This is a genomic window from Burkholderia sp. D-99 (genome assembly GCF_011605345.1).
Taxonomy (GTDB): Bacteria; Pseudomonadota; Gammaproteobacteria; order Burkholderiales; family Burkholderiaceae; genus Burkholderia.
In genome coordinates this window covers 112,569-169,871 of sequence record NZ_JAAOXM010000006.1, presented here as the reverse complement: position 1 = coordinate 169,871, position 57,303 = coordinate 112,569, and the positions used below count along the sequence as shown (strand labels likewise).

General features: G+C 66.7%; 48 protein-coding genes and 5 tRNA genes (2 of these 53 running past the window's edge). 34 read left to right on the top strand and 19 right to left on the bottom strand.

Annotated features, from left to right (window positions below; translation table 11 throughout):
• The 11 genes from HAV18_RS22755 to HAV18_RS22705 all read left to right on the top strand — a co-directional run.
• A protein-coding gene (locus HAV18_RS22755; RefSeq protein ID WP_166960137.1) for a NuoM family protein crosses the window boundary here: on the top strand, positions 1-32 show its end. 1,498 nt of this gene lie to the left of the window's left edge; only the last 32 of its 1,530 coding nucleotides appear in the window; the start codon falls outside the window, past its left edge; its stop codon occupies positions 30-32.
• Positions 33-302: 270 nt separating this feature from the next.
• A complete protein-coding gene (cyoA, locus tag HAV18_RS22750; protein ID WP_166960134.1) occupies positions 303-1,190 on the top strand; it encodes a ubiquinol oxidase subunit II in 888 nt (295 codons plus the stop codon).
• Positions 1,191-1,193: 3 nt separating this feature from the next.
• The gene (cyoB, locus tag HAV18_RS22745) at positions 1,194-3,200 is read left to right on the top strand and encodes a cytochrome o ubiquinol oxidase subunit I (protein ID WP_166960131.1); all 2,007 of its coding nucleotides are present in this window, start codon (positions 1,194-1,196) and stop codon (positions 3,198-3,200) included.
• Positions 3,200-3,808, top strand: coding sequence for a cytochrome o ubiquinol oxidase subunit III (gene cyoC / locus HAV18_RS22740; RefSeq protein ID WP_011352505.1), 609 nt, complete (start codon positions 3,200-3,202; stop codon positions 3,806-3,808). The genes cyoB and cyoC overlap by 1 nt, the downstream gene beginning before the upstream one ends.
• Entirely contained in the window at positions 3,809-4,141 is a 333-nt protein-coding gene (cyoD, locus tag HAV18_RS22735) for a cytochrome o ubiquinol oxidase subunit IV (RefSeq protein ID WP_011352504.1), read from the top strand.
• Positions 4,142-4,503: 362 nt separating this feature from the next.
• On the top strand, positions 4,504-4,866 hold the full coding sequence (locus tag HAV18_RS22730) for a hypothetical protein (RefSeq protein WP_166960128.1): 363 nt from the start codon (positions 4,504-4,506) through the stop codon (positions 4,864-4,866).
• A 141-nt stretch (positions 4,867-5,007) separates the two neighbouring features.
• Positions 5,008-6,879, top strand: coding sequence for an extracellular solute-binding protein (locus HAV18_RS22725; protein ID WP_166960125.1), 1,872 nt, complete (start codon positions 5,008-5,010; stop codon positions 6,877-6,879).
• 50 nt (positions 6,880-6,929) lie between these two features.
• Positions 6,930-7,973, top strand: a complete 1,044-nt coding sequence (locus HAV18_RS22720; RefSeq protein ID WP_042977074.1) for a microcin C ABC transporter permease YejB — start codon at positions 6,930-6,932, stop codon at positions 7,971-7,973.
• A gap of 48 nt (positions 7,974-8,021) precedes the next feature.
• The gene (locus HAV18_RS22715) at positions 8,022-9,119 is read left to right on the top strand and encodes an ABC transporter permease (protein ID WP_166960122.1); all 1,098 of its coding nucleotides are present in this window, start codon (positions 8,022-8,024) and stop codon (positions 9,117-9,119) included.
• Positions 9,116-10,738 (top strand): ABC transporter ATP-binding protein, encoded by a 1,623-nt coding sequence (locus tag HAV18_RS22710; protein ID WP_166960119.1) that lies wholly within the window; start codon positions 9,116-9,118, stop codon positions 10,736-10,738. The genes HAV18_RS22715 and HAV18_RS22710 overlap by 4 nt, the downstream gene beginning before the upstream one ends.
• 128 nt (positions 10,739-10,866) lie before the next feature.
• Complete coding sequence (locus HAV18_RS22705; RefSeq protein WP_011352498.1) at positions 10,867-11,541, top strand: C40 family peptidase; 675 nt, start codon at positions 10,867-10,869, stop codon at positions 11,539-11,541.
• A 148-nt stretch (positions 11,542-11,689) separates the two neighbouring features.
• Here the strand turns inward: HAV18_RS22705 and HAV18_RS22700 are convergent, their stop codons facing one another.
• Complete coding sequence (locus HAV18_RS22700) at positions 11,690-12,616, bottom strand: patatin-like phospholipase family protein (protein ID WP_166960116.1); 927 nt, start codon at positions 12,614-12,616, stop codon at positions 11,690-11,692.
• A gap of 280 nt (positions 12,617-12,896) precedes the next feature.
• Here HAV18_RS22700 and gltX point away from each other — a divergent pair, with 280 nt between their 5' ends.
• From gltX to HAV18_RS22665, 7 genes are all read left to right on the top strand, one after another.
• Positions 12,897-14,306, top strand: a complete 1,410-nt coding sequence (gltX, locus tag HAV18_RS22695) for a glutamate--tRNA ligase (RefSeq protein WP_166960113.1) — start codon at positions 12,897-12,899, stop codon at positions 14,304-14,306.
• 128 nt (positions 14,307-14,434) lie between these two features.
• Positions 14,435-14,510, top strand: a tRNA-Ala gene (locus HAV18_RS22690).
• A gap of 141 nt (positions 14,511-14,651) precedes the next feature.
• Positions 14,652-14,727 (top strand) — tRNA-Glu (locus HAV18_RS22685).
• 80 nt (positions 14,728-14,807) lie between these two features.
• A tRNA-Asp gene (locus HAV18_RS22680) sits at positions 14,808-14,884 on the top strand.
• A gap of 63 nt (positions 14,885-14,947) precedes the next feature.
• Positions 14,948-15,023 (top strand) — tRNA-Glu (locus HAV18_RS22675).
• Positions 15,024-15,101: 78 nt separating this feature from the next.
• Positions 15,102-15,178 (top strand) — tRNA-Asp (locus HAV18_RS22670).
• A gap of 359 nt (positions 15,179-15,537) precedes the next feature.
• A complete protein-coding gene (locus HAV18_RS22665) occupies positions 15,538-16,002 on the top strand; it encodes a GNAT family N-acetyltransferase (protein WP_027787064.1) in 465 nt (154 codons plus the stop codon).
• 26 nt (positions 16,003-16,028) lie between these two features.
• Here the strand turns inward: HAV18_RS22665 and HAV18_RS22660 are convergent, their stop codons facing one another.
• Positions 16,029-16,904: a helix-turn-helix domain-containing protein gene (locus HAV18_RS22660; RefSeq protein WP_166960109.1), complete on the bottom strand. Its 876-nt coding sequence runs from the start codon at positions 16,902-16,904 to the stop codon at positions 16,029-16,031.
• Between the two features lie 266 nt (positions 16,905-17,170).
• Here HAV18_RS22660 and HAV18_RS22655 point away from each other — a divergent pair, with 266 nt between their 5' ends.
• Positions 17,171-17,584, top strand: a complete 414-nt coding sequence (locus HAV18_RS22655; protein WP_166960106.1) for a gamma-glutamylcyclotransferase — start codon at positions 17,171-17,173, stop codon at positions 17,582-17,584.
• A 126-nt stretch (positions 17,585-17,710) separates the two neighbouring features.
• On the opposite strand, the gene aceB is transcribed toward HAV18_RS22655, so the two are convergent.
• Positions 17,711-19,303: a malate synthase A gene (gene aceB / locus HAV18_RS22650; protein ID WP_166960103.1), complete on the bottom strand. Its 1,593-nt coding sequence runs from the start codon at positions 19,301-19,303 to the stop codon at positions 17,711-17,713.
• Positions 19,304-19,368: 65 nt separating this feature from the next.
• Positions 19,369-20,130, bottom strand: a complete 762-nt coding sequence (locus HAV18_RS22645; RefSeq protein ID WP_166960100.1) for a haloacid dehalogenase type II — start codon at positions 20,128-20,130, stop codon at positions 19,369-19,371.
• A gap of 154 nt (positions 20,131-20,284) precedes the next feature.
• On the opposite strand from HAV18_RS22645, the gene HAV18_RS22640 reads away from it, so the two are divergent.
• Both HAV18_RS22640 and HAV18_RS22635 read left to right on the top strand, forming a co-directional pair.
• The gene (locus HAV18_RS22640) at positions 20,285-21,190 is read left to right on the top strand and encodes a LysR family transcriptional regulator (protein ID WP_166960097.1); all 906 of its coding nucleotides are present in this window, start codon (positions 20,285-20,287) and stop codon (positions 21,188-21,190) included.
• 168 nt (positions 21,191-21,358) lie between these two features.
• Positions 21,359-21,793 carry a universal stress protein gene (locus tag HAV18_RS22635; RefSeq protein ID WP_031399397.1) on the top strand — a complete coding sequence of 145 codons (435 nt, stop codon included), beginning with the start codon at positions 21,359-21,361 and terminating at the stop codon, positions 21,791-21,793.
• A gap of 187 nt (positions 21,794-21,980) precedes the next feature.
• Here HAV18_RS22635 and aceA read toward each other — a convergent pair whose 3' ends face one another.
• The 3 genes from aceA to HAV18_RS22620 form a co-directional block, all read right to left on the bottom strand.
• Entirely contained in the window at positions 21,981-23,288 is a 1,308-nt protein-coding gene (aceA, locus tag HAV18_RS22630) for an isocitrate lyase (RefSeq protein WP_166960094.1), read from the bottom strand.
• A gap of 394 nt (positions 23,289-23,682) precedes the next feature.
• Complete coding sequence (locus tag HAV18_RS22625) at positions 23,683-25,236, bottom strand: DEAD/DEAH box helicase (protein ID WP_166960091.1); 1,554 nt, start codon at positions 25,234-25,236, stop codon at positions 23,683-23,685.
• A 370-nt stretch (positions 25,237-25,606) separates the two neighbouring features.
• Positions 25,607-25,876, bottom strand: coding sequence for an acyl-CoA-binding protein (locus HAV18_RS22620; RefSeq protein ID WP_166960088.1), 270 nt, complete (start codon positions 25,874-25,876; stop codon positions 25,607-25,609).
• 147 nt (positions 25,877-26,023) lie between these two features.
• Between HAV18_RS22620 and tsaB the strand changes: the two genes are divergently transcribed.
• The 4 genes from tsaB to HAV18_RS22600 are packed head-to-tail and all read left to right on the top strand — an operon-like array spanning position 26,024 to position 29,256.
• On the top strand, positions 26,024-26,791 hold the full coding sequence (tsaB, locus tag HAV18_RS22615) for a tRNA (adenosine(37)-N6)-threonylcarbamoyltransferase complex dimerization subunit type 1 TsaB (RefSeq protein WP_166960084.1): 768 nt from the start codon (positions 26,024-26,026) through the stop codon (positions 26,789-26,791).
• Positions 26,788-27,288, top strand: a complete 501-nt coding sequence (rimI, locus tag HAV18_RS22610) for a ribosomal protein S18-alanine N-acetyltransferase (protein WP_166960081.1) — start codon at positions 26,788-26,790, stop codon at positions 27,286-27,288. The genes tsaB and rimI overlap by 4 nt, the downstream gene beginning before the upstream one ends.
• Complete coding sequence (locus tag HAV18_RS22605; protein WP_166960078.1) at positions 27,275-28,294, top strand: uracil-DNA glycosylase; 1,020 nt, start codon at positions 27,275-27,277, stop codon at positions 28,292-28,294. Before rimI ends, HAV18_RS22605 begins: the two co-directional genes overlap by 14 nt.
• A complete protein-coding gene (locus tag HAV18_RS22600; RefSeq protein ID WP_166960562.1) occupies positions 28,291-29,256 on the top strand; it encodes a DUF1853 family protein in 966 nt (321 codons plus the stop codon). The genes HAV18_RS22605 and HAV18_RS22600 overlap by 4 nt, the downstream gene beginning before the upstream one ends.
• 18 nt (positions 29,257-29,274) lie before the next feature.
• Here HAV18_RS22600 and thiD read toward each other — a convergent pair whose 3' ends face one another.
• Both thiD and lplT read right to left on the bottom strand, forming a co-directional pair.
• Positions 29,275-30,084: a bifunctional hydroxymethylpyrimidine kinase/phosphomethylpyrimidine kinase gene (gene thiD / locus HAV18_RS22595; protein ID WP_166960075.1), complete on the bottom strand. Its 810-nt coding sequence runs from the start codon at positions 30,082-30,084 to the stop codon at positions 29,275-29,277.
• 58 nt (positions 30,085-30,142) lie between these two features.
• Positions 30,143-31,450: a lysophospholipid transporter LplT gene (gene lplT / locus HAV18_RS22590; RefSeq protein ID WP_166960072.1), complete on the bottom strand. Its 1,308-nt coding sequence runs from the start codon at positions 31,448-31,450 to the stop codon at positions 30,143-30,145.
• Positions 31,451-31,668: 218 nt separating this feature from the next.
• On the opposite strand from lplT, the gene alr reads away from it, so the two are divergent.
• From alr to HAV18_RS22575, 3 genes are all read left to right on the top strand, one after another.
• Positions 31,669-32,739 carry an alanine racemase gene (gene alr / locus HAV18_RS22585; protein WP_166960069.1) on the top strand — a complete coding sequence of 357 codons (1,071 nt, stop codon included), beginning with the start codon at positions 31,669-31,671 and terminating at the stop codon, positions 32,737-32,739.
• 11 nt (positions 32,740-32,750) lie between these two features.
• On the top strand, positions 32,751-34,127 hold the full coding sequence (gene radA / locus HAV18_RS22580; RefSeq protein ID WP_166960066.1) for a DNA repair protein RadA: 1,377 nt from the start codon (positions 32,751-32,753) through the stop codon (positions 34,125-34,127).
• 146 nt (positions 34,128-34,273) lie between these two features.
• Complete coding sequence (locus HAV18_RS22575; RefSeq protein WP_011352477.1) at positions 34,274-34,540, top strand: DUF2866 domain-containing protein; 267 nt, start codon at positions 34,274-34,276, stop codon at positions 34,538-34,540.
• Between the two features lie 198 nt (positions 34,541-34,738).
• On the opposite strand, the gene HAV18_RS22570 is transcribed toward HAV18_RS22575, so the two are convergent.
• Positions 34,739-36,670 carry an ATP-binding cassette domain-containing protein gene (locus tag HAV18_RS22570; RefSeq protein ID WP_166960063.1) on the bottom strand — a complete coding sequence of 644 codons (1,932 nt, stop codon included), beginning with the start codon at positions 36,668-36,670 and terminating at the stop codon, positions 34,739-34,741.
• A 137-nt stretch (positions 36,671-36,807) separates the two neighbouring features.
• Between HAV18_RS22570 and HAV18_RS22565 the strand changes: the two genes are divergently transcribed.
• The gene (locus HAV18_RS22565; protein ID WP_166960060.1) at positions 36,808-37,287 is read left to right on the top strand and encodes a glutathione peroxidase; all 480 of its coding nucleotides are present in this window, start codon (positions 36,808-36,810) and stop codon (positions 37,285-37,287) included.
• A 63-nt stretch (positions 37,288-37,350) separates the two neighbouring features.
• On the opposite strand, the gene cls is transcribed toward HAV18_RS22565, so the two are convergent.
• The 6 genes from cls to dapC all read right to left on the bottom strand — a co-directional run bounded on the left by cls (position 37,351) and on the right by dapC (position 43,525).
• The gene (gene cls, locus HAV18_RS22560; RefSeq protein ID WP_166960057.1) at positions 37,351-38,790 is read right to left on the bottom strand and encodes a cardiolipin synthase; all 1,440 of its coding nucleotides are present in this window, start codon (positions 38,788-38,790) and stop codon (positions 37,351-37,353) included.
• 108 nt (positions 38,791-38,898) lie between these two features.
• Entirely contained in the window at positions 38,899-39,807 is a 909-nt protein-coding gene (prmB, locus tag HAV18_RS22555) for a 50S ribosomal protein L3 N(5)-glutamine methyltransferase (RefSeq protein WP_166960054.1), read from the bottom strand.
• Between the two features lie 11 nt (positions 39,808-39,818).
• A complete protein-coding gene (dapE, locus tag HAV18_RS22550) occupies positions 39,819-40,958 on the bottom strand; it encodes a succinyl-diaminopimelate desuccinylase (protein ID WP_166960051.1) in 1,140 nt (379 codons plus the stop codon).
• Between the two features lie 90 nt (positions 40,959-41,048).
• On the bottom strand, positions 41,049-41,417 hold the full coding sequence (locus HAV18_RS22545) for an ArsC family reductase (RefSeq protein ID WP_166960048.1): 369 nt from the start codon (positions 41,415-41,417) through the stop codon (positions 41,049-41,051).
• Complete coding sequence (gene dapD / locus HAV18_RS22540) at positions 41,417-42,244, bottom strand: 2,3,4,5-tetrahydropyridine-2,6-dicarboxylate N-succinyltransferase (RefSeq protein WP_014896723.1); 828 nt, start codon at positions 42,242-42,244, stop codon at positions 41,417-41,419. Before dapD ends, HAV18_RS22545 begins: the two co-directional genes overlap by 1 nt.
• A gap of 48 nt (positions 42,245-42,292) precedes the next feature.
• Positions 42,293-43,525: a succinyldiaminopimelate transaminase gene (gene dapC, locus HAV18_RS22535; protein ID WP_166960045.1), complete on the bottom strand. Its 1,233-nt coding sequence runs from the start codon at positions 43,523-43,525 to the stop codon at positions 42,293-42,295.
• A gap of 159 nt (positions 43,526-43,684) precedes the next feature.
• Between dapC and HAV18_RS22530 the strand changes: the two genes are divergently transcribed.
• The 5 genes from HAV18_RS22530 to def all read left to right on the top strand — a co-directional run bounded on the left by HAV18_RS22530 (position 43,685) and on the right by def (position 52,416).
• On the top strand, positions 43,685-44,626 hold the full coding sequence (locus HAV18_RS22530; RefSeq protein ID WP_166960042.1) for a DMT family transporter: 942 nt from the start codon (positions 43,685-43,687) through the stop codon (positions 44,624-44,626).
• Between the two features lie 139 nt (positions 44,627-44,765).
• Positions 44,766-48,278, top strand: coding sequence for a chromosome segregation protein SMC (gene smc / locus HAV18_RS22525; protein WP_166960039.1), 3,513 nt, complete (start codon positions 44,766-44,768; stop codon positions 48,276-48,278).
• Positions 48,279-48,363: 85 nt separating this feature from the next.
• A complete protein-coding gene (locus HAV18_RS22520; protein WP_166960036.1) occupies positions 48,364-49,644 on the top strand; it encodes a cell division protein ZipA C-terminal FtsZ-binding domain-containing protein in 1,281 nt (426 codons plus the stop codon).
• Between the two features lie 166 nt (positions 49,645-49,810).
• Positions 49,811-51,886 carry an NAD-dependent DNA ligase LigA gene (gene ligA / locus HAV18_RS22515; protein WP_166960033.1) on the top strand — a complete coding sequence of 692 codons (2,076 nt, stop codon included), beginning with the start codon at positions 49,811-49,813 and terminating at the stop codon, positions 51,884-51,886.
• Positions 51,883-52,416: a peptide deformylase gene (gene def, locus HAV18_RS22510; RefSeq protein WP_122945705.1), complete on the top strand. Its 534-nt coding sequence runs from the start codon at positions 51,883-51,885 to the stop codon at positions 52,414-52,416. Before ligA ends, def begins: the two co-directional genes overlap by 4 nt.
• Positions 52,417-52,503: 87 nt before the next feature.
• On the opposite strand, the gene HAV18_RS22505 is transcribed toward def, so the two are convergent.
• The 3 genes in view from HAV18_RS22505 to map are tightly spaced (at most 45 nt apart) and all read right to left on the bottom strand, a layout consistent with a single transcriptional unit that may run on beyond the window.
• The gene (locus HAV18_RS22505; protein WP_166960030.1) at positions 52,504-54,639 is read right to left on the bottom strand and encodes a pseudouridine synthase; all 2,136 of its coding nucleotides are present in this window, start codon (positions 54,637-54,639) and stop codon (positions 52,504-52,506) included.
• 16 nt (positions 54,640-54,655) lie between these two features.
• Positions 54,656-57,232, bottom strand: coding sequence for a [protein-PII] uridylyltransferase (locus HAV18_RS22500; RefSeq protein ID WP_166960027.1), 2,577 nt, complete (start codon positions 57,230-57,232; stop codon positions 54,656-54,658).
• Between the two features lie 45 nt (positions 57,233-57,277).
• Positions 57,278-57,303 carry the final stretch of a type I methionyl aminopeptidase gene (gene map / locus HAV18_RS22495; protein ID WP_166960024.1) on the bottom strand. 790 nt of this gene lie beyond the right edge of the window, so the window shows 26 of its 816 coding nt (coding positions 791-816); its start codon lies off the right edge, out of view; it ends in the stop codon at positions 57,278-57,280.

Genomic DNA, 57,303 nt, shown 5'->3' with positions numbered 1-57,303 from the left:
AGCCGTCGTACATGGCATCGACGCGCGGCTGATCGCGGCACGTCGCGCGAGCGGGGCATATCGCACGGCGGAGAAGCCGTTGCATACACATCGATCTCGGTCCGGCGCCGGCAGCGTCGGGCCCGCTTTCGGCTGCGTGAAATTGCCCCGCGACAATGTGTCTCACAGCAGATTCTGCAATGATGATTTTCCGCATTAGCTGGTTTTTCATCGCACTCGCGCGACGTATGATTCGGCCACTTTCGTGGATCGAATGCGCATCGGGCATACGCAAACGGATTCAATGACCCTCGGGCGGTGTGATGAAAAGAAAAGCTTCAAAAGGCGGGGCGGCGCTGATGTCGATCGGCGCGGCCTTGAGCCTGTCAGGCTGTAATTTAGATGTACTAAATCCGAAAGGAAGCGTGGGCGCCGCCGAAAAGGCGCTGATCGCGACGTCCACCTGGGCGATGCTGATCGTCGTCGTGCCGGTGATCCTGCTCACGCTGTGGTTCGCGTGGCGTTACCGCGCATCGAACCGCAACGCCACCTACGCGCCGAACTGGTCGCACTCGACCGCGATCGAGGTCGTGATCTGGACGGTGCCGACGCTGATCATCCTGTTCCTCGGCGTGCTCACGTGGAAGACCACGCACGAGCTCGACCCGTACAAGCCGCTCGAGTCGTCGGTGAAACCGATCGATGTCGAGGTCGTCGCGCTCGACTGGAAGTGGCTGTTCATCTATCCGGAACTCGGCATCGCGTCGGTGAACCAGCTCGCGATTCCGGTCGGCACGCCGGTGAACTTCCGCATCACGTCCGATTCGGTGATGAACTCGTTCTTCATCCCGCAGCTCGGCGGCCAGGTCTACGCAATGGCCGGCATGCAGACGCGCCTGCACCTGATCGCCGACGAGGCCGGCAACTACGCGGGTACGTCCGCCAACTTCAGCGGCCGCGGTTTCTCCGACATGAAGTTCCGCACGCTCGCCGAGCCGCGCGAACAGTTCGATGCATGGGTGCAGAAGGTGAAGGCGTCGCCGGACCGGCTCGACGCGACCGTGTACGGCACCGTCGCGCAGCCGAGCGAGAAGGCGCCCGTACGCTACTTCTCGTCGGTCGATCCGCGGCTCTTCCACAACATCATCGCGAAATACAACGATGGCCACGTCCTTGACCTGAAGGACGCCGCCTGCGGCACGAAGGGGTAACGCATGTTCGGCAAACTCACACTATCGGCGATCCCGTTCGATCAGCCCATCATCATGGTGGCCGGCGCCTTCATGGGGCTGGCCGTGCTGGGCATTCTCGCCGCGCTGACGATCACCGGCCGCTGGAAATGGCTGTGGACGGAATGGCTGACGACGGTCGACCACAAGAGACTCGGCGTGATGTACATCATCGTCGCGCTGATCATGCTGCTGCGCGGCTTCGCCGACGCGATCATGATGCGCATGCAGCTCGCGCTCTCGTACAACGCGCCCGGCTACCTGCCGCCGCATCACTATGACCAGATCTTCACGGCACACGGCGTGATCATGATCTTCTTCATGGCGATGGTATTCATGGTCGGCCTGATGAACCTGGTCGTGCCGCTGCAGATCGGCGCGCGCGACGTCGCATTCCCGTTCATCAACTCGCTCTCCTTCTGGATGACGGCGGTGAGCGCGATCCTGATCAACGTGTCGCTCGTGATCGGCGAATTCGCGCAGACGGGCTGGCTCGCGTATCCGCCGCTGTCGGAGCTGCAGTTCAGTCCGGGGGTAGGGGTCGACTACTACCTGTGGGCGCTGCAGATATCGGGCGTCGGCACGCTGCTGACCGGCGTGAACTTCTTCGTGACGATCATCAAGATGCGCGCGCCGGGCATGACGCTGATGAAGATGCCGGTGTTCACGTGGACCGCGCTCTGCACGAACGTGCTGATCATGGCGTCGTTCCCGATCCTGACCGCGACGCTCGCGCTGCTCGGCCTCGACCGTTACCTCGGCATGCACTTCTTCACGAACGAAGCCGGCGGCAACGCGATGCTGTACCTGAACCTGATCTGGGCATGGGGTCACCCGGAGGTGTACATCCTGATCCTGCCGGCGTTCGGGATCTTCTCGGAAGTCATCGCGACGTTCGCGAAGAAGCCGCTGTTCGGCTACAAGACGATGGTGTACGCGACCTGCGCGATCATGGTGCTGTCGTTCCTCGTGTGGCTGCACCACTTCTTCACGATGGGCTCGGGTGCGAACGTGAACGCGTTCTTCGGCATCATGACGATGATCATCGCGATCCCGACCGGCGTGAAGGTGTTCAACTGGCTGTTCACGATGTATCGCGGCCGGATCGAATTCACGACGCCCGTGCTGTGGACGATCGGCTTCATGGTCACGTTCACGATCGGCGGGATGACCGGCGTGATGATGGCGATTCCCGGCGCGGACTTCGTGCTGCACAACAGCCTGTTCCTGATCGCGCACTTCCACAACGTGATCATCGGCGGCGTGCTGTTCGGTTATCTCGCGGGCTTCAACTACTGGTTCCCGAAGGCGTTCGGCTTCAAGCTGAACGAGAAGCTCGGCAAGGCCGCGTTCTGGTTCTGGCAGGTCGGCTTCTATGTCGCATTCGTGCCGCTCTACGTGCTCGGCTTCATGGGCATGACGCGCCGCCTGAACCACTACGACAACCCGGCATGGCATCCGTGGCTGCTGGTCGCCGCGTTCGGCGCCGTGCTGATCGCGATCGGCATTGCGTGCCAGTTGCTGCAACTGGTGGTCAGCATCCGCAACCGCAACCTGCCGGCGTATCGCGACACGACGGGCGATCCGTGGGGCGGCCGCACGCTGGAGTGGGCGACCTCGTCGCCGCCGGCCGACTACAACTTCGCGGTGATCCCGCAGGTGCGCACGCTCGACGCGTACGCGGACATGAAGGCACGCGGCGAAGGCCGGCCGAACCCGGCGTCGTTCCGCGACATCCACATGCCGTCGAATACCTGCGCGGGCCTCGTGGTGGCGATCTTCAGCCTGGTGCTCGGCTTCGCGCTGGTGTGGCACATCTGGTGGATGGCGATCGGCGGGCTCGTCGGGATCGTCGCGACGCTCGTGATCTACAGCTCGCGCGATAACGACGGTTATTACATTCCTGCGTCTACGGTGCGCAAGACCGAAGACAAGCAGCCGACGAAGCGCGTGGCCGCGCACGTCGATGACGTGGAACTGGAGGCCAACTGATGTTGCAGAAAACCTTGAGTGCAACCCTGCTCGAGCACGACGACCATCCGCCGTCGCATTCGGTGTTCGGGTTCTGGCTGTACCTGATGACCGACTGCGTGATCTTTGCGGCGCTGTTCGCGACGTTCGCGGTGCTCGGCCAGCAGCATGCGGGCGGGCCGACCGCGAAAGACTTGTTCGACATTCCGGGCGTCGCGGTGGAAACCGCCGCGCTGCTGCTGTCGAGCATCACGTACGGGTTCGCGATGCTCGCTGCGTACAAGCAGCGGCGTGGCGCGCTGCTGGCGTGGCTCGCGGTGACGTTCGTGCTCGGCGCGGCGTTTCTCGTGATGGAACTGCGCGAGTTCTCGCATCTGATCGCGGAAGGCGCGGGCCCGCAGCGCAGCGCGTTCCTGTCGGCGTTCTTCACGCTGGTCGGCACGCACGGGCTGCACGTGACGGCCGGGCTGCTGTGGATGATCGTGCTCGCCGGGCAGATCGTGTTCCGTGGCGGCGACCTGACCGATCGCGACCTGCGACGCCTGACGTGCCTGAGCCTCTTCTGGCACTTCCTCGACATCGTGTGGATCTGCGTGTTTTCCTTTGTCTATCTCGCGAGCGTGATCTAAATGGCCCATTCGCATTCGTCTCAACTCGAAGAAGGGCACGGCAGTGTCGGCGGCTACGTCGCCGGTTTCATCCTGTCGGTGCTGCTCACCGCCGCGTCGTTCGGCCTCGTGATGGGCGGCGTGCTGTCGCCGCACGCGTCGCTGATCGCGCTGGCCGTGCTCGCGTTCGTGCAGATCGTCGTGCACCTCGTGTACTTCCTGCACATGAACGGCTCGTCGGGCCAGCGCTGGAACGTGATGGCGTTCAGCTACACGGTGCTGACCGCGGCGATCCTGATCGTCGGCACGCTGTGGGTGATGCACAACGTCAGCATGAACATGATGTCGCGCTGAGCGGCATCGCGGCGCGGTGCGTCGATCGGAAAAGCGGCACGAAGGTGCCGTTTTTTTTTCGTCCGCGAGAAGAGGCGCATCGCCGTCGCGGACGCGCACAGGCGGGTGCTTCGGCCCGCGAGGGCGGCATCGGGGGACACAGGCTGTATGATTCGGCGCGCGCACATCGCCGGCGCGAACATCGACCGGCAAAGGCGGAAGGGGGCCCGGACGCCTTCGTCGGGCCGTCGATTGTTACAAGACGTTAGCGCAAGCTTGTCGTTGCGATGCCGCGCATCAGTTCTTACAAACTTGAAATATGCGGTGGCGACGCTTGCCGTTATAGTCGAATCACACATCAAACAACCCCCAAAGAGGAATCCATGAAGACCTTGCGTATTGCCTCGCTCTTGACCGGTATGACGGCCTTGCTCGTGTCGGGCGCAGCAATGGCGGGAGTCAATGTCGGGATCAATCTCGGCGTTCCGGCACCGGTCTACGTCGCGCCCGCACCCGTGTATGCGCCGCCTCCGCCGCCGGTCATCTATCAGCCTGCGCCGGTCTACGCGCCGGCACCTGTCTACGCGCCGGCGCCGGCCATCATCATCGGCTGGCACGGCGACCGCTACTGGGACGGCCGTCGCTACTGGGGCCGTGACGAGTGGTACCGCCGCCATGGTCGCGGCTGGGGCGGCGATCGCGATCGCGGCCACTGGGATAACGGCCGCCACAACGGCTGGCACTGATCGGCGCGGCGCGCTCGCTGGATGCGCGCCCGCGATCCGCTCGTGAAGAAACCGCCCGCGTGGCGGTTTTCTTTTGGCTCACAGGCTTGAATGGGTAGAATCGTCTCTCGTTACTACCCTCATTCGACCGACAGGGCCTCTATGACGAAGGGTTCGCCCCGGGCCGCCGCCGCGTGTGTCTGCCGTGCCGTGCGGGCTGCCGGCCGCACGGCCGCGGTGTTCGCGCTGCAGGCGGCGCTGGCCGCGAGCGCGGCGCACGCGGCGTATGCCATTGCGCAGTACGGCGAGCCGAAGTATCCGCCGGGCTTCAAGCATTTCGACTACGTCAACCCCGACGCGCCGAAGGGCGGCACGCTCGTGCTCGCGAACCCGAACCGGCTGACATCGTTCGACAAGTTCAACCCGTTCACGATGCGCGGCAATCCCGCGCCGGGCATCGACATGCTGTTCGAGAGCCTCGCGACCGGCAGCTCGGACGAGCCGGCATCCGCTTACGGGCTGCTGGCCGACGACATCGACGTCGCGCCGGATCGCCGTTCGGTCACGTTCCACCTGAATCCGCGCGCGCGCTTTTCCAATGGCGACCCGGTCACGGCGGACGACGTCAAGTTTTCGTTCGACACGCTGAAGAGCAAGCAGGCCGCGCCGCAGTTCGGCGCGTATTTCGCGGAAATCACGAAGGCCGTGGTCGTCGATCCTGCCACCGTGCGTTTCGAGTTCCGCAGCGCGAATCGCGAACTGCCGCTGATCGCCGGCGGCGTGCCGGTGTTTTCGCGCAAGTGGGGATTGCGCGCGGACGGCTCGCGCATCCCGTTCGACCAGCTCGCGTTCGAGCAGCCGATCGGCAGCGGCCCGTACCTGATCGAGCGCTACGACAACGGCCGCAACATTACATACCGGCGTAACCCGGCATACTGGGGTGCCGACCTGCCGGTGCGGGTCGGTACCAACAACTTTGGGCGGATCGTCTACAAGTTGTACGGCGAGGGTGTTGCTCGCCTTGAGGGGTTCAAGGCCGGTGAATATGACGTACTTGTCGAGAACATCGCGCGCAATTGGATACGGCAGGATGTCGGCAAGCGCTTCGACAGCGGCGAGTTGATCAAGCGCGAATTCCGGCAACACAACGGCGCGGGCATGCAGGGTTTCTTCATGAACCTGCGCAGGCCGCTGTTTCGCGATGTGCGTGTGCGCCAGGCGCTTGACCTTGCGCTCGACTTCGAATGGCTGAATCGCCAACTGTTCTATGGCGGTTATACGCGCCTCGACAGCTATTTCGCTGACACCGACCTGCAGGCCACCGGTCTGCCAGGGCCGGGTGAACTGAAGCTGCTCGAACCGCTGCGCGCGCAGCTTGACCCGGTCGTATTCGGCCCGATGGTCGTGCAACCGAACACGAACCCGCCGAATTCGCTGCGCGCGAACCTGCTGAAGGCGCGGGCGCTGCTTGCGCAGGCAGGCTGGACTTATCGCGATGGCGCTTTGCGCAATGCGCAAGGAGAGTCTTTCACGTTCGAGATCCTGGACGATGCAGGGTCCCCATTCAAGGGGATCGTGGCAGCCTACCAGCGTAATCTTGCGAAGCTCGGCATCGAGGTACGCTTTCGGACGGCTGATTTCGCGCTGCTGCAAAAGCGCCTTGACGCGTTCGACTACGACATGACGCCTATCCGCTACATCGGCGTACAGGTGCCGGGCGCCGAACAGCTTGCACGTTACGGCAGCAAGTTCGCGGACGAGCCGGGGTCGGACAACGTCATCGGACTGAAGTCGCCGGCCGTCGACGCGCTGCTGCACGCACTCGGCACCGCGCAGTCGCGCGACGAGCTGCTCGACGCGACGCACGCGCTCGACCGCGTGCTGATGCACGGCTACTACGCGGTTCCGCAGTGGTACAGCACGACGCACCGGGTCGCGTACAAGCGCACGCTTGCCTATCCGCAGACATTGCCGCTGTACTATTCGGCCGAGGGCTGGGTCGTGTCGACCTGGTGGGCGAAGCCCGATCACTGAGCCCGCCGCCTCTACGTCCAACCCCGCCTACCGATCGCGAGTCGACGCCCATGTGGAGCTACATCCTCAAACGCCTGCTGCTGATGATCCCGACGCTCATCGGCGTGCTGACCCTCACGTTCGCGGTGATCCAGTTCGTGCCGGGCGGCCCCGTCGAACAGGCCGTGCAGGAATTGCGCAAGGGCGCGACTGAGCAGGGCGCGGTGCCGTTCGGGATGCGCGCGCACACCGGCGTCGACGCGCAGCAGCTCGCGCAACTGAAGGCGCTGTACGGTTTCGACAAACCGCCGCTCGAACGCTACTGGCTGATGCTGAAGCGCTTCGCGCGCTTCGATCTCGGCGACAGCTACTTCCGCCACCAGAGCGTGTGGTCGCTGGTCGTGCAGAAGCTGCCCGTGTCGATCAGCATCGGGCTGTGGACGTTCTTCCTCACGTACCTGATATCGGTGCCGCTCGGCATCGCGAAGGCGGTGCGCAACGGCTCGCCGTTCGACGTTGCGACGAGTCTCGTCGTGCTGGTCGGCTATGCGATTCCGGGCTTCGTGCTCGGCGTGCTGCTGCTCGTGCTGTTCGGCGGCGGCTCGTTCTGGCAGCTTTTCCCGCTGCGCGGGCTCACGTCGGACAACTTCGCCCAGCTGTCGCTCGTCGGCAAGGTGCTCGATTACCTGTGGCATATCGCGCTGCCGATCACGGCCTCGGTCGTCGGCAGCTTCGCGGTCGTCACGATGCTCACGAAGAATGCGTTCCTCGACCAGATCCGCCGGCAATACGTGCTGACCGCGCGCGCGAAGGGGCTGTCCGAGCGCAGCGTGCTGTGGAAGCACGTGTTCCGCAACGCGATGCTGCCGTTGATCGTCGGCTTCCCGGCCGCATTCATCGGCGCGTTCTTCACGGGCAGCCTGCTGATCGAGACGCTGTTCTCGCTCGACGGCCTCGGGCTGCTGTCGTACGAATCGGTCGTGCGGCGCGACTATCCGGTCGTGCTCGGCACGCTGTACCTGTTCACGCTGATCGGGCTCGCGACCAAGCTGATCTCCGATCTCTGCTATGTGTGGGTCGATCCGCGCATTCAATTCGACACCCTGGAGCGCTGACATGAAACCGTCCGTCTGCATGCCCGGCGTCACCGGGCGAGGTGCGCGATGAACCGGGCCGTCGTGTCGTCCCGCATCGACGCGGCGCGCGCCCGCGTGTCGCCGTCGCCCGCGCGCCGCGTATGGCAGCGCTTCAGGCAGCAGCGCCTCGGCTACTGGAGCTTCGTGATCTTCGTCGTCGCGTTCGCCGCGAGCGTTGCGGCGCCGCTGTGGTCGAACGACAAGCCGCTCGTCGTGCGTTACGACGGCCAGTACTATTTCCCGCTGTTCCATGCGTATCCGGAGACGACCTTCGGCGGCGATTTCCCGACGCCGGCCGACTATCTCGATCCGTACGTGCGCAAGCGGCTCGAGGCGCCCGGCAACTTCGTCGTCTACCCGCCGAACCGTTACTACTACGACACGCTGAACTACTTCTCGAACGTGCCGAACCCCGCGCCGCCGTCGCGCGCGAACTGGCTCGGCACCGACGCGCAGGGGCGCGACCTGCTCGCGCGGCTCGTGTACGGGTTCCGCGTATCGGTCGAGTTCGGGCTGATCCTGACCGTGATCGGCACGCTGCTCGGGATCGCCGCAGGCGCCGTGCAGGGCTTCTTCGGCGGGCGCATCGACATCATCGGGCAGCGTCTGATCGAGATCTGGAGTTCGCTGCCCGAGCTGTACCTGCTGATCATCTTCGCGTCGATCTTCGAGCCGAGTTTCCTGCTGCTGATCGTGCTGCTGTCGCTGTTCGGCTGGATCGGGCTCGCCGACTACGTCCGCGCGGAATTCCTGCGCAACCGCACGCAGGACTACGTGCGCGCGGCGCGCGCGATGGGGCTCACGAACGGGCAGATCATCTGGCGCCATGTGCTGCCGAACAGTCTCACGCCGGTGATCACGTTCCTGCCGTTCCGGATGAGCGGCTCGATCCTCGCGCTCACGAGCCTCGATTTCCTCGGGCTCGGCGTGCCGCCGCCGACCCCGAGCCTCGGTGAGCTGCTCGCACAGGGCAAGGGCAATCTCGACGCATGGTGGATCTCGTTGTCGACCTTCGGCGTGCTGGTCGCGACGCTGCTGCTGCTGACCTTCATGGGCGACGCGCTGCGCAACGCGCTCGATACGCGGATCGCCGATTCGGTGCGCGCGGCGGGAGGCCAGCGATGAGCGAGCCGGTCGTATCGACGCAGCATGAGCCGCTGCTGGCGCTCGAGCATCTGCACGTGCGCTTCGGCGACACGGTTGCGGTGGACGACGTGACGCTCGAGATCGGCCGCGGCGAGCGCGTCGCGCTGGTCGGCGAGTCGGGTTCCGGCAAGAGCGTGACCGCGTTGTCGATCCTGCGGCTGCTGCGCGACGCCGACGTGAGCGGCGCGATCCGCCTCGCGGGGCAGGACCTGGCTGGCAAGAGCGAGCGCGAGATGCGCGGGCTGCGCGGCTCGGACATCGCGATGATCTTCCAGGAGCCGATGACGGCGCTCAACCCGCTGTATACGATCGGCGTGCAGATCGGCGAGACGATCGTGCTGCACGACGGTGTATCGGCGGTCGAGGCGCGCAAGCGCGCGATCGCTCTGCTTGCGCGCACGGGCATCGCGGAGCCGGAGAGGCGTGTCGACAGCTATCCGCACCAGTTGTCGGGCGGCCAGCGGCAGCGCGCGATGATCGCGATGGCGCTGGCGTGCCGGCCGCGGCTGCTGCTGGCCGACGAGCCGACCACCGCGCTCGACGTGACGATCCGCGCGCAGATCGTCGATCTGCTGCTGGAACTGCAGCGCGAGGAAGCGGAAAAGCGCGGGATGGCGATCCTGCTGATCACGCACGACCTGAATCTCGTGCGGCACTTTGCGGATCGCGTCGCGGTGATGGAGCACGGCCGGCTCGTCGAGAGCGGGCCCGTCGAGCGGATCTTCGCGGAACCCGAGCACCCGTATACGCAGCGGCTGCTGAACAGCCGGCCGCAGCGCGCGGTCGAGCCGGTGATGCCGATCGCGCCCGTCGTGCTCGATGCACGCCACGTGAGCGTGCAGTTCGCCCGCAAGCGGCCGGGTATCGCGGGCTGGTTCGGCTCGGTGCCCGTGACGGCCGTCGCGGACGTGTCGGTGTCGGTGCGGCAGGGCGAGACGCTCGGCATCGTCGGTGAATCGGGATCCGGGAAGTCGACGCTCGCGATGGCGCTGCTCGGCCTGCAAAAGACGGTCGGCGGCACGATCGAATTCCAGGGGCGCGCGCTGTCGACCTATCGCGGCCGCGAACAGACCGCGCTGCGCTCGAACATGCAAGTGGTCTTTCAGGATCCGTTCAGTTCGCTTTCACCGCGTCACACGATCGAGCGGATCGTCGGCGAGGGGCTCGAACTGCACCGCCCGGACATGTCGCCCGATGCGCGTCGCGCGAAGTCGCTCTCGGTGCTGCGCGAAGTCGGCCTCGACCGCACGGTGTTGCACCGTTATCCGCACGAATTCTCGGGCGGGCAGCGCCAGCGGATCGCGATCGCGCGCGCGCTGGTGCTGGAGCCGCGCATCCTGATCCTCGACGAGCCGACGTCCGCGCTCGACGTGTCGATCCAGCAGCAGGTGCTGAAGCTGCTCGCGAATTTGCAACAGAAATACAACCTCGGCTATGTATTCATCAGCCATGACCTGGAGGTGATCGGGGCGATGGCGCACCGCGTCGCGGTGATGCAGGACGGGGCCGTCGTCGAGTCGGGAGAGGTGGCCGACATCTTCACCAAACCGTCACATCCTTACACACAAAAGCTGTTGAAAGCGGTCTGGAAAGCGTGATAGGCCGCCAATGGTCTGACCATCTCGATTGTATTTATTAATTTGTTTTGACAAACGATTACGCGCTGGCTAGTATCGACCGAAATTTTCCGCCAATCAGCTGATTTTTAAGCAAATTCCATCGACCAATGCAGCATCGATCCCTGACCCAGGCATGCGCGCGCACCATCGCCGGGCTGTTCATCGGCGCCCTGTTTGCAGCAGCTCCCGGCGCGTTCGCCGACGAAGTCAGCAGTTTTAACCAGAATGTCACGAATTCGACGCAGAACGCGTCGAATTCCTCCCTCCAGCAGACCAGCGCGCAGCCGTCGAGCGGCGGCGCGAAGTCGTTCCTCGCCGGCATGGCCGGCAAGGCGGGCGACGTGGTCGTCGGCGCGCTGAACATGATCGGCGTGCGCTATCGCTGGGGCGGCAACTCGCCGGATTCGGGCCTCGACTGCAGCGGTTTCGTCCGCTACGTGTTCCAGGACACCCTCGGTATGTCGCTGCCGCGCCGTGCGGAAGAGATGAGCCGCGTCGGCGAGAAGGTGAGCATGAGCAACCTCAAGCCGGGCGATCTCGTGTTCTTCAACACGATGCGCCGCACGTTCTCGCACGTCGGCATCTATATCGGCGACAACAAGTTCGTGCACTCGCCGTCGACGGGCAGCACCATCCGCGTCGACGATCTCGATAGCGGCTACTGGGAAAAGCGTTTCACCGGCGCGCGCCGGCTTGAATCGGAGTTCCCGATGAAGCCGGAAGATCTGCGCCAGCGCGTGCGCGCAACGATTGGCGACGATTCGGCGAACGGCAACAACTGACGTTCGGCGGCCAGTCCGGCCGGATCGAAAAAAACCCTGTCACCGAAAGGCGGCAGGGTTTTTTGTTTTGGGGCGGCGCAAACGGTGAGCCGGCAGGCGCCCCGTCGCTTGCGGGCCGGCGGCGTGGGCCCGCAAGCGCATCGCGTGCTTACGCGGCAGCCACGCCGCGCGCTGCCGCGAGCTTGCGCTGCAGTTCCGGCATGATGCGCGCGACGGCTTCTTCGCCCGCAAGGATGGCCGCGTTGCGCTGGTTGAAGTCGCTGCCGCCCATGGCCGCGAGGTTCGGGCGGATCACGACGTCCGCGTACTTGTCGAGCTCGTAGGTCTTGATCGTCTGGCCCATGATCGTGAAGGTCTGCAGCAGCATCTCGATCGGGTTGTTGGTTGCCGCGCCGTCCGGCCGGGCCGAGATGTCGACCGCGATCACGAAGCTCGCGCCCATCTTGCGTGCGTACGATGCGGGCACGGGGCTCACGAGGCCGCCGTCGACATATTCGCGGCTGCCGATCTTCACCGGTTCGAACACCGACGGCACGCTGCACGACGCACGCACCGCGAGCCCCGTGTTGCCCTGCTGGAACAGGATCGGCTGACCGCTCTGCAGATCGGTCGCGACGATGCCGAGCGGCTTCGCCATCTTCTCGATCGGCCGGTTGTTGAGCGTCTTGTTCAGGAAATTCTGCAGCGCCACGCCTTGCAGCAGCCCGCGCGAGCGGAATGGCAGCGCCCAGTCGCTGATCGCCGCCTGGTCCATGTCGAGTGCGATCTTGTTGATCTGCAGTGCGCTCATGCCCGATGCATAGAGTGCGCCGACCACCGAGCCCGCGCTCGTGCCCGCGACGATTTCGACCGGGATGCCGCGCGCCTCGAGCGCCTTCAGCACGCCGATGTGCGAGAAGCCGCGCGCGGCGCCGCCGCCGAGCGCGATGCCGATCTTCACGGGCTTCTCGTGCGACTGTGTGGAGCCGGACGCATTGTCCGGGCGGGATTTGTCGCCGAACGACGTGCAGGCAGCGAGGCTGGCGGACGCGGCGGCGATCGTGAAGTGGCGGCGCGACAGGCGAGAGGACGACATCGAATGGTTCTCCGGCGGCTTGGCGGCGGGTTACACGGCCCGCGGCGGCGATAGGTTCCGAGCGGCCGCGCGGCGGGTTCCGTGCGGCCGGTGCCGCGCCGGCTGGCGGCCGCGGCGCGCACATCATAAAGCAAGCGGCGCCCTTGGCGCGATGTGCGGCGCGAGTATAATTCCGGCTTCTTTCCCGTTCCGGGCGCGGCCGGCCCCGTTGCTGTCCGGGCTGCCGCCGTCGATCCCGCGTCGAATCATTCATGCGCCCCAGGCGTTCGAGTTACCGTTTATGACCCGTCCTGTCCGTACCCGCTTCGCGCCGAGTCCCACCGGCTTCATTCACCTCGGCAACATCCGCTCCGCGCTCTATCCGTGGGCGTTCGCCCGAAAGATGGAAGGCACGTTCGTGCTGCGCATCGAGGATACCGACGTCGAGCGCTCGTCGCAGGAAGCGGTCGACGCGATCCTCGAAGGGATGCAATGGCTCGGCCTGGATTTCGACGAAGGCCCGATCTACCAGATGCAGCGGATGGACCGCTATCGCGAGGTGCTCGCGCAGATGCTCGAGAAGGGCCTCGCGTACCCGTGCTACATGTCGGCCGAGGAGCTCGACGCGCTGCGCGAACGCCAGCGCGAGGCCGGCCTGAAGCCGCGCTACGACGGTACGTGGCGTCCGGAGCCCGGCAAGGTGCTGCCGGAGCCGCCGGCTGGCGTGAAGCCGGTGCTGCGCTTCCGCAATCCGCTGACGGGTACGGTCGTGTGGGAGGACGCCGTGAAGGGGCGTGTCGAGATTTCGAACGAGGAGCTCGACGACCTCGTGATCGCGCGCCCGGACGGCACGCCGATCTACAACTTCTGCGTGGTGGTGGACGACATGGACATGGGCATCACGCACGTGATCCGTGGCGACGACCACGTGAACAACACGCCGCGCCAGATCAACATCCTGAATGCGCTCGGCGGCGAAGCGCCCGTCTACGCACACCTGCCGACCGTGCTGAACGAGCAGGGCGAGAAGATGAGCAAGCGGCATGGCGCGATGAGCGTGATGGCGTATCGCGACGCGGGCTTCCTGCCTGAGGCCGTCGTCAACTATCTCGCGCGCCTCGGCTGGTCGCACGGCGACGCCGAGATCTTCTCGCGCGAGCAGTTCGTCGAATGGTTCGATCTCGAGCATCTCGGCAAGTCGCCCGCGCAGTACGACCACAGCAAGCTGAGCTGGCTGAACGCGCATTACATCAAGGAAGCGGACAACGCGCGCCTCGCCGAACTCGCGAAGCCGTTCCTCGACGCGCTCGGCATCGACGACGCGGCGCTCGCGACGGGCCCGGCGCTCGATGCGGTGGTCGGCTTGATGAAGGATCGCGCGACGACGGTGAAGGAGATCGCGGAAGGCGCGACGATGTTCTACCGTGTGCCGGCACCGGAAGCCGATGCGATCGCGCAGCACGTGACCGATGCGGTGCGGCCGGCGCTGGCCGATCTCGCCGCCGCGCTGAAGGCGGCCGACTGGACGAAGGAAGCGGTGTCCGCTGCGCTGAAGGCGACGCTCGCCACGCACAAGCTGAAGATGCCGCAGCTCGCGATGCCGGTGCGCCTGCTGGTGGCGGGCACCACGCATACGCCGTCGATCGACGCGGTGCTCGTGCTGTTCGGTCGTGACGTCGTGGTGTCGCGCATCGAGGGCGCGCTCGCCTGAGGTTCGTGCGTCGCTGAAGCTGTCTGCGCGTGAGTGCGCGGCAGCTTCGCAAAATATTTCGCGCGAATCGCAAAAAGGGTATTTACAAGATCAAAGTAGGTCCATATAATCTCATTTCTGTTCTGCAAGGGGGTATAGCTCAGCTGGGAGAGCGCTTGCATGGCATGCAAGAGGTCAGCGGTTCGATCCCGCTTACCTCCACCATCAGAACAAACTGGATTGATTTGCGAAGCAGCAGTGGTAGTAATAAATGCTTCACAAAATGATTCAAAGCAGTTAGAATTCCGGCCTTCGCTGTTGATTGAAAAGTGAATAGCGAAAGTCAGACAGATCTGAAAAGATTTTGTCCCCTTCGTCTAGAGGCCTAGGACATCACCCTTTCACGGTGAGTACAGGGGTTCGAATCCCCTAGGGGACGCCAGATTCAGCGGCGTTTCGTAGAAATGTCGCAACGCTTGCAGGAACGTAACCGACGTCCTGCAGGTGAGGGTAAAGAAAGCTGGAGCGGTAGTTCAGTCGGTTAGAATACCGGCCTGTCACGCCGGGGGTCGCGGGTTCGAGTCCCGTCCGCTCCGCCAGAACGAAGCCCGTTCAAGACGTTTTTGAGCGGGCTTTTGTATTAAAGATGTAAGCAGTACGTTGTCCCCTTCGTCTAGAGGCCTAGGACATCACCCTTTCACGGTGAGTACAGGGGTTCGAATCCCCTAGGGGACGCCAGATTCAGCGGCGTTTCATGGAAGTGCCGCAACGCATGCAGGAGCGTGACAAGGTCCTGCAGGCGAGGTAAAGAAAGCTGGAGCGGTAGTTCAGTTGGTTAGAATACCGGCCTGTCACGCCGGGGGTCGCGGGTTCGAGTCCCGTCCGCTCCGCCAGAAAATGAAGAAGCCCGCCTAGTGCGGGCTTTTTCATTTGCATTTCCGGTTGCGCCCGCTGGCGGGCGCGTGACTGCGGATCGGAGGAAGCCGCCTGCGCGGCTTCCGGCGGGACTCGAAGGGATGCGCGTGCGCGTGCACGCGCATCCGCGCCCTGCAGGATGTAGGCGAGTCCCGTCCACTCCACCAGAAAATGAAGAAGCCGGCCTGGTGCGGGCTTTTTCATTTGTGTTCCCGGTCGTGCCCGCTGGCGGCACGTAACCTCCGGTCATCCGGCGTCGAACCGCTACGAGAAATCCGCGATTGCATCCGCACGCGACTGCGCTATCGTGGCGGGATGCGTTCTTGACCCCTGCGCGATGCTCGATCCGACCGACCTGCGACTCCTGTATCAACTCCGGCCCGCGGAGGCTGGCGATTTTCCGTTTGCCGAAGCGCTGACGCACGGCAACATGGGCGGCTACTACAAGCGCCATGGGCTTGTGTGGCGCAGCGACCTGTTCTACGCGAGCTGGCGCGAATCCGAGAACTTCATCCTCGAGGCCGACGGCGAGCGCATCGGCGTGCTGCGCGTGACCGAGGAGGGCGACTCGCTGCACATCCGCGACGTACAGATCGCGGCCGGTCATCGCGGGCAGGGCGCCGGCACCTACATGCTCGACATGTCGCACCGCTGGGCGCGTGCGCGCGGGCTGCACGAACTGCAACTGCGCGTGTTCGTCGACAATCCTGCCGCGCGTCTCTATTTGCGCATGGGTTATCAGGTTGCCGGGTCGCGGCTCGCGCAACTTGGCTCGATTCGCCACATGGTGCGGCCAGTCTGAAGGCCCGATGACCCGGAACGAGACGTTCAGCGGACAGCGCCGATTGCGTCGTCGTCCGGGGTTTCGTCGTCTGCGAGGCTGCCTTCCGGGCCGCGGTGCTCGTAGCCGCGCAGCATGAACGCGCGCGGGCTTTGACCGAATGCCCGTCGGAACATCGCCGAAAAGGCGCTCTGGCTCTGGTAGCCGAGTTCGCGCGCGATATGCGACAGCGGGCGCCCCTGGTTCAGCAACGGAATGGCTCGTGCCAGCAGTGCCTGCTGACGCCACTGCGAGAAGCTCACGCCCAGTTCCTGCTTGAAGAGCCGCGAAATCGTGCGCGTACTCGCACCGACCTCGCTTGCCCAATGTTCGAGAGACTCCGCGTGCGCCGGATGCGCGAGTACCGATTCGCACAGCATGCGCAGCCGTTTTTCGTCGGGCATCGGCACCGCGAGCGGCAGCGGTTCGGCATGACTCAGCTCGTCGAGCACCAGCCCGCACAGCAGGCGCTCGCGCGCGGTGCTCAAGTCGCGCGCGTCGAGTGCGACGATCAGTTCGCGCAGGAGCCCCGTCACTTCGACAACGCGGCACGCGTCAAGCCCTTCCGGCACGATCGACTCGTCGATATACAGCGTGCGCAAGAACGCCTCTTCGACGATCACGACCTCGTGCGTCACGTGCGGCGGTACCCAGATCGCGCGGGACGGCGGCACCATCCATGTCGTGCCGGTCGTCGCGACGCGCAGCACGCCGCGTGATGCGTACGCAAGCTGTGCCCACGCATGCGTGTGCAGCGGGATGCGGCGTCCGGCGTCGAGCAGCCGTGCGCGCACGCGCATCGGATGGACGGCGGTCGGTGCGAATTCGGGCGGGATGTCGATGACGTACGGGTTCGGTACGTCGGCTTGGACGGGCGGATTCATGGACGATTCGGGCAGCGCGGCGGCGATGCCGTTATTGTAGAAGGCGCCGCGAAAGCGCATGCGGCGGTTTGTCGGCCGATCATGCCGCGATCAAATGAACTTTGTGTGGGGCCGGGCGATTTCTGGACTGCCCGGGGCGGGGCGCGCTTGCGGGTTCGAACCATCGGGCCGGTATCGTGGTCTATCGATGCGCGGGCGATTTCGCACGAATCGCGCACGAATCGCGCGCGAACACAGCAACATACGAATCAAAGAGGAGAACCACGATGCGTTACGTATTCGTCTACGGCACCCTGAGAAACGGGGAGGCCAACGACATCGGCCACGCGGCCGCCAGGCACGGGATCGCCGCGCCGACGCTGCTCGGCGCCGCCGCGCTGCCGGGCGAACTGTACGATTTCGGTACGTATCCGGGGATGATTGCCGGGTCGGCCGGCAAGTCGCTGGTCTGGGGCGACGTCTACGAGGTCGACGACCTGCTCGTTCCGGTGCTCGACGAGATCGAGCGCGTCTATCCGGGCGTCGACTCGCTGTTCAAGCCGGAAGACGTGACCGTCGAGCTCGGCGGCCGGCAGTACGCCTGCCTTTACTATCCGGTCGCCGCGCACGCGACAGCCGGGCGCCCGCGCATTGCATCGGGCGACTGGGTTCAGCACCGGCGCGAGCGGGAAGCCGTCTGACCGGTTGCGCGGCAGCCGCTCCCGCCGCAAAGGAAAAAGCGCCCCGAGGGGCGCTTTTGTTTATGCCGTCATCGCATGCGACCGGCACCGACGAAGGGTCGGCCCCGATCGAGACGGGCGGCTTCGTCAGATTTCCTCGTACAGCGGCAGCGTCAGGAATTCGGTGAAGCCTTCCGACGTCGACATCTGCTCGAAGATCGCCGCGGCGCGCTCGTACGGCTGCGTGTTGCCGCCGACCGAACGCTTCACGTTGTCGAGCTCGACCTTCGAGAGTTCGCGCACGAGTTCGGCCGTGACCTTGCGGCCGTCGTCGAGCACGCCCTTCGGCGAGCGGATCCATTGCCACACCTGCGAACGGGAAATCTCGGCCGTGGCCGCATCTTCCATCAGGTTGTGGATCGGTACGCAGCCGTTGCCGTCGAGCCATGCGCCGAGGTAGTGGATGCCGACGTTGATGTTGTTGCGCAGGCCGGCTTCGGTGATCGGCGCTTCAGGCTGGAAGTCGAGCAGGTTCTTGCCTTCGACCTGCACGTCGTCGCGCTGCTTCGCGATCTGGTTCGGCTTGTCGCCGAGCACCTTGACGAACTCTTCCATCGCGATCGGCACGAGGCCCGGGTGTGCCACCCAGCCGCCGTCGTAGCCGTCGGTCGCGTCACGGGCCTTGTCCGAGCGCACGCCGCCCATCGCCTTGTCGTTCGCTTCCGGATCGTTCTTGATCGGAATCAGCGCTGCCATCCCGCCGATCGCCGGCGCGTTGCGCTTGTGGCAGGTCTTCAGCAGCAGCAGCGCGTACGCGCGCATGAACGGCACCGTCATCGTGATCTTCGAACGCTCGGCCAGGCAGAAGTCGCGGTCGTTCTTGAACTTCTTGATGGCCGAGAAGATGTAGTCCCAGCGGCCGGCGTTCAGGCCGGAGCTGTGTTCGCGCAGTTCGTAGAGGATTTCGTCCATCTCGAACGCGGCGAGGATCGTCTCGATCAGCACTGTCGCGCGGATCGTGCCGCGCGGCACGCCGACGGCTTCCTGCGCGGCGACGAAGATGTCGTTCCACAGCCGTGCCTCGAGATGGCTTTCCATCTTCGGCAGGTAGAAGTACGGGCCCGAGCCGCGCGCGAGCAGTTCCTTCGCGTTGTGGAACAGGAACAGCGCGAAATCGAAGATGCCGCCGGACACGCGCTGGCCGTCGACCGTCACGTGCTTCTCGTCGAGGTGCCAGCCGCGCGGACGCACGATCAGCGTCGCGACCTTGTCGTTCAGCTGGTAGGACTTGCCGTTCTGCTCGAGCGAGATCGTGCGGCGCACCGCGTCTTTCAGGTTGATCTGGCCGTCGATCTGGTTCGTCCAGCTCGGCGCGTTCGAATCCTCGAAGTCCGTCATGTACGAATCGGCGCCCGAGTTCAGCGCGTTGATGATCATCTTGCGCTCGACGGGGCCCGTGATCTCGACGCGGCGGCATTGCAGGTCGGCCGGCAGCGGCGCGACCTTCCAGTCGCCTTCGCGGATCGCCTTCGTCTCGGCCAGGAAGTCGGGGCGCTCGCCCGCGTCGAGGCGTTTCGTGCGCTCGACGCGCGCCTGCAGCAGCGTCTGGCGGCGCGGTTCGAACGTGCGGTGCAGCGCCGCGACGAGTGCGAGCGCTTCGGGCGTCAGGATTGCTTCGTAACCCGGCTTGATTTCGCCGGTGATCGTCATGCCTTGCGGCAGCGTGATCGGGGTGCTCATGAGTCTCATCTCCTTGGTCGGTCAGTTGCGGTTTCGGTGAAGGGGGAAGGCGGCAGCTGCAAGCGTCATGCACCCGGGCCGGGGCGCGTGCGGTTTGCGGGTCTGCCGGACGGAGCCGGGGTGGCGAGGAATGCGAGCAGGTCGGCCATGCTGGTGCCGGTGCCGTCGGGCGGCGCGCCGAGTTCCTCGGCGGGCGCGCCCGTGCGGTTGAGCCAGAACGTCGTGTAGCCGAACCAGACGGCGCCGGCGACATCCCACGCGTTCGACGACACGAACACGATGCCGCGCCGGTTCGGTCCGAACGCGGCGGTGCCGAGCGCGTAGGCGGCTGGACTCGGCTTGTACGCGCGCACGGTGTCGGCCGACAGCACGCGATCGAACAGCCCGGACATGCCGGCGCTCTTGATCGCGATGTCGAGCATCTGCGGCGTGCCGTTCGACAGGATCGCGAGCGGCGGGCGCGGGTCGAGCGCGCGCAGCTTGCGCAGCGCGGGCACCGTATCGGGATAGGTGGACAGGCAAGCGTATTCGTCCATCAGCCGCTTCTCGGCCGCGCTGTTCAGCGCGAGCCCGAGCCGGCGCGCCGCGAACCGCAGCGCATCGAGCGTGATGTCGCGGAACGGGCGATAGCGGGCCCCGGCCGGATCGGCGAGCGTGCGTAGCTGCGAGTATTCGATTTGCTTGCGTCGCCACAACTGCGACAACCGTTCCCCGTGACCGGGAAACATTTGTTCCGCCGCGGCCAGGACCGCACGCACGTCGAACAACGTGCCGAATGCGTCGAAGAGGATTGCGTCGGGAGTGGAGAGTGTCGTTGTGGCCGACATAGCCTTGCGCTCCAGTTTCAGAGGTCAGGTGAATTCTATTCGTGATCGTATTCGCCAAAAAAGACGCTAAACATCACTTGATCTTTTACTTTCATATACCTAATCTTGAGCGGTTTAAGCTATTTGAAGGGCGGCAGCGCCGCCCCTGCGAGTCATGGACCGGTTCAAGCAGATCGAAACATTCGCTGCGGTCGCGGCGAAGGGCAGCCTGTCGGCGGCCGCGCATGCGGAAGGCGTCGCACCGGCGATCATCGGCCGCCGCCTCGACGCGCTCGAGGAGCGGCTCGGCGTCAAGCTGCTGGTGCGCACGACGCGCAAGCTCACGCTGACGTTCGAAGGCTCGGCGTTCCTCGAGGATTGCCAGCGGATCATCAACGACATGCAGAACGCGGAGGCGAGCGTGTCCGCCGGCGGTGTCAAGGCGAGCGGCCACTTGCGCATTTCCGCGCCGGCCGGCTTCGGCCGACGGCACGTCGCGCCGCTCGTGCCCGAATTCAGCGTCGGGCATCCGGATGTATCGGTCACGCTCGACCTGTCCGACCGCATGGTCGACCTCGTCAACGAGGGGTTCGATTGCGCGGTACGGCTCGGCGAGCTGCCCGACTCGTCGCTCGTGTCGCTGAAGCTCGGCGAGAATCGCCGCGTATGCGTCGCGGCTCCCGCGTACCTCGTACGGCGCGGCACGCCGGCTACGCTCGCGGAACTGGCGCGGCACAACTGCCTCGCGCTCGCGGCAAACGCGAACCAGCAACGCGGCTGGGCGTTCCAGGAGGACGACACGGTCGTGTCGATCCGCGTGAACGGCACGATGGAATGCTCGGACGGCGCGGTGCTGCACGAGTGGTGCCTCGCCGGTCATGGCCTGGCGTGGCGCTCGTGGTGGGAGGTCGGGGAGGACATCGCGGCCGGCCGGCTCGTGAGCGTGCTCGACGCATTCGCTGCTCCGCCGATCGGCATCCACGTGGTGTTCCCGCAACGCCGGCATCTGCCGCTGCGCGTGCGGCTGTTTCTCGATTACCTGAAGCACACCTACGAGCGGCCAGGATATTGGGGCGAGTAGCCGTATCGGGCCGCGCCCGCCCGCGCGTTTCCGATATGAGGGCGAACCCGCTGCCGGGGCCGGTCGGGCGGTTTCGCGCACTACACTCGTAGGAGGCATGTCCGACGCGTCGCGGCCGGCCCGGATGGGATCGCGGCGTGCGGCGTGCACTTGACGAAGGAGGGCGCGATGTTCCGGCACATCCTCGTTCCAACCGACGGTTCCGAACTGTCGCAGAAGGCGATCGACGGCGCGATCGACCTCGCTCGGGCGGTCGGTGCGCGCGTCACGGCCTACGCGTGCCTGCCGCAGTACCCGTACTCGCCGTTTTCCGAAGTGATCATCGAGCCGCCTGCCGATTTCCGGGCGCGCAGCGAGCGCGAGGCGCGCGCGCACCTCGACGAGGTCGAATCGGCGGCGAAGGCGGCCGGCGTCGACTGCGACACCTGGACGAGCGTGCATCCGTCGCCGTATCTCGGCATCATCGAGGCGGCCGAACGCGGCGGCTGCGACGTGATCTTCATGGCGTCCCACGGACGCCGCGGGCTCGGCAGCTTGCTGATCGGCAGCGAGACGCAGCGCGTGCTGACCCATACGAAAATTCCGGTGATCGTCTATCGGTAGGGCGGCGCCCTGGAAAAAGGGCGCGCCGGACGGAGCCGGCGCGCGTCGTTGCTGGCGGCCCGCAGGCCGCGCGGCCGGTCGCGCGATCGGTATCGCGCGCCTGCCGTCTCCTCCCTGATTTTTGTTCGGTGGCCGATGCCGCGCCCTCATCAGACGGGGCGGGCATCGGCATGACGCCAGGCGCGGGTTACGCGACCTTCTTGCCGTCGAAGAACTGTTCGTCTTCGGTCGAGCCGTGCAGTGCGGTCGTCGACGCTTCGCGCTCGACCGTCTGCGTCACCGCGTCGAAGTAGCCGGTGCCGACTTCGCGCTGGTGCTTGACGGCCGTGAAGCCCTTGTCCGCAGCCGCGAACTCGGCCTGCTGCAGTTCGACGAATGCGCTCATCTGCGTGCGGGCATAGCCGTGCGCGAGGTTGAACATCGAGTAGTTCAGCGCATGGAAGCCGGCCAGCGTGATGAACTGGAACTTGTAGCCCATCGCGCCGAGTTCCTTCTGGAACTTCGCGATCGTCGCGTCGTCGAGGTTCTTCTTCCAGTTGAACGACGGCGAGCAGTTGTACGACAGCAGCTTGCCCGGGAGCTGCTTGTGGATCGCTTCCGCGAACTTCTTCGCGTACTCGAGATCCGGCTTGCCCGTTTCGCACCAGACCAGGTCGGCGTACGGCGCGTAGGCGAGACCGCGCGAGATCGCCTGCTCGATGCCCGGCTTCGTGCGGAAGAAGCCTTCCACCGTGCGCTCGCCCGTCAGGAACGGTTTGTCGTTGTCGTCGACGTCGGACGTGATCAGGTCGGCCGCTTCCGCGTCGGTGCGGGCGACCAGCACGGTCGGCGTGCCCATCACGTCGGCCGCGAGACGCGCTGCCGACAGCTTCGCGACGGCTTCACGGGTCGGCACGAGCACCTTGCCGCCCATGTGGCCGCACTTCTTCACCGACGCGAGCTGGTCCTCGAAGTGGACGCCCGATGCGCCGGCTTCGATCATCGCCTTCATCAGTTCGAACGCGTTCAGCACGCCGCCGAAACCGGCTTCCGCGTCAGCGACGATCGGGGCGAAGAAATCGACATAGCCTTCATCGCCCGGGTTCTTGCCCTCCGACCACTGGATCTGGTCGGCGCGCGTCAGCGTGTTGTTGATGCGCTTCACGACGAGCGGCACCGAGTTTGCCGGGTACAGCGACTGGTCCGGGTACATTTCGCCCGCGACGTTCGCGTCGCCAGCCACTTGCCAACCGGACAGGTAGATGGCCTTCAGGCCGGCCTTCACCTGCTGCATCGCCTGGTTGCCGGTCAGTGCGCCGAGTGCGTTGACGAACGGCTCGTTGTTGATGAGGCTCCACAGTTTTTCCGCGCCGCGCCTGGCGAGCGTGTGCTCGATCGGGATCGAACCACGCAGGCGGACCACGTCATCAGCCGAATAGCTGCGCTTGATGCCCTTCCAGCGCGGATCGGTTTCCCATTGCTGTTGCAGTTCCTGTGCCTGTTGCTGACGCGACATGATGAACTCCTTGATGCGGTGCGATGCCTGATGGGTTGAATCTGACGGTGGTGAGGCGGTTCTCGAAGCCGGGAGCGGTACATTCCGGTTCGTGAGGTCTTGTATAAGAGTCTAGGCAAATCGACCGGAGCGGGACAGGGGGCTTTTTGAGGCGGGGATAAAATTTTTAGTTGTTTTAAATCAGTATCTTGAAATTGAAATTTCAAGATGAGAAATGCTTTTTCCCATCCCGCAATCGCTCGGGTTGTGCCACGCAACATGATTTTTTACGACACAAAAAAATTTTCCGCATCGTGAAATGTGGGGCGGGGCGAAAAAAAACCGGCGCAGGTGCGCCGGTTGGCTGGATGGGTGGGGCCCATCCGTGGGGCGGCGAGACGCCGCCCTTGCGTGCTTACGACGCGGAGTTGCTGCGACGCGGGCCGCCGCTGCGCTGACCGTCGCGACGCGGGCCGCCGTCACGGCTGCCACCCGGCTTGCCGCTCCAGCCGCCGCCATTGCCGCCGCCGTAGCTGCGGCCGTTACCGTTGCCGTTACCGCCATAGCCGCCGCCCGGCTTGCCGCCGAAACGTCGACCACCGCCGTTACCGCCGCCCGGACGGCCGCGGCCGCCGTTGCCGCCGTTACGCGGGGGTGCCTTGCGCGGCTCGAAACCTTCGATCACGTTGACCGGCAGCGGCGAGCGCACGAAGCGCTCGATGCGCTTGAGCGCGCCTTGCTCGGCGTGGTGCACGAGGCTCACTGCCGTGCCCGAACGACCTGCACGGCCGGTACGGCCGATACGGTGCACGTAGTCTTCCGCGAACTTCGGCAGGTCGTAGTTGAACACGTGCGTGATGCCCGGGATGTCGATGCCGCGTGCCGCGACGTCGGTGGCCACCAGCACGCGCACGCGGCGCTCGCGCAGCGCACGGATCGTGCGGTTACGCGCGCCTTGCGGCAGGTCGCCGTGCAGCGCAGCCGATTCGAAGCCTGCGTCGGCGAGACGGCCGGCGAGCTGGTCGGCGTCGATCTTGGTCGCCGTGAAGATGATCGCCTGGTCGAGCGCGTCGTCGCGCAGCAGGTGATCGAGCAGGCGATCCTTGTGATCGCGGTCGTCGACGTAGTGCACGGTCTGCGCGATGTTGGCGCGCGACTCGAGGCGCTGCTGGATCTCGATGCGTTCCGGATCCTTCAGCAGGCGGCCCGTCAGCGAACCGATCTTGCCGTCGAGCGTGGCCGAGAACAGCATCGTCTGGCGCGACTCGGGCGTGGCGGCGACGATCGTCTCGATGTCTTCGATGAAGCCCATGTCCAGCATGCGGTCGGCTTCGTCGAGCACGAGCATCTTCAGTTCGGACAGGTCGATACGGCCGCGCTCGAGGTGATCGAGCAGACGGCCCGGCGTGGCGACCAGGATTTCCGGGTTCTTCGCGAGCAGCATCAGCTGCTGGCCGTAGGCGACGCCGCCGAGGATGCTGACCGTGCGCAGGCGCTTCAGGTGCTTGCCGTAGGTCGATGCGGCCGTGGTGACCTGCATCGCGAGTTCACGGGTCGGCGTCAGCACGAGCAGGCCCGGGCGCGCGACGGGTTGCGGGCGGCGCGCACGGCGGTCGCCCTGGTTCGGTTCACGCGGCGCGCGCGGTTGCTGCGCCAGCGTCTTCTGGAGCTGCGCGAAACGTTCGATCGCGGGCAGCATGAATGCGGCGGTCTTGCCCGAACCGGTCGGGCTCGACACCAGCAGGTCGCGGCCGGCGATGCCGGCCGGAATCGCGCGCTGCTGGACCGGCGTCGGCTTCACGTAGCCGGCGGCCTCCAGCGCGGAGACGATCTCCGGCGACAACCCGAGCGACGCGAAGCTCGGCTCGTCCGACGCCGGTTCGACCGCGGCCGGTGCGGCGGCGTCGTCGAGACCGAGCGCCTGGTCGGCGATCGCGTTGAGCGGGCTGGAGTTGATGCTCGAAGTCATAACAATCCTTGAAACACAGTGGGTGAAACGTCGGCGCCAATCGCGCATACCCAAGTCGTCGGATTCAGCGAGCAAATCGGGAAACGGGTGCAATCCGCCGAACCGTCGGCGGATGAGGCATTAGAAGCTGTTTTGGGTGCGGCGCGCTTCAGGAGCGGGGCCGCCAGCCTGATAAGTGACGACCGCGAAGGTCGAAGCAGGAGGGGACAGGTTCTAAACCGGATTGGAGCTTAACGCTACGAGGCGTCAGGCCGGACGGCTTGCGAGCCGAGCGCGGGAGGTGACGCAGGCAGCATTATAAAGCGATTTGCTGCGCTGCGCCACTGATTTGATTGCCTATTGCGGCCGGGGGCGGCCGGAGGCTATTCGGTCAGGAAGCCGTGCCGTTCTTCAGCGATTCGACGAGCTCGATGTACTGCTGCCTTGCCGCATCCTGCGACGTGCCCTTCAGTGCATCCCATGCGTCGTACTTGTATTTGCCGACGATGTCGGTGAAGCCCGGCTTGTCGCCATGGGCGTCGCCGTCGGTCGCCTGCTTGAAGAGCGCGTACAGGCGCAGCAGGGTCAGGTTGCCCGGCCGTTCCGTCAGTTGCTTGACGTCGATCTGGGCCTGGTCGAATTGGGCGGTGAGTTCGCTCATCGGGTGTCTCCGTAAGGGTTTCAGGTCGGGCGATCTTAACAAGCGGACCGCCGCGCGGGGTCGAGCGATCCTTCCAAACCGCTGCCGGGCCCGCGCGTGCGCACGGATCGGGCCCGATCGCCCGTGGGAGCGGGGTGCCGCATTACAATGTCGCCCATGACGCAAACAGTGCTCCTCGCCATCGATACGTCGACCGAATACTGCTCGGTCGCGCTGCTGCGCTCGGCCCACGCCGATGACGCCGTTTCCACCCCGCAAACCTGGGTCCGCCACGAGCTGACGGGCGCCGTGTCGAGCACGCGCGTGCTGCCGGCAATCCAGGAACTCTTCGCCGAATCGGGGCTGACGCTCGCCGATTGCGACGCGATCGCGTTCGGCGCGGGCCCCGGCTCGTTCACGGGCCTGCGCACCGCGACGGGCATCACCCAGGGTCTCGCATTCGGGCGCGGGCTGCCGGTCGTCCCGATCGGCACGCTGCTCGCGTGCGCCGAGCACGCGCGGTTGCGCGCGCCCGGCACGACCCGTGTGCTTGCCGCGCTGGATGCGCGGATGGACGAAGCCTACTGGGCGGACTTCGCGTGGGACGACAGTGCGGGCGACTGGCTCACGCTGCATCCGGCTTCGCTCGATGCACCGGGTGCCGTCGGCGTGCCCGATACGCCGTTCACGCTCGCGGGCAATGCGGCCGCCGCGTTCGGCGCGCAGTTGCCGGCCGCGACGCACGCAGCCGTGATCGACGGTGACGCGATGCCGCACGCGCTGGCGGTCGCCCATGCGGCGCTGCGCGCGTTCCGTGCCGGCCGTGCGGTGCCGGCCGATCAGGCCGCGCCGGAGTACGTGCGTGACAAGGTTGCACAGACGACCGCCGAACGCGTCGCGGCACGCGCCGCGCAGACGGGCGGAGCGAAGGGATGACGGGTGTACTGCTGAGCGACCGCTATCTGGCGCCGATGACGGACGCCGATCTCGACGAGGTCGTCGCGATCGAGCACGTCGCGTACGAGTTCCCGTGGAGCCGCGGCAACTTCGAGGATTCGTTGCGCAACGGTTATCTGGGCGTGTGCCTGCGGCACGTGACGGGTTCGCTGATCGGCTATTGCGTGCTGATGCCCGTGGTCGACGAGATGCACCTGCTGAATCTGTGCGTCGCACCGGCTGCACAGCGTGCGGGTGCGGGCCTTGCGCTGCTGCGCGAGGCCGTGCGCATTTCGCGTGCGGAGCGGCTCGACGGCGTGCTGCTCGAGGTGCGACCGTCCAATCCGCGCGCGGTCCAGCTGTACGAGCGTTTCGGCTTCGTGACGATCGGCCGGCGCAAGAATTACTACCCGGCGAAGCATCACAGCCGGGAGGACGCGATCGTGATGCGTCTGACGCTGAACAAGGATGAAGGGGACGCGCATGGCATGGGCTGAAGCGGCGCTCGAGGAAATGGGCCTCGCGCAGATCTGGGTACGGCGCGGGCAAGGCGCGGATGAAGGCGCGGCGGCCGAAGCACCCGCCGCGGCGCAAACAGGTGCGGTCGCCGCACCTGCCGTCGTGGCCGAGCGGCCTGCGCGCACCGCGCGTACGCCGGTGCAAGACGAGGCGCCGCCGGCGGTGGCGCGGAACGTCGATGTTCCGCCGGCTCGCGAGCCGGTCGCCGCTGCGCGCCGTGTCGACGACGGTGATCGCGCGCCTGCACGGGGTACGCCGGTCGCCTCGACCGACACGATGCCGCCGCTGGACGATGCTCCGCCTGCCGGAGCCGACGATTTCGCGTGGTTCGATGCGGCGCCGCCGGGCGATCCCGTGCCGGCGGGCCCGTTGCGGCGCGCTGAAACCCCGGTTGCAACACTCGACTGGGACGCGCTGGCTGCGCGCGTGGCCGACTGCACGCTCTGCCGGCTGTGCGAGAAGCGGACCAACACCGTGTTCGGGGTCGGCGACCGCGAAGCGGACTGGATGCTGATCGGCGAAGCGCCGGGCGAGAACGAGGACAAACAGGGCGAGCCGTTCGTGGGCCAGGCCGGCAAGCTGCTCGACAACATGCTGCAGTCGCTGTCGCTCAAGCGCGGCGACAACGTGTACATCGCGAACGTGATCAAGTGCCGCCCGCCCGGCAACCGCAACCCGGAGCCGGACGAGGTTGCGAGCTGCGAGCCTTATCTGCAGCGCCAGGTCGCGCTCGTGAAGCCGAAGCTGATCGTCGCGCTCGGCCGCTTCGCCGCGCAGACCTTGCTGAAGACGGATGCGAGCATTGCGTCGCTGCGCGGCCGCGTGCATGAGTACGAAGGCGTGCCGGTGATCGTGACCTATCACCCGGCGTACCTGTTGCGCAGCCTGCAGGACAAGTCGAAGGCGTGGGCCGACCTGTGCCTCGCACGCGACGCGTTCCGGCGCGCGGAAGGTGCCGACGCGAACGGGCCGGCTGGACAATGACGGCCGGCGTGGCGTGCGCATTCGTCGATACGCTGCATGACGCCGCGGTTCGCGATCTGGGCTGGTTGCTTGCCAGCCCGAGCCTGCTCACGGCGGTACCGGGCGCGCCGCTTGCGCGCCCGTGGCCGGATGCGGCCGGACAGTCGGCCGTCGAAGCCTGGCTCGCCGCGCTCGATGCGCAGCCCGAGCCGCTGCATCGCTCGCTCGACGGGCTCCGGCCCACCCGGCTCGGCCGCTACGCCGAATGCCTGCTCGAATATTTCCTGGCGCACGGCCCGTCGCTGCGGCTCATCGCGGCCAATCTCCCGCTGCGCAGCAATGGCAAGACGCTCGGCGAAGTCGATTTTCTCGTCGATGCGCCGGGCGGGCAGCGCCTGCACTGGGAACTCGCGGTGAAGTGCTATTTGTGCGCGCCGGTACGCGCCGGTGCGTCGCTTGCCGACTTCGTTGGCCCCAATCTCGTCGACCGGTTCGACCGCAAGCGCCGCCGGCTGCTCGATCACCAGTTGCGGCTCGGCGAACACGACGGGTTTGCGCGGCTCGGCTTCGGCGCGCCGTCCGACGCGCAGATGTTCATCAAGGGCTGGCTGTTCTATCCGAATGGCGTGCCGTTGCCGCCGGTGTCCGCCGAAATCGCGCCGGATCACCCGCGTGGTTTCTGGCTGACGCACGCGCAGTGGCCGGCGTGGGCGGCCGCGCAGCGTGCCGGCGCCGCATGGAGTGTGTTGCCGAGGTTGGCGTGGCTGGCGCCGCGACGTGCCGCCGCCGATACCGGATTCGAACCCGAACCGCTGGCGGCCGCTCTGGAACTGCCGCCCGTGTTGACGACGCGCGAGGCCCCTGCGCTGATCGGCGTTCATGAAAAGGGCAGTGACGGCACGTGGCGCGAACGGGCGCGCGGCTTTGTCGTGCCGGACGACTGGCCGGTGCGCGCCCAGGCGTTCGCGGCGCAGGATCACTGACGCCGCGTCAGCCGGCGCTCACCACCAGCGATGGAAGTGATGGACAGGGCCGACGCCGTGGCCGACATCGAGGCGGCCGCTCGCGGCGATTGCGCCGGTCAGGTAGGTCTTGGCTTCGCGCACTGCGCTTTCGAGGTCGGGCTGCTGCGGCAGCAGCGCGGCGATCGCCGACGACAGCGTGCAGCCGGTGCCGTGCGTGTTGCTGACCGGCAAGCGCACGCCGTCGAGCCGCACGGTGCGCGCCGCTTCGACGAGCCAGTCGGGGCTCGCGGACGCGTCGGGCAGGTGGCCGCCTTTCATCAGCACGGCGCGCGCGCCCGTCTGTAACAAGGCCCGGCCTTGCCGGACCATGTCGTCTTCCGTGGTTGCGGGCACATCGTTCAGCAGCGCGGCCGCTTCGGGCAGGTTCGGCGTCACGACCGTCGCGAGCGGCAGAAGCGCATCGCGCAGCGCGTCGACGGCATCGGGCGCGAGCAGCGCGTGCGAGCTCTTCGAGATCATCACCGTGTCGAGCACGACGAAGCGTGGCGCATAGCGCCGCAGTGCGTCGGCGACCGCGTGCACGATCGCTGCATTCGCGAGCATCCCGATCTTGACCGCATCGATGCGGATATCACCGAACACCGCGTCGAGTTGCGCGGTCACGAACGCCGCGTCCGGCGCATGCACACCCGTTACGCCGCGGGTGTTCTGCGCGGTCAACGCGGTGATCGCGCTGGCGCCATATGCGCCAAGCGCGGAAAAGGTCTTCAGGTCGGCCTGGATGCCTGCGCCGCCGCCCGAATCGGAGCCGGCGATCGTCAGGATGTTGGGTATCGGGTGCGTCATGATGGCAACGCGCCGGTACGAAGACCGGCGCCGGCGGACGGAAACGGGAAGTGTAGCGTCAGTGCCGCGATTCGCCGATCAGCGCGACCGAGTCGAACTGGCGCTGGTTCGCCTGATGGCGGCGCATCACGAGCCACATGGTCAGGCAGACGAACGTGCCGAACAGCACGATCACGACGCCGACCGGCACGTCGAGCCACACGAGCACCGCATACAGGCACAGCATCACGAGCACCGACAGGTTCTCGTTGAAGTTCTGCACCGCGATTGAGTGGCCGGCCGACAGCAGCACGTGGCCGCGATGCTGCAGCAGCGCGTTCATCGGCACGACGAAGTAGCCGGACAGCGCGCCGACGCACATCAGGAAGATGTACGCGATGATCAGGTACACGGGCATGCGCAGGTGGCCGAAGTGCACGGCCCAGTGCGGCGGGAACAGATCGCGCGTATAGAACGCCATCAGCATCACCGCGATGCCCATGATGATGCCGACGGGCAGCACGGACAGCGACTTCTTCAGCGGGATCCGCGCCGCGGCGGCGATCGCACCGGCCGCGACGCCGACCGCGACCACGGCCTGCAGGATCGCGCCTTCCGACAGCGACATGCCGAGCGATACTTCAGCCCACTTCAGCACGATGAACTGCAGCGTCGCACCCGCGCCCCAGAACAGCGTCGTGACCGCCAGCGAGATCTGGCCGAGCTTGTCGCGCCACAGCACCATGAAGCAATCGGCGAAATCGGTGAGGAGCTTGACCGGGCCGCGTTCCTGCTTCGGGTAGCGGGCGCCCGTATCGGGAATGCGCAGGTTGAACAGCGCGGCGATTACGTAGATCGCCATGATGATCGCCATCGCCGCTTCGGCGGGCGTGCCGATCCAGGCGGGTGTATGCGCGATCACGTGCGACGCGATGTGCGGGCTGATCAGCGCACCGCCGAGCACGGTGCCGAGGATGATCGAGCTGACGGTCGTGCCTTCGATCCAGCCGTTCGCGGCGACCAGCCGATCGGCCGGCAGCAGCTCGGTGAGAATGCCGTATTTCGCGGGCGAGTAGGCCGCCGCGCCGAAGCCGACGATCCCGTACGCGATCAGCGGGTGGGCGCCGAACAGCATGATCATGCAGCCGACCACCTTGATCGAGTTGGTGATGAACATCACGCGGCCCTTCGGGCGCGAATCCGCGAACGCACCGACATACGCCGCCAGCACCACGTACGACAACACGAAGAACAGCTTCAGCAGCGGTGTCATCCAGTTGGGGGCGTGGAGGTCTTTCAGCAGGGCGATGGCGGCGATGAGGAGCGCATTGTCGGCCAGCGACGAGAAAAACTGCGCGGCCATGATGGTGTAAAAACCTTTTTTCATCTGATGCGATGCTTTCGTCGCTGCGGCAGGGCCGCGTAGGCCGCCTGGTATGCGATCGGCTTATTCCGTTCGAAATGGGTTGTGCGCACGGCTTTATAACATGAAAATACGCCAATTCGGACTAGCAAGATTCCCCGATCGTTCCGCAAATTGTCGGCTTCAGTGCTCAAAAGGCGCGGTAAGCTGATGATTCGCAAGCGTCTTTACGTAAATTTCCCATGCCGCGCCCGATCTCCGCCACCATCCACACCGCCGCTCTCGCGAACAATCTCTCCGTCGTCCGCCGCTTTGCCGGCCCGTCCAAGGTCTGGGCGGTCGTCAAGGCGAACGCGTACGGCCACGGCCTCGCCCGTGCGTTTCCGGGCCTGCGCGGCACCGACGGCTTTGGCCTGCTCGACCTCGACGAGGCCGTCAAGCTGCGCGAACTCGGCTGGGCCGGCCCGATCCTGCTGCTCGAAGGGTTCTTCCGCTCGACCGACATCGACGTGATCGACCGCTACAGCCTGACGACGACCGTCCACAACGACGAGCAGATGCGGATGCTGGAAACGGCGCGGCTGTCGAAGCCCGTCAACGTGCAGCTCAAGATGAACAGCGGGATGAATCGGCTCGGCTACGTGCCGGAAAAATACCGCGCCGCGTGGGAGCGCGCCCGCGCGTGCCCCGGTATCGGCCAGATCACGTTGATGACCCATTTTTCGGATGCGGACAACGAGCGCGGCGTCGCCGAGCAGCTCGCGACGTTCGAGCGCGGCGCGGAAAGCATCGCCGGCGCGCGCAGTCTCGCGAACTCCGCAGCCGTGCTGTGGCATCCGGACACGCACTTCGACTGGGTGCGGCCGGGGATCGTGCTGTACGGCGCGTCGCCGTCCGGGCTGTCGTCCGACATTGCCGACACGGGGCTGAAGCCCGCGATGACGCTCGCGTCCGAGCTGATTGCGGTGCAAACGATCGCGAAGGGCCAGGCGATCGGCTATGGCTCGACGTTCTCCGCACAGTCGCAGATGAGGGTCGGCGTCGTCGCGTGCGGTTACGCGGACGGCTATCCGCGCGTCGCGCCCGAAGGCACGCCCGTGATCGTCGACGGTATCCGCACGCGGATCGTCGGCCGGGTGTCGATGGACATGATTACCGTCGACCTGACGCCGTGTCCGCAGGCCGGCGTCGGCGCGCGCGTCGAGCTGTGGGGCAACACGCTGTCGATCGACGACGTCGCCCGCCATTGCGGCACGATCGGGTACGAGCTGATGTGTGCAGTCGCCGGCCGCGTGCCCGTGCGCGCGGAATAAGGGCGTTGCGCGTGGCCAAACAGAAAACCGTATACGTCTGCAGCGAGTGCGGCGGACAGACCCCGAAGTGGCAGGGGCAATGCCCGTCGTGCCAGGCCTGGAACACGCTGGTCGAATCGATCCCTGAGGCGCCGTCGGCGCATCGTTTCCAGTCGCTCGCGAAGCGGGCGCCCGTCCAGCGTCTCGTCGACATCGAAGCCGCCGACGTGCCGCGCTTCTCCACCGGCATCGGCGAATTCGACCGCGTGCTCGGCGGCGGGCTGGTGCCGGGCGGCGTCGTGCTGATCGGCGGCGATCCCGGCATCGGCAAGTCGACGCTGCTGCTGCAGTCGCTCGCGGACATCGCGAGTGAGCGGCGCGCGCTCTATATCAGCGGTGAGGAATCGGCTGCGCAGATCGCGTTGCGTGCGCAACGGCTTGCGCTGCTCGACGGCGGTGCGCCGGCGGACGAACTGAAGCTGCTCGCCGAGATCCAGCTCGAGAAGATCCAGGCCGCGATCGACACGGAACGGCCGGACGTGGCCGTCATCGACTCGATCCAGACCGTCTACTCGGAGGCGCTGACGTCGGCGCCTGGCTCGGTTGCGCAGGTGCGCGAGTGTGCGGCGCAGCTCACGCGCATCGCGAAGCAGTCGGGCACCGCGATCATCATGGTCGGGCACGTGACGAAGGAGGGCAATCTGGCCGGCCCGCGCGTGCTCGAGCACATCGTCGACACGGTGCTGTACTTCGAAGGCGACACGCATTCGTCGTTCCGGCTCGTGCGCGCGTTCAAGAACCGCTTCGGTGCGGTCAACGAGCTTGGCGTGTTCGCGATGACCGAGCGCGGGCTGCGCGGCGTCGCGAATCCGTCCGCGCTGTTCCTGTCGCAACATGAGCAGGTCGTGCCCGGCTCGTGCGTGCTCGTCACGCAGGAAGGCACGCGCCCGCTGCTCGTCGAAGTCCAGGCGCTCGTCGACACCGCGCACGTGCCGAACCCGCGCCGGCTCGCGGTCGGCCTCGAACAGAACCGGCTCGCGATGCTGCTCGCGGTGCTGCACCGTCATGCGGGCATCGCGTGCTTCGACCAGGACGTGTTCCTCAACGCGGTGGGCGGCGTGAAGATCACCGAGCCGGCCGCCGACCTCGCGGTGCTGCTCGCAATCCACTCGTCGATGCGCAACAAGGCGCTGCCGAAGGGGCTGATCGTGTTTGGCGAAGTGGGGCTGGCGGGCGAGATCCGGCCGTCGCCGCGCGGGCAGGAACGGCTGCGCGAGGCCGCGAAGCTCGGTTTCACGTCCGCGCTGATTCCGAAGGCGAATGCGCCGAAGCAGCCGATCGAAGGACTGAACGTGATGGCCGTCGATCGGCTCGAGCAGGCGATCGACCGCGTGCGCGATCTCGAGTGACCGGCCGCACAGGCACGCGGGCCGTGCCTGCCGGCGATCTGTCGCGTAATTCACTGTAAAGAAGATGTAGGGTTCTGTAACCCGCCGGACATCGCTTTTCCCTATCCTTTGCCGCATTGTCGAACCGCGCAATGCGAAGGGATCCTATGTTGAAATCGTATGGGGAAGCGCCGAGCGGAAGCCTTTACAACCTGCGTGGCTGCCGCGTGTCGGAGCCGATTCGCCAACCCTGGGGCGGTGGATGCCGAATCGTCGAATGGATCGACGAAGAAGGGCGCCTCGCGCGCAAGGTCGTGTCCGAGGACGTGACGGAAGCGGAAGTCGCCGCGGCGATCAGGCGGCCGACCGAAGGGCGCCGGCACCTGATGGGCGACGACGAGCAGATGCCGCGCGACACGTTGCCGCGACGCTGAGCCGGCGGCTTGGCGAGTGGCCGGCGAACCGGGTGACGACGGTCATGAATGAACAGGCCGGGCCCATGTGCCCGGCCTTGTCGTATCCGGGCCCGTAAAGGGCCAGATGGCTTGTCGAGGCTCCGTGATACCAAGGTGCCGCGGCGCCGGGGCAGCCGGTACGCCTGGCTGGCGTGTCGGCCTGCGCCGCGACAGCGGTCAGCCGATCTGCTCGAGTTCTTCCTGGGCGGCGAGCCAGTCGGCCTCGACCGTCTCGAGGCGCGTGTTGACGTCCCCGAGCTTGCGGATCGCATCGGTCAGCTCCGTCTTGCGCTCGGCTTCGTAGCTCGCCGGATCGGCGACGAACGTGTCGAGGCGCGCCTTCTCCGCGTGCAGCGTCTCCATTTCCTTTTCGAGCTTCGTGATGCGCGACTGCAGCGGCTTCTTCAACACCGACAGGCGCTGCCGCTCCTCGGCGGCCTGACGCTTCTGGTCCCGGCGGTTGGCCGCGGCGCCCGCGCCCGACGCAGCCGCGCTGTCCGCCTTCGCGGCGGCGCGCTGCTCGGCCGCGTGCTGCAGCAGCCAGTCGCGGTAGTCGTCGAGGTCGCCGTCGAACGGCTGCAGCCGGTGCTTCGCGACCAGCATGAACTGGTCGGTCGTCGCGCGCAGCAGGTGGCGGTCGTGCGAGACGAGGATCAGCGTGCCTTCGAACTGCGCGAGCGCCATCGTCAGCGCATGGCGCGTTTCGAGGTCGAGGTGGTTGGTCGGTTCGTCGAGCAGCAGCAGGTTCGGCTTCTGCCAGATGATCAGCGCGAGCGCGAGGCGTGCTTTTTCACCACCTGAAAACGGCCCGACCGGGCTGGTTGCCATATCGCCCGAGAAATTGAAGCCGCCGAGGAAGTCGCGCAGTTCCTGCTCGCGCGTGTCGGGCGCGAGCCGCCCCAGATGCGCAAGCGGCGAATCGTCTTCGCGCAGCGTCTCGAGCTGGTGCTGTGCGAAATAGCCGATCGTCAGCCCCTTGCCGTCGCGGACGTGCCCCGACAGCGGCGCGAGCGTGCCGGCCAGCGTCTTGATCAGCGTCGACTTGCCCTGGCCATTCGCGCCGAGCAGGCCGATGCGCTGGCCGTTCTGGATCGACAGCGCGACGCGCTCGACGATCGGGATCTCCGCTCCGTCGTCGGCATGGTAGCCGCAGCGGACGTCTTCCATCACCATCATCGGGTTCGGCGCCGCGTCGGGCGTGCGGAATTCGAACGTGAACGGCGACGCGATGTGCGCAGGCGCGATCAGCTCCATCTTCTCGAGCGCCTTCATCCGGCTCTGCGCCTGCTTGGCCTTGGTCGCCTTGGCCTTGAAGCGGTCGACGAAGCTCTGCAGGTGCTCGATCGTCTTCTGCTGCTTTTCGTAGGCGTTTTGCTGCAGCGCGAGTTGCTGCGCGCGCAGCACCTCGAACTGCGAGTAGTTGCCGCCGTAGCGTTTCACCTGGCGGTTTTCCAGGTGCAGCGTGACGTTACAGATCGAATCGAGGAATTCGCGGTCGTGCGAAATCACGACGAGCGTGCCGGGGTAGCGATGCAGCCAGTCTTCGAGCCAGACGATCGCGTCGAGGTCGAGGTGGTTCGTCGGTTCGTCGAGCAGCAGCAGGTCGGAGCGGCACATCAGCGCCTGCGCGAGATTCAGGCGCATGCGCCAGCCGCCGGAGAAGCTGGCGACGGATTCGCGCGTCTGCGCGAGCGTGAAGCCGAGACCGAGCAGCAGCGCCTCGGCACGGGCAGGCGCGGTGTAGCCGTCGGCGTCGGCGAATGCCGCGTGCGCGTGGGCTTCGGCGGCGCCGTCATGCGCGGCGGATGCGGCGGCGATGCGCGCCTCGATCTCGCGCAGCGCGGCGTCGCCGTCGAGCGTGTAGTCGAGCGCCGAGCGGTCGACGGCGGGCGTTTCCTGCGACACATGGGCGATCCGCCACGACGGCGGCATCGAGAAATCGCCGCCGTCCGAGTGCAGCTCGCCACGCAGGACCGAGAACAGCGTCGACTTGCCGGCGCCGTTCGCGCCGATCAGGCCGGCTTTCTCGCCGGGATTGAGTACGAAGGAGGTCGACTCGAACAGCGGCTTGGTGCCGCGCGCAAGGCTGAACTGATTGAAACGGATCACGGCGGAAATGACTGGCCAAAACCGCTATTCTAGACTGCGCGCCGCTTGCGCCGGGCATTGGCTGTTCGGCAGATGCCGCAATGGGGCAATTTCGCCTAGACTCCACGTCGATCCGGTTTCGTTAAAAGGAGTGCCCGATGTCCACCCTGTATTCGTTCAGCGCTGAGACGCTCGCCGGCGCGCCGGCCTCGCTCGACGCGTATCGCGGCAAGGTGCTGCTGATCGTCAACACTGCGAGCGAGTGCGGTTTCACGCCGCAGTACGCGGGCCTGCAGAAGCTGTACGACCAGTACGCGGCGCGCGGTTTCTTCGTGCTCGGCTTCCCGTGCAACCAGTTCGGCAAGCAGGAGCCCGGCGACGCCACGCAGATCGGCGCGTTCTGCGAGCGCAATTACGGCGTCACGTTCCCGATGTTCGCGAAGATCGACGTGAAGGGCGACCATGCGCATCCGCTGTACCGCCACCTGACCGACGAGGCGCCCGGCATTCTCGGCCTCAAGGCGATCAAGTGGAATTTCACGAAATTCCTGATCGATCGCGACGGGCGCATCGTCAAGCGCTATGCGCCGTCCACCAAGCCGGACGAAATCGCCGCGGATATCGACAAGCTGCTGTGACGGCTGCCGGCGGCGTTTGCGGCTCCGGTGCGGATCGCACGTGCGTCGCCGCGGCCCCGGCCGTTAGAGGATCGGAGCGAACAGCCGGGCGACGTGCATCGCGATGCGCCGCCATGCAGGCGACCGGCGGTATTCGTTCGCATCGACCTCGTACGCCTGCGCGAAGTCGGCATCGAGCATCGTCTCGACCTCGTCGGCGAATGTGCGGTCGACGGTCAGCACCATGATCTCGAAATTGAGGCGGAACGAGCGGTTGTCGAGGTTCGCGCTGCCGATCGCCGCCGCGATGCGGTCGATCAGTACGACCTTCTGGTGCAGGAAGCCGGGCCGGTAGCGGAACACCTTGACGCCCGCATCGACCAGGTCGCGCGCGTACAGCTTCGACGCTTCGAACACCACATAGTGATCGCGCCGGCTCGGGATCAGGATGCGCACGTCGACGCCGCGCATCACGGCGAGCTTCAGCGCGGAGATCACGGCTTCGTCGGGAACGAGGTACGGCGTGGTGATCCAGACCCGCTCGCGCGCGGCGTTGATCACCTCGACGAAGAACAGCGAGCCGGTTTCCTGCTTGTCGGCCGGCCCCATCGGCACAACGAGGCAATGCATGTTGTCGCCGGGCTGCGCGGGCGGCGGCAGTGCGAGCGGCGGCAGCTTCTGCGTCGCCCAGTGCCAGTCTTCGGCGAACACGTACTGGATGCTTGCGACCACGGGGCCGCATATCTCGATGTGCGTGTCGCGCCACGGCGACAGGCGCGGCTTCGCGCCGAGATATTCGACGCCGACGTTGTGGCCGCCGACGAACGCGCGATTGCCGTCGACGACGACGATCTTGCGGTGGTTGCGGAAGTTGAGCTGGAAGCGGTTGACGAACTTCCGGTTGGTCGCGAACGGATGAACCTCGACGCCGCCCCGGCGCAATGTGTCGACGTAGCTGTGCGGGAGGTCGAAGCTGCCGATGCTGTCGTACAGCAGGCAGCAGCGCACGCCGGCTGCCGCGCGCGCGAGCAGCGAGTCGCGCAGCATCCGGCCGAGCGCATCGTCGCGCACGATGAAGAACTGCACCACCACGTAATCGCGCGCAGCGTCGATTGCGGCCAGGATCGCCGAGAACGTCGCATCGCCGTTCACGAGCGTGCGCACCGAATTGCCGCCGAGGAACGGCATGCCGCCGAGCCGCGTGAGCGCGAGCACCGCGGCCTGGCCGATTGCGTCGGCGGCCGGCCCGTCGGTCGCGTCGGTGCTGAGCCAGGGCGAGCGGGGTGTGTGCATGCGCAACATTTCCAGCTCGTGGCGCCGGGCGTCGACGTAGCCGGAGAACTTGCTGCGACCGAGGAACAGGTATGGAATGAGCGTCAGGTACGGCATGGCCGCGAGCGAGACGGCCCACGCGATCGCGCCTTGCGACGTGCGCGTGTTCATGATCGCGTGGCACGCCGCGACGATCCCGAGCACGTGGATGGTCAGGATCAGGGTGCCGAGATGTAGCCAGTCGAGGGTCATGGGCGCGTGACGGACTCCTGAGGTCGCGCGGCCGGGTGGCCGCCTACGCGCATCTTACCCAACCGTGCGGCGCAACGGTGCACCGCACGGTGGGTGAGCCGGAAACGCTCAGGCCTTGCGCGGCAGGTCCGACGCCTGGATCAGGAACACGGCGTCGTCGCCCGCGCTGGTGGGCAGCCACGTGAGTTCGAGCCCGCCGAACGCGGCTTCGACGTTCTCGCGCTCGTTGCCGATCTCGACGACGAGCACGCCGTCGTCGTGCAGCCAGCGATGGGCTTCGGCGACGATGCGTCGCACGATGTCCATCCCGTCATCGCCACCCGCGAGCGCCATCTCCGGTTCGTGCTGGTACTCGGGCGGCAGTGCAGCCATCGACGACGCGTTCACGTACGGCGGGTTCGTCAGGATCACGTCATAGCGTGCGTCCGGGTCGGCGCGGAACGCGGGCAGCGGCGCGTAGAGGTCGCCGCGGTGCAGCGAAACGCGGTCTTCGAGGCCGTAGTCGCGCACGTTGATCTCGGCGACTTCGAGTGCCTTGTCGGACAGGTCGACCGCGTCGATCTCGGCATTCGGGAACGCGCTCGCCGCGAGGATCGCGAGGCAGCCGGAGCCCGTGCACAGCTCGAGCACCGCGCCGACCTGTTCGGGATCGGCGACGTACGGCTGCAGGCCGTCGTCGAGCAGTTCGCCGATGAACGAGCGCGGCACGATCACGCGTTCGTCGACGTAGAAGCGGTGGCCGTGCATCCAGGCTTCATGCGTGAGGTACGCGGCCGGCACGCGGTCGGTCGCGCGCCGTTCGATCACCGCGAGCACGGCCGCGATTTCGTCGGGCAGCAGGCGCGCGTCGAGGAACGGCTCGAGCGTGTCGAGCGGCAGTTCGAGCGTGCGCAGCACGAGGTAGGCGGCTTCGTCGTACGCATTGTCCGAGCCGTGGCCGAACGCGAGTTTCGCCTTCGAGAAGCGTGTGACCGCGTAGCGCAGCAGGTCGCGAACAGTTACAAAAGGTGTCGTCATGCGAGGCTCCATCAGGCGATCAGTTGTTCGAGCACGCGGCGGTACACGTTCTTCAGTGGATCGATGAAACGCACTTCGATGTGCTCGTCGATCTTGTGGATGCTGCCGTTCGGCGGGCCGAACTCGATCACCTGCGGGCAGATGCGCGCGATGAAACGGCCGTCCGACGTGCCGCCCGTCGTCGACAGCTCGGTCGTGATGCCCGTCTCGGTGCGGATCGCGTTTTCCAGCGCGCCCGACAGCTCGCCGCGCGGCGTGAGGAACGGCAGGCCGCTCACCGACCACTTCAGCGTGTATTCGAGGCCATGCTTGTCGAGGATCGCGTGCACGCGGGCCTGCAGGCCCTCGACCGTGCTGGCGGTCGAGAAACGGAAGTTGAACTGCAGGTCGGCGTGGCCGGGAATCACGTTGGTCGCGCCGGTGCCGGCGTGCAGGTTCGACACCTGCCAGGTGGTCGGCGGGAAGTATTCGTTGCCTTCGTCCCACTGCTCGGCGGCGAGCTCGGCGAGCGCCGGCGCGAGCAGGTGGATCGGGTTCTTCGCGAGGTGCGGATACGCGATGTGACCCTGTACGCCCTTGACGACCAGTTCACCCGACATCGAGCCGCGGCGGCCGTTCTTGACGACGTCGCCGAGCGCGTTGGTCGACGTCGGCTCGCCGACGATGCAGTAGTCCATGCGTTCGCCGCGCGCTTCGAGCAGCTCGACGACCTTCACGGTGCCGTCGGTGGCGGGGCCTTCCTCGTCGCTCGTGATCAGGAACGCGATCGTGCCGCGGTGGCCGGGATGGGCCGCGACGAATTCCTCGGACGCGACGACGAATGCCGCGAGCGACGTCTTCATGTCGGCCGCGCCGCGGCCGTACAGCTTGCCGTCTCGATGGGCGGGGACGAACGGCGGCGAGCTCCACTGCTCGAGCGGGCCGGTCGGCACGACGTCGGTGTGGCCCGCGAAGGCGAGCAGCTTGCCTTCGCGGCCGTCGGCGCCGCGCTTGACGGCCCACAGGTTGGTCACGCCGTGCGACGCGATGGTCTCGCATTCGAAGCCGAGCGCGGCGAGGCGCTCGGTCATGATCTGCTGGCAATGCTGGTCGTCGGGCGTCACGGACGCGCGGGCGATCAGCTGTTCGGTAAGGGCTAGGGTGGCGGACATGGTTCGGACCACTTTCGATAAAAAATGCCGGCGCGGTGGCCGGCAGCGACTAGACGTCGAGCTGCGCCGACAGGCGCAGCGCGGGCGGCCCTATGCGGCAAACAACGCCGCGTATTGATCGGCCGCGAAGCCGAGCGATTTCACCCGGCCGTTGACCACCAGCACAGGGCGCTTGATGACCGACGGCTTGTGGATCATCAGCGCGACCGCGCCGGCCTTTGTTTCGGCGGCCGCCTTCATTGCGTCGTCCAGGCCGCGCCACGTCGTGCCGCGCTTGTTCACGAGCGCGTCGAGCGACACGTCCTTCAGCCAGTCTTCAAGCAGCGGCACGCTGACGCCGAGCTTCTTGAAATCGTGGAACTCGAATTCGACGCCGTGATCGTCGAGCCACACGCGGGCCTTCTTCACGGTGTCGCAGTTCGGAATGCCGTAGACGACCACGGTGTGCGGCTTCGCCATCAGTCGCCTCGCAGCAGCTCGTTCAGGCCGACCTTCGCGCGGGTTTTCGCGTCGACCTTCTTGACGATCACCGCGCAGTACAGGCTGTGCGAGCCGTCCTTCGACGGCAGGTTGCCGGCGACGACGACCGAGCCGGCCGGGATGCGGCCGTAGCTGACTTCGCCCGTCTCACGATCGTAGATCTTCGTGCTTTGGCCGAGGTACACGCCCATCGAGATCACCGAGTTTTCCTCGACGATCACGCCTTCGACGACTTCCGAGCGCGCGCCGATGAAGCAGTTGTCTTCGATGATGACCGGGTTCGCCTGCAGCGGCTCGAGCACACCGCCGATGCCGACGCCACCCGACAGGTGCACGTTCTTGCCGATCTGCGCGCACGAACCGACCGTGGCCCACGTGTCGACCATCGTGCCTTCGTCGACGTACGCGCCGATGTTGGTGTACGACGGCATCAGCACGACGTTCTTCGCGATGAACGAGCCGCGGCGCGCGATGGCCGGCGGGACGACGCGGAAGCCGCCTGCGGCGAAATCCTCAGCCGTGTAGTTCGCGAACTTCGACGGCACCTTGTCGTAGAACTGCGAGTAGCCGCCGGCGGGCATCGGCGCGTTGTCCTCCAGGCGGAACGACAGCAGCACGGCCTTCTTCAGCCACTGGTGCACGGTCCAGTTGCCGTCGATCTTCTCGGCAACGCGCAGCGCGCCTTTGTCGAGCTGCTCGATCGCGTGCGCGACGGCTTCGCGGACGTCGGCCGGTGCGGCCTTCGGCGACAGCTCGGCGCGGTTGTCCCAGGCGGTATCGATGATTTGCTGAAGTTGTTGCGACATGTTCGTTTTCGCAGGAGATGGATGGAATTGATCGGATGGACGATTGGATTACCGCGCGAGAGAGCGGCAGAAATCGACGATGCGTTGCGCGCCCTCGACGCATTCGGGGGTGCCCGCGACGAGCGCGATCCGGATGAAATCGCGGCCCGGGTTCGTGCCGTGCGCATCGCGCGCCAGGTACGAGCCGGGCAGAACCGTCACATTATAGTCGGCGTACAGGCGGCGGGCGAACTCGGTGTCCGACAGCCCGGTGCGCGACACGTTGGCCCACAGGTAGAACGCCGCGTCGGGCAGTTTCACGTCGATCACGCTGGCGAGCATCGGCGTGACGGTATTGAACTTCTGCAGGTACAGCGCGCGGTTCTCGCGTACGTGCGCCTCGTCGTTCCACGCGGCGATGCTCGCGTGCTGCCAGACCGGCGACAGCGCGGCGCCGTGGTACGTGCGGTACAGCAGGAATTTCTTCAGCAGCGCCGCGTCGCCGGCGACGAAGCCCGAACGCATGCCCGGCACGTTCGAGCGCTTCGACAGGCTCGACAGCATCACGAGCCGCTCGAAGCCGCGGCCGAGGCGGTGCGCGGCCTCGAGGCCGCCGAGCGGGGGCGCCGCTTCGTCGAAATAGATTTCCGAATAGCACTCGTCGGACGCGATCACGAAACCGTGGCGGTCGGACAGCGCGAACAGCTCGCGCCAGTCGTCGAGCGTCAGCACGGCGCCCGTCGGGTTGCCCGGCGAGCACACGTACAGCAGCTGCGTGCGTGCCCAGACTTCGTCGGGCACGGCCGCGTAGTCGCACGCGAAGTTGCGGGCCGGATCGCTGTTTGCGAAATAGGGTTCGGCACCGGCCAGCAGCGCCGCGCCTTCGTAAATTTGATAGAAAGGATTCGGACAGAGTACGATCGCCTTCTCGCCCGGTTCGGACGGGCGAGCGTCGATCACCGTCTGGGCGAGCGAGAACAGCGCCTCGCGCGACCCCGACACGGGCAGCACCTGCGTGGCCGGATCGATGGCCGGCAGCCCGTAGCGGCGCTCGAGCCAGTGCGCGATCGACGTGCGCAGCGCGTCCGAGCCGGCGGTGGCCGGGTACGACGCGAGACCGTCGAGCGCGGCCACCACGGCGTCGCGGATCAGCGCAGGCGTCGCATGTTTGGGCTCGCCGATGCCGAAGCTGATCGGTTTGAGGGCGCCGGAGGGCGTCACGTCCTTGAACAGGGCGCGCAGCTTTTCGAAGGGATAGGGCTGGAGCGAGTCGAGTCGAGGGTTCACGGGCGAAGCGGCCATCGCGGCCGGTTGGAGCGAAAGAAGCGGCGGGCGTGCCGCGCGGCTGCGAACGGGCGCCGCGGGCGCACGGGTCGCAACGCACGATTATAGCGTGACGGAATGCGGTCACGGCCTGCCGGAACGGCGGCCGGGCCGGTCGAATAAAGGGTATCGAACCAAATGAATAACGCGGTACGCGGCAGCCTGCCGACGCTGGCCATCCTGATCGGCGCATCGGTATGGGGCCTGATCTGGTATCCGCTGCGGATCCTTGCATCGCTCGGCGTGACGGGCACACTGGCGAGCGCGCTGACGAGCCTCGTCGCGTTCCTGTTCGTGATCGTCGCGCGGCACCGCACGATCGCGACGCTGCGCTGGCACTGGGTGCTGCCCGGCATCGCGGTGACGGCCGGCGTGACGAACCTCGGGTTCGTGTGGGGCACGATCCACGGCGAGGTGCTGCGCGTGATGCTGCTGTTCTACCTGACCCCCGCGTGGACCGCGATCTACGCGCACTTCCTGCTGCGCGAGCGGCTGACCTGGGCCGGCGCGGGGCTCGCGGTGCTGTCGATCGGCGGCGCGATGCTGATGCTGTGGTCGCCGACGCTCGGCTTGCCGCTGCCGGCCAGCCCGGCCGAGTGGGCCGGCCTCGCTGCCGGGCTGAGCTTTGCGATGAGCAACGTGCTCGTGATCAAGGCGAGCCGCGAGCTGCCGGAAATGCGCGCGGAGATGCGCACCGCGACGCTGTTCGGCGGCGCGGCCGTGTTCGGCGCGATCGCGTCGCTGTTCGAGGGGCTGCCGGCCGCGCCGGCGGGCGGCCCGCTCGGCGTCGCCGCGCTGATCATCGTCGCGATCGGCGTGACGATGGCGTCGAACAACCTGCTCGTACAGTACGGGCTCGCGCGCGTGCCGGCGAACCGGGCGTCGATCATCATGCTGTTCGAGATCGTGATCACCGCGCTGTCGGCGTGGGTGTTCGCGAACGAGCTGCCGACCGCGCGCGAGTGGGCGGGCGGCGCGTGCATCGTGCTCGCGACGCTGCTGTCGAGCCGGGTCCATCGTGCCGCGCCCGCACCGGACAAACCCGGCGACGGTCGGGACGGTGCACGCGCGATGGTATGATGGAAGCCGTTTGCGGGGCCCAACGCTGTATGCGCGCGGCCCCGCTTTTGAATTCCGGGGCGCGTCGCGCGCATGGGCCGTCTGGCCTCGCGCAGTGCGGCTCCGTCCGTTTCACACCTTCTTCACATCCGATACCGCCGTGCGTCTGAGCTCGATCAAACTCGCTGGCTTCAAATCCTTTGTCGATCCCACGCATTTCCAGGTTCCGGGCCAGCTTGTCGGCGTGGTGGGCCCGAACGGGTGCGGCAAGTCCAACATCATCGACGCCGTGCGCTGGGTGCTCGGCGAGTCGCGCGCTTCCGAGCTGCGCGGCGAGTCGATGCAGGACGTGATCTTCAACGGCTCGACCGCCCGCAAGCCCGGCAGCCGGGCCAGCGTCGAACTGATCTTCGACAACTCCGACGGCCGCGCGGCCGGCCAGTGGGGCCAGTACGGCGAGATCGCCGTGAAGCGCGTGCTCACGCGCGACGGCACCTCGAGTTACTACATCAACAACCTGCCGGCGCGTCGCCGCGACATCCAGGACATCTTCCTCGGCACCGGCCTCGGGCCGCGTGCGTACGCGATCATCGGGCAGGGCATGATCGCGCGGATCATCGAGGCGAAGCCGGAAGAGCTGCGCGTGTTCCTCGAGGAAGCCGCAGGCGTGTCGAAGTACAAGGAGCGCCGCCGCGAGACCGAGAACCGCCTGCACGACACGCGCGAGAACCTGACGCGCGTCGAGGACATCGTCCGCGAACTCGGTGCGAACCTCGAGAAGCTCGAGGCGCAGGCGGTCGTTGCGACCAAATACAAGGATCTCGTCGCCGACGGCGAGGAGAAGCAGCGCCTGTTGTGGCTGCTGCGCAAGAACGAGGCTGCCGGCGAGCAGCAGAAGCAGCAGCGCGCGATCGAACAGGCGCAGATTGACCTCGAGGCGCAAACGGCGAAGCTGCGCGAGGTCGAGGCGCAGCTCGAGACGCTGCGCGTCGCGCATTACGCGGCGAGCGATGCGATGCAGGGCGCACAGGGTTCGCTTTACGAGGCGAATGCCGAGGTGAGCCGCCTCGAAGCCGAGATCAAGTTCATCGTCGAATCGCGCAATCGCGTGCAGGCGCAGATCGCCGCGCTGAATGCGCAGCGCGAGCAATGGCGCGCGCAGGCCGAGAAGGCGCAGGACGAGCTCGAGGAAGCCGAGGAAGCGCGCGCGATGGCCGACGAGAAGGCCGCGCTCGCCGAAGACAACGCCGCCGCGAAGCACGACGCGCTGCCGGCGCTCGAAGCGAAATGGCGCGATGCGCAGGCGCAGCTCAACGACGAGCGCGCGCGGATCGCGCAGACCGAACAGTCGCTGAAGCTCGAAGCCGCGCACCAGCGCAATGCCGACCAGCAGCTTCAGCAGCTTCAGCAGCGCCATGAGCGCCTGAAGAGCGAAGCGGGCGGGCTCGACGCGCCGGACGAGGCCCAGCTCGAGGAGCTGCGCATGCAGCTGGCCGAGCAGGAAGAGATCCTTGCCGAAGCGCAGGCGCGCCTCACCGATGCGCAGGAAACGGTGCCGCGCCTCGATGGCGAGCGCCGTGCCGCGCAGGAGCGCGTGCAGGCCGAGGCCGCGCAGATCCACCAGCTCGAGGCGCGTCTCGCCGCGCTGAAGCAGCTGCAGGAAAACGTGCAGACCGAAGGCAAGGTGCAGCCGTGGCTCGACAAGCACGAGCTCGGCGCGCTGCCGCGTCTGTGGAAGAAGCTGCACGTCGAGGCCGGCTGGGAAGCGGCGCTCGAGGCCGTGCTGCGCGAGCGCCTCGCCGCGCTCGAAGTGTCGAATCTCGACTGGGTGAAGGCATTCGCCACCGATGCACCGCCTGCGAAGCTCGCGTTCTATGCGCCGCCCGCGGCCGGCGAAGCGCCCGCGGCCGTGGCCGGCCTGCGTCCGGTGCTGTCGCTCGTGCGCATCGACGATGCGGGCATCCGCGCGGTGCTGAACGACTGGCTCGGCAACGTGTATGTCGCCGACGACGTCGCGCAGGCGCTCGCGACGCGCACGCAACTGCCGGCAGGTGGTGCGTTCGTCGTCAAGGCCGGCCATATCGTCACGCGCGTCGGCGTGCAGCTCTATGCAGCCGATTCGGAGCAGGCCGGGATGCTGGCCCGCCAGCAGGAAATCGAAAACCTGACGCGCCAGGTGCGTGCGCAGGCGCTGCTCGCCGACGAGGCGCGCACGGCCGCCGTGCGTGCGGAAGCCGCGCACACGCAGGCCACGCAGGCGCTCGGCGACGTGCGCGCACAGGCCGAGCGTGCGACGCAGCGCGTGCACGCGCTGCAGATGGACGTGCTGAAGCTCGCGCAGGCGCACGAACGTTACACGCAGCGCAGCACGCAGATCCGCGAGGAACTCGAGGAAATCGGCGCGCAGATCGAAGAGCAGCGCGCGATGCGCGCGGAATCGGAAGCGAATTTCGAGCGTTTCGACGGCGAACTCGCGGAACTGCAGGCGCGCTTCGAGGACAACCAGCTCGCATTCGAAGCACTCGACGAATCGCTGACGCAGGCGCGTCAGGAAGCGCGCGACCTGGAGCGCGGCGCGAACGACGCGCGCTTCGCCGCGCGCAATGCGGTGACCCGGATCGACGAGCTCAAGCGCAGCATCCAGGTGGCGCACGAACAGAGCGAGCGTGTTGCCGGATCGCTGGAAGACGCGCGTGCCGAGCTCGAGACGATCAACGAGCAGACCGCGCACACGGGCCTGCAGGACGCGCTCGAGATTCGTGCGGTGAAGGAAGAGGCGCTGCAGGCCGCGCGGATCGAACTCGACGACCTGACCGCGAAGCTGCGCGCGTCGGACGAGCAGCGGCTCGTTGCCGAGCGCTCGCTGCAGCCGCTGCGCGACCGCATTACCGAATTGCAGTTGAAGGAGCAGGCTGCGCGCCTGGCGGTCGAGCAGTTCGCCGAGCAGCTCACGACGGCCGAGGTTGACGAGGCCGCGCTGTCCGAGAAGCTGACGCCGGATCTGAAGCCGTCGTACCTGCAGGGTGAAGTCACGCGCCTGAACAACGCGATCAACGCGCTCGGCCCGGTGAACATGGCCGCGCTCGACGAGCTGAAGGCCGCGAGCGAGCGCAAGGTGTTCCTCGATGCGCAGTCGGCCGACCTGATCGACGCGATCACGACGCTCGAGGACGCGATCCACAAGATCGACCAGGAAACCCGCACGCTGCTGCAGGGCACCTTCGACGAGGTCAACCGCCACTTCAGCGACCTGTTCCCGCGTCTGTTCGGCGGCGGCCAGGCGAAGCTGATCATGACGGGCGACGAGATTCTCGACGCCGGCGTGCAGGTGATGGCGCAGCCGCCCGGCAAGAAGAACGCGACGATTCACCTGCTGTCGGGCGGCGAGAAGGCACTGACCGCGACCGCGCTGGTGTTCGCGATGTTCCAGCTGAATCCGGCACCGTTCTGTCTGCTCGACGAGGTCGACGCGCCGCTCGACGACGCGAACACCGAGCGTTTCGCGAATCTCGTGCGTGCGATGTCCAACAAGACGCAGTTCCTGTTCATCTCGCACAACAAGATCGCGATGGAAATGGCGCAGCAGCTGATCGGCGTGACGATGCAGGAGCAGGGCGTGTCGCGGATCGTCGCGGTGGACATGGAAACTGCCGCGGGTTTTGCCCAGAATTGACGTTTGACGAAACCGGACCGCGTTCGCGCGGCGCATGGGCGCCCGTTCGCGGTTCCGACGAACAAGAATTGCTGATGGAGCGTGCATGGACGAGTTGACACTCGGTTTGATCGGCGCGGGCGCCGTCGTGGTGGGCGGCGTTGTGGTCTACAACGCATGGCAGGGCGCGAAGGTACGGCGCAGGATGCCGCGCCCGATGCCGGAGGACGCGGCCGAGGCGATGCGCCCCGAACGCGACGAAGAACTGCCGTTCATCGAGCCGGTGCGTCAGCCGGTGCGGCGCGAGCCTGCGGCACCGGCTGCAGCGGCAGCTGCGGCCGCCACGCAGGCGGAAGTCGCGCGCGTCGAGCCGACCTTCGGCGGTGCTGCGCCTGCCGACATGCCGGCCGATCTGCAGGCCGAGGCAACCGGCGTCGACATGCCGGCCGAGTCGGTCGAGCCGGTTGCCGGCGAAGCCGTCGTGCCGGCCTCCGCGCACGAAACGCCTGTTGAATCGGCCGAGCCGGCCGAACCCGTGCTGCCGGCCGCAACGACGATTTCGTCGGCACCGCCGGCGATCGTCGATCGCCGGATCGACTGCATCGTGCCGATCCGCCTCGCCGGGCTGCTGCCGGGCGACAAGATCCTGCCGGCCGCGCAGCGGCTGCGCCGTGCGGGCAGCAAGCCCGTGCATATCGAAGGCAAGCCGGAGGGCGGCCAGTGGGAGTTGCTGCAGAACGGCGTGCGCTACGAGGAACTGCGCGCGGCCGCGCAGCTCGCGAACCGCAGCGGCGCGCTCAACGAGCTCGAGTTCTCCGAATTCGTGACGGGCGTCCAGCAGTTCGCCGACGCGATCGACGGCGCGCCGGAATTCCCGGACATGATGGAAACGGTCGCGATGGCGCGCGAGCTCGATGCGTTTGCCGCGCAATGCGACGCCCAGCTGTCGATCAACGTGATGTCGGACGGCGCGCCCTGGTCGGCGAACTACGTGCAGGCGGTCGCGTCACAGGACGGGCTGCTGCTGTCGCGCGACGGCACGCGTTTCGTGAAGCTCGATGCGAAGCAGAACCCCGTGTTCATGCTGCAGTTCGGCGATACGAACTTCCTGCGTGACGACCTCACGTACAAGGGCGGCAACATGATCACGCTGGTGCTCGACGTGCCGGTTGCCGAAGAGGACATCCTGCCGTTCCGGCTGATGTGCGATTACGCGAAGTCGCTGTCCGAACGGATCGGCGCACGTGTGGTCGACGATTCGCGCCGGCCGCTGCCGGAATCGACACTCGTCGCGATCGACCAGCAACTGATGAAGTTGTACGCGAAGCTCGAGGAAGCCGGCATCCCGGCCGGTTCGCCCATCACGCGCCGCCTCTTCAGCCAGTAACGCGAACATACGAGCGGCGGGCTTTGCAGCCGCCGTTCGTCGCTGCGGCGCACACCTCGCTGTTTGCGCTGCAGCACGCGTATCGGGCGCGCATTGCACGCCCCGCCGCGACGGCAAACTGAGATAATCGGGCATCCGATTTTCTCAGAACGAATCTGCCGCCAGCATGGCCCGAACCCAAGCCGAACCGCCAGCCAGCCAGCCCGACGCGCGTGCCGCGTGGCTGCGCGACCAACTCGAGCGGGCGAACTACGCCTATTACGTGCTCGACCAGCCGGATCTGCCCGACGCCGAATACGACCGGCTGTTCCGCGAACTGCAGCAGCTTGAAACCGATCATCCCGAACTCGTGACGCCCGATTCGCCGACGCAGCGCGTGGGTGGCGAGGCGGCTGGCGGCTTCACGCCGGTCGTCCATGACGCGCCGATGCTGTCGCTGAACAACGGCTTTGCCGACGAAGACATCGTCGCGTTCGACAAGCGCATCGCCGATGCGCTCGACAAGACGACCGATCTCGCCGGCTCGGTGACGGAGCCGGTCGACTATGCGTGCGAACTGAAGTTCGACGGTCTCGCGATCTCGTTGCGTTACGAGCAGGGCGTATTCGTGCAGGCGTCGACGCGCGGCGACGGCACGACCGGCGAGGACGTGACCGAGAACGTGCGCACGATCCGCTCGATTCCGCTGAAGCTGAAGGGCAAGAACGTGCCGGCCGTGCTCGACGTGCGCGGGGAGGTGCTGATGTTCAAGCGCGATTTCGCACGCCTGAACGAGCGCCAGCGCGCGGCCGAGCAGCGCGAATTCGCGAACCCGCGCAACGCGGCAGCCGGCAGCCTGCGCCAGCTCGACTCGAAGATCACCGCGCAGCGTCCGCTGTCGTTCTTCGCATACGGGATCGGCGTGCTCGACGGGATGCCGACGCCCGATACGCACAGCGCGCTGCTCGACTGGTACGAGTCGCTCGGCCTGCCCGTGAACCGCGAGCGCGCGGTCGTGCAGGGTGCCGAGGGCTTGCTCGACTTCTTCCGCAAGGTCGGCGAGAAGCGCGACTCGCTGCCGTACGACATCGACGGAGTGGTCTACAAGGTCAACCGGCGCGACGAGCAGGAGCGCCTCGGCTTCGTGTCGCGCGCGCCGCGCTTCGCACTCGCGCACAAGTTTCCCGCGCAGGAAGCGCTGACGAAGCTCGTCGCGATCGACGTGCAGGTCGGCCGCACCGGCGCGATCACGCCGGTCGCGCGCCTCGAGCCCGTGTTCGTCGGCGGCGCAACCGTAACCAACGCGACGCTGCACAACGAGGACGAGGTGCGCCGCAAGGACATCCGGATCGGCGATACCGTGATCGTGCGCCGCGCGGGCGACGTGATCCCCGAGGTGGTCGGTGCGCTGCTCGACCGTCGCCCGGCCGATGCGGCCGAATTCGTGATGCCGACCGAATGCCCGGTGTGCGGCTCGAAGATCGAGCGCCTGCCGGACGAGGCGATCGCCCGCTGCACCGGCGGCCTGTTCTGCCCGGCGCAGCGCAAGCAGGCGCTGTGGCACTTCGCGCAGCGCCGCGCGCTCGACATCGACGGGCTCGGTGAGAAGATCATCGACCAGCTCGTCGAGCTGAATCTCGTGCGCACGCCGGCCGACCTGTTCAATCTCGGTTTCGCGACGCTCGCCGAGCTCGACCGCTTCGCCGAGAAGTCCGCACAGAATCTGCTCGATTCGCTCGAGAAGGCGAAGCACACGACGCTCGCGCGTTTCATCTACGGGCTCGGCATCCGTCACGTGGGCGAATCGACCGCGAAGGATCTCGCGAAGCATTTCGGCTCGCTGACGCCGATCATGGACGCGTCGATCGAGGAGCTGCTCGAAGTCAACGACGTCGGGCCGATCGTCGCCGAATCGCTCCACCAGTTTTTCGCGGAAGAGCACAACCGGACCGTGATCGAGCAGTTGCGTGCACCGGGCAAGGTGACGTGGCCGGAAGGGCCGCCCGCGCCGAAGGCGCCGCAGGGCGTGCTGGCCGGCAAGACGGTCGTGCTGACGGGCACGCTGCCGACGCTCACGCGCGATGCCGCGAAGGAAATGCTCGAAGCGGCGGGCGCGAAAGTGGCCGGTTCGGTATCGAAGAAGACGGATTACGTGGTCGCGGGCGCCGAAGCCGGCAGCAAGCTCGTGAAGGCCGAGGAACTCGGCATCCCCGTGCTGGACGAAGACGGCCTGCACCAACTCCTGGAGGGCAATACGCCATGATTCGCGAGATCCTGAAGATGGGCGATCCGCGCCTGCTCGAAGTCGCCAAGCCGGTCGAGCGGTTCGATACACCTGAGCTGCACGAGATCGTCGCGGACATGTTCGAGACGATGCACCATGCGAACGGCGCCGGCCTGGCCGCGCCGCAGATCGGCATCGGGCTGCAGCTCATCATCTTCGGCTTCGGCAACAACAACCGCTACCCGGATGCGCCGCCGGTGCCCGAGACCGTGCTGATCAACCCGAAGGTCGAGTACATGCCGCCGGACATGGAAGAGGGCTGGGAAGGCTGCCTGTCGGTGCCGGGCATGCGCGGCGTGGTCAGCCGCTACGCGAAGGTGCGCTACAGCGGCTTCGACCAGTTCGGCGAGAAGATCGATCGTGTTGCCGACGGTTTTCACGCACGCGTCGTCCAGCACGAATACGATCACCTGATCGGCAAGCTGTATCCGATGCGGATCACCGATTTCACCCGCTTCGGCTTCACGGAAGTGCTGTTCCCGGGGCTCGATCCGGCTTCCGACGACTGATCCCGCTGCTTTCCCGGTTGCTCGTAGACAAGAAAAAGCCCGCTTGCGCGGGCTTTTTCATTGCATGGCGCACGAGTGTGCCTGCGGTCAGAACGTCTCGTCGGCCGACAGATAGCGCCATTGGCCCTGCGGCAGCGCGCCGAGCATCACGCGGCCCATGCGCACGCGCTTCAGGCCGATCACGTCGAGGCCGACCAGTTCGCACATGCGGCGGATCTGGCGCTTCTTGCCTTCGCGCAGCACGAAGCGCAGCTGTTCGCCGTTCTGCCAGCTCACCATCGCGGGCTTCAGCGCGACGCCGTCGAGCTCGAGGCCGTGGCGCAGCTGCGCGAGCGATTCCGCCGGGAAGTGCTGGTCGATGTCGATGAGTCGCTCGCCAAAGCGCACGCGCACCAGGTACTCCTTGTCGATGTCCGACTGCTCGCCGATCAGCTGCTTCGCGACCACGCCATTCTGCGTCAGCACAAGCAGGCCGGTGGAGTCGATGTCGAGCCGGCCGGCCGGCGCGAGCGCGTGCAGGTGCTGCGGCGAGAAGCGTACCGGCGAATGGTCGCCGCTCCAGCGGTTCGCGCGCGTGATCAGCACGGCCGCCGGCTCGTAGCCGTCTTCCGCCTGGCCCGACACATAACCGACCGGCTTGTGCAGCAGGATCGTCACCTGCGCGGCTTGCGCGGCGCTCGCGCGCTCGTCGATCTCGATTTTCTGGTCGGCGCGGACCTTGGTGCCGAGCGTGTCGATGCGTTCGCCGTCGACGAGCACCCAACCCTTTTCGATCCATTCGTCGGCTTCGCGGCGCGAGCACATGCCGAGCTCGGACATCCGCTTCGACAGGCGCATCAGGCCCGTTTCGTCGCCGTAGTCGACGTCGGCCGCAGCGCGCTTGACCGGTTGCGTGGTCTTGACCGCGCCGAACGAGCGGCGTTCGCCGTCGCGTGCGGGGCGAGCCGGGCGGTCGCCGAAGCTGCGCTTTGCGCCTTCGCCGGCTGCCTTGTCGCGATAGGACGGGCGCTTGCCTTCGTCAGCGCCTGCGCGGCGCGGACGGGCGTCGTCGTCGTTGCGGCGGGGCGGGCGATCGGACGACGTGCGGCGGTCGCCGAAGCTGCGTTTTGCGCCTTCGCCGGATGCGTTGTCACGATACGGCGGGCGTGCGCCGCCTTCGCCACCTGCGCGACGCGGACGTGCGTCGTCATCACGACGCGGCGGACGATCGGACGACGTGCGGCGGTCGCCGAAGCCGCGCTTCGCGCCTTCGCCGGATGCATTGTCGCGATAGGGGGCACGCGGGCCGCTTTCACCACCCGCGCGACGCGGCCGTGCATCGTCATCGCGGCGCGGCGGGCGATCGGACGACGTGCGACGGTCGCCGAAGGTGCGCTTCGCGCCTTCGCCGGATGCATTGTCACGGTACGGCGGGCGTGCGCCACCTTCGCCACCTGCGCGGCGCGGACGTGAGTCGTCATCACGGCGGGGCGGGCGATCGGACGACGTGCGACGGTCGCCGAAACTGCGCTTTGCACCTTCGCCGGATGCGTTGTCACGGTACGGCGGGCGTGCGCCGCCTTCGCCACCTGCGCGGCGCGGACGTGCGTCGTCATCACGGCGGGGCGGACGGTCGGACGACGTGCGACGGTCGCCGAAACTGCGCTTTGCACCTTCGCCGGATGCGTTGTCGCGATACGGCGCACGTGCGCCACCTTCGCCACCTGCGCGGCGCGGACGTGCGTCGTCATCACGGCGGGGCGGACGATCCGACGACGTACGGCGGTCGCCGAAACTGCGCTTTGCACCTTCGCCGGATGCGTTGTCGCGATACGGCGCACGTGCACCGCCTTCGCCACCCGCGCGACGCGGACGTGCGTCGTCATCACGGCGTGGCGGACGATCCGACGACGTACGACGGTCGCCGAAACTGCGCTTCGCGCCTTCGCCGGCCGCGTTGTCGCGATAAGGCGCGCGCGTGCCGCGTTCGGCACCGCCGTCACGCGGCGCACGCTTGGCCGGTGCGCGATCCGCGCCCGGGCGCTCGGCGCCTGCCGCGCCGCGCGGCTTGAATGAGCGTTCGCCGGCGGCTGCCGGGGCAGCCTTCTTCGGGCGGGCCGGCTTGTCCCCGGCGGGCGGCGCAGCGGGACGCACCGCCTTGCGGGCGACGAGGCTGCCGGAGCGGACAGGGGCGCGGGTCGGCGACGCCGGCTTCGGATTCTTGACGGTTAGTTTGGTGCGCATAAACGCTGGAATTCACTCAGACTGCGATCGCTCGCAGCAATTCGGTTTCGAGCTGGATCTGCAGGCGGTTGTCGGACAAGCCGGCGCCCGCGAGCAGGAAGATATCCTCGACGCGTTCGCCGAGCGTATTGATCCGCGCCGCGTGGACGCCGATCCGATGCTCGGCGAGTACGCGCGCGATCGAATAGAGAAGGCCCGGCCGGTCGTTGGCCGACACGGACAGGATGTAGTACTGGCCGCGCTCGTCGGCCCGCAGGTCGACGCGCGGCGTGATCGGAAACGTCCGGGACAGCCTCGACAGGCGGCCCTTGGACGGTTCCGGCAGCGGTGCGGTTTCGGCGAGCCGCGTCGCGAGCTGCTGTTCGACGAGATTCGCGATGTCGCGGTACCGCACGTCACGTTCGGTCTGCGTGACGATGAAGTTGTCGAGCGCATAGCCGTGGCGCGTCGTGCTGACGCGCGCGTCGAGCACCGACAGCCCGTTGCGGTCGAAATACGCGCAGATGCCCGCGAACAGGTCGGGGCGGTCCTTTACGTACACCAGCACCTGCAGCGCGTCGCCGATCGGTGACGGCCGCGCGCGGACGATCGCGGTTTCCGCGTTCACGTGCCGGTATAGCACGCGTGTCTGCCACGCGATGTCGGCCGCGTCGTGACGCAGGAAGAAGCCGACATCGAGCTGATCCCACAGCGCGCGGTGCGCGTCGTCGGGCACGGTCTCGAGGCGCAGCAGCGCGAGCGCCTGCTCCTGCCGCGACTTCAGCTCCGAATGCGCGTCGGGGTTGGCGCCGCCGAGCACCGCGAGCGTGATGCGGTACAGGTCCTCGAGCAGCTTGCCTTTCCACGTGTTCCACACCTTCGGGCTCGTGCCGCGGATATCGGCGACGGTCAGCAGGTACAGCGCGGTGAGGTAGCGTTCGTTGCCGACGACTTCGGCAAAGCGCTTGATGACTTCGGGGTCGCTCGTGTCCTGCTTCTGCGCGACCTGGCTCATCGTCAGGTGATGCTGGACGAGCCATACGATCAGCGACGCGTCGTCGCCGGCGATACCGTGCTCGCGGCAGAAGCGCCGCGCATCGGCCATCCCGAGCGTCGAGTGGTCGCCGCCGCGGCCCTTCGCGATGTCGTGGAACAGCGCCGCGACATACAGCACCCACGGGCGCTCGAAGTTGCCGATCAGCTGGCTGCAGAACGGATATTCGTGCGCGTGCTCGGCCACCGCGAAGCGGCGGATGTTGCGCAACACCATCAGGATGTGCTGGTCGACCGTGTACACGTGGTACAGGTCGTGCTGCATTTGGCCGACGATGCGGCGGAAATTCAACAGATAGCGGCCGAGCACGCTCGTCTGGTTCATCAGCCGGAAAGCGTGCGTGATGCCTTCGGGCTGCTGCAGGATCCGCATGAACGTGTCCCGGTTCTGCGGATCGCGGCGCCACGCGTTGTTCATGATTTCGCGCGAGTTGTACAGCGCGCGCAGCGTGCGGGCGGACAGGCCCTTCACGCCGCGGGTCGTCTCGTACAGCAGGAACGCTTCGAGGATCGCGTCGGGATGGCGTTCGAATACGCCGTCGTCGACGATCTCGAGCATGCCCTGCTTCTCGACGAAGCGATCGGGCGACAGCACGCGCGTGATTCCGCTCGTCGCGGGGAACAGCTGCGCCTCGATGTTCTGGATCAGGATCGTCGCGAGCTGCGTGACGGCTTTCGCGGCCCAGTAGTAGCGGCGCATCAGCTGCTCGCTCGCGCGCTTGGCCTGCGTCGGCTGGTAGCCGAAGCTCTCGGCCGCCTGCGTCTGCAGGTCGAACACGAGCATGTCCTGGCGGCGGCCGGCGATCACGTGCAGCCGCGCGCGCAGCGTCTTCAGGAAACCTTCGTTGCGGCGCAGCTCGCGCGCTTCGCGATCGGTGATGAGGCCGCGCGTGTCGAGTTCGCGCCAGCTGCTGCCGAACCCCGCCGCGCGCGCGATCCACAGAATCGTCTGCAGGTCGCGCAGCCCACCGGGGCTTTCCTTCACGTTCGGCTCGAGGCTGTACGGCGTGTCCTGGAACTTCGCGTGGCGCTGGCGCATCTCGAGCACCTTCGCAGTGAAGAACGCACGGGCGTCGAGTGCCTCGTGGTAGCGCACCGTGAAGCGCTCGAACAGCGCAGTGCTGCCGACGATGCGGCGCGCTTCCAGCAGCGAGGTCTGCACCGTGACGTCCTGCGACGCCTCCTCGATGCACTGCGCGACCGTGCGCACGCTGCTGCCGATCTCGAGGCCGAGATCCCATGCCATCCCGATGAAGCGCTCGATGCGCGCGTCGAGCGCCGGGTCGTGCGCATCGGGCAGCAGCACGAGGATGTCGACGTCGGAATAGGGCGCGAGCTCGCCGCGCCCATAGCCGCCGACGGCGACGAGCGCGAGCGTCGCGGGCAGCCCGCAGTCGTCCCATACGCGCTTCAGCGCTTCGTCGGTGAGTTTCGACAGTGCGTGCATCAACGATGCGACGTTCGCCGCGCGGCGAAAGCGCTCGAGCATCTCCGTCTTGGCGGCCTTGAATTCGGCGCGCCGCGACAGCGCGTCGGGCGAGGGGGCGGCGTGAGCACTCATGGGCGGCCGTTCAGGTGCGGGCGGGGCGGGCTGGCGCGACGGCGCTCAGACTGCTGCGGCCGGTTGCGCGA

Bases quoted from the DNA above. Each gene is read 5' to 3' on its own strand.
- cyoA (WP_166960134.1), top strand. From the start codon at position 303: ATGAAAAGAAAAGCTTCAAAAGGCGGGGCGGCGCTGATGTCGATCGGC.
- cyoB (WP_166960131.1), top strand. From the start codon at position 1,194: ATGTTCGGCAAACTCACACTATCGGCGATCCCGTTCGATCAGCCCATC.
- cyoC (WP_011352505.1), top strand. From the start codon at position 3,200: ATGTTGCAGAAAACCTTGAGTGCAACCCTGCTCGAGCACGACGACCAT.
- cyoD (WP_011352504.1), top strand. From the start codon at position 3,809: ATGGCCCATTCGCATTCGTCTCAACTCGAAGAAGGGCACGGCAGTGTC.
- HAV18_RS22730 (WP_166960128.1), top strand. From the start codon at position 4,504: ATGAAGACCTTGCGTATTGCCTCGCTCTTGACCGGTATGACGGCCTTG.
- HAV18_RS22725 (WP_166960125.1), top strand. From the start codon at position 5,008: ATGACGAAGGGTTCGCCCCGGGCCGCCGCCGCGTGTGTCTGCCGTGCC.
- HAV18_RS22720 (WP_042977074.1), top strand. From the start codon at position 6,930: ATGTGGAGCTACATCCTCAAACGCCTGCTGCTGATGATCCCGACGCTC.
- HAV18_RS22715 (WP_166960122.1), top strand. From the start codon at position 8,022: ATGAACCGGGCCGTCGTGTCGTCCCGCATCGACGCGGCGCGCGCCCGC.
- HAV18_RS22710 (WP_166960119.1), top strand. From the start codon at position 9,116: ATGAGCGAGCCGGTCGTATCGACGCAGCATGAGCCGCTGCTGGCGCTC.
- HAV18_RS22705 (WP_011352498.1), top strand. From the start codon at position 10,867: ATGCAGCATCGATCCCTGACCCAGGCATGCGCGCGCACCATCGCCGGG.
- HAV18_RS22700 (WP_166960116.1), bottom strand. From the start codon at position 12,616: ATGTCGTCCTCTCGCCTGTCGCGCCGCCACTTCACGATCGCCGCCGCG.
- gltX (WP_166960113.1), top strand. From the start codon at position 12,897: ATGACCCGTCCTGTCCGTACCCGCTTCGCGCCGAGTCCCACCGGCTTC.
- HAV18_RS22665 (WP_027787064.1), top strand. From the start codon at position 15,538: ATGCTCGATCCGACCGACCTGCGACTCCTGTATCAACTCCGGCCCGCG.
- HAV18_RS22660 (WP_166960109.1), bottom strand. From the start codon at position 16,904: ATGAATCCGCCCGTCCAAGCCGACGTACCGAACCCGTACGTCATCGAC.
- HAV18_RS22655 (WP_166960106.1), top strand. From the start codon at position 17,171: ATGCGTTACGTATTCGTCTACGGCACCCTGAGAAACGGGGAGGCCAAC.
- aceB (WP_166960103.1), bottom strand. From the start codon at position 19,303: ATGAGCACCCCGATCACGCTGCCGCAAGGCATGACGATCACCGGCGAA.
- HAV18_RS22645 (WP_166960100.1), bottom strand. From the start codon at position 20,130: ATGTCGGCCACAACGACACTCTCCACTCCCGACGCAATCCTCTTCGAC.
- HAV18_RS22640 (WP_166960097.1), top strand. From the start codon at position 20,285: ATGGACCGGTTCAAGCAGATCGAAACATTCGCTGCGGTCGCGGCGAAG.
- HAV18_RS22635 (WP_031399397.1), top strand. From the start codon at position 21,359: ATGTTCCGGCACATCCTCGTTCCAACCGACGGTTCCGAACTGTCGCAG.
- aceA (WP_166960094.1), bottom strand. From the start codon at position 23,288: ATGTCGCGTCAGCAACAGGCACAGGAACTGCAACAGCAATGGGAAACC.
- HAV18_RS22625 (WP_166960091.1), bottom strand. From the start codon at position 25,236: ATGACTTCGAGCATCAACTCCAGCCCGCTCAACGCGATCGCCGACCAG.
- HAV18_RS22620 (WP_166960088.1), bottom strand. From the start codon at position 25,876: ATGAGCGAACTCACCGCCCAATTCGACCAGGCCCAGATCGACGTCAAG.
- tsaB (WP_166960084.1), top strand. From the start codon at position 26,024: ATGTCGCCCATGACGCAAACAGTGCTCCTCGCCATCGATACGTCGACC.
- rimI (WP_166960081.1), top strand. From the start codon at position 26,788: ATGACGGGTGTACTGCTGAGCGACCGCTATCTGGCGCCGATGACGGAC.
- HAV18_RS22605 (WP_166960078.1), top strand. From the start codon at position 27,275: ATGGCATGGGCTGAAGCGGCGCTCGAGGAAATGGGCCTCGCGCAGATC.
- HAV18_RS22600 (WP_166960562.1), top strand. From the start codon at position 28,291: ATGACGGCCGGCGTGGCGTGCGCATTCGTCGATACGCTGCATGACGCC.
- thiD (WP_166960075.1), bottom strand. From the start codon at position 30,084: ATGACGCACCCGATACCCAACATCCTGACGATCGCCGGCTCCGATTCG.
- lplT (WP_166960072.1), bottom strand. From the start codon at position 31,450: ATGAAAAAAGGTTTTTACACCATCATGGCCGCGCAGTTTTTCTCGTCG.
- alr (WP_166960069.1), top strand. From the start codon at position 31,669: ATGCCGCGCCCGATCTCCGCCACCATCCACACCGCCGCTCTCGCGAAC.
- HAV18_RS22575 (WP_011352477.1), top strand. From the start codon at position 34,274: ATGTTGAAATCGTATGGGGAAGCGCCGAGCGGAAGCCTTTACAACCTG.
- HAV18_RS22565 (WP_166960060.1), top strand. From the start codon at position 36,808: ATGTCCACCCTGTATTCGTTCAGCGCTGAGACGCTCGCCGGCGCGCCG.
- cls (WP_166960057.1), bottom strand. From the start codon at position 38,790: ATGACCCTCGACTGGCTACATCTCGGCACCCTGATCCTGACCATCCAC.
- prmB (WP_166960054.1), bottom strand. From the start codon at position 39,807: ATGACGACACCTTTTGTAACTGTTCGCGACCTGCTGCGCTACGCGGTC.
- dapE (WP_166960051.1), bottom strand. From the start codon at position 40,958: ATGTCCGCCACCCTAGCCCTTACCGAACAGCTGATCGCCCGCGCGTCC.
- HAV18_RS22545 (WP_166960048.1), bottom strand. From the start codon at position 41,417: ATGGCGAAGCCGCACACCGTGGTCGTCTACGGCATTCCGAACTGCGAC.
- dapD (WP_014896723.1), bottom strand. From the start codon at position 42,244: ATGTCGCAACAACTTCAGCAAATCATCGATACCGCCTGGGACAACCGC.
- dapC (WP_166960045.1), bottom strand. From the start codon at position 43,525: ATGGCCGCTTCGCCCGTGAACCCTCGACTCGACTCGCTCCAGCCCTAT.
- HAV18_RS22530 (WP_166960042.1), top strand. From the start codon at position 43,685: ATGAATAACGCGGTACGCGGCAGCCTGCCGACGCTGGCCATCCTGATC.
- HAV18_RS22520 (WP_166960036.1), top strand. From the start codon at position 48,364: ATGGACGAGTTGACACTCGGTTTGATCGGCGCGGGCGCCGTCGTGGTG.
- ligA (WP_166960033.1), top strand. From the start codon at position 49,811: ATGGCCCGAACCCAAGCCGAACCGCCAGCCAGCCAGCCCGACGCGCGT.
- def (WP_122945705.1), top strand. From the start codon at position 51,883: ATGATTCGCGAGATCCTGAAGATGGGCGATCCGCGCCTGCTCGAAGTC.
- HAV18_RS22505 (WP_166960030.1), bottom strand. From the start codon at position 54,639: ATGCGCACCAAACTAACCGTCAAGAATCCGAAGCCGGCGTCGCCGACC.
- HAV18_RS22500 (WP_166960027.1), bottom strand. From the start codon at position 57,232: ATGAGTGCTCACGCCGCCCCCTCGCCCGACGCGCTGTCGCGGCGCGCC.